Source organism: Cryobacterium sp. Hz9 (genome assembly GCF_004402825.1).
Taxonomy (GTDB): domain Bacteria; phylum Actinomycetota; class Actinomycetes; order Actinomycetales; family Microbacteriaceae; genus Cryobacterium; species Cryobacterium gelidum.
The window spans coordinates 57,672-115,180 of sequence record NZ_SOFC01000021.1; the positions used below are offsets into that span (position 1 = coordinate 57,672).

Annotated in this window: 54 protein-coding genes, 2 tRNA genes and 1 pseudogene (2 of these 57 cut by a window edge); 20 read left to right on the top strand and 37 right to left on the bottom strand. The window is 62.8% G+C overall.

The window, feature by feature from the left end:
- The 7 genes and pseudogenes from E3N85_RS10055 to E3N85_RS17170 all read left to right on the top strand — a co-directional run.
- Positions 1–264, top strand: the 3' end of a protein-coding gene (locus E3N85_RS10055) for a hypothetical protein (protein ID WP_134462812.1). Its footprint begins 537 nt before the window's first position; the window shows 264 of its 801 coding nt (coding positions 538–801); the start codon falls outside the window, past its left edge; it ends in the stop codon at positions 262–264.
- Complete coding sequence (locus E3N85_RS10060; RefSeq protein WP_134462814.1) at positions 261–1,283, top strand: ParB N-terminal domain-containing protein; 1,023 nt, start codon at positions 261–263, stop codon at positions 1,281–1,283. The genes E3N85_RS10055 and E3N85_RS10060 overlap by 4 nt, the downstream gene beginning before the upstream one ends.
- A 9-nt stretch (positions 1,284–1,292) precedes the next feature.
- Positions 1,293–1,940 (top strand): hypothetical protein, encoded by a 648-nt coding sequence (locus E3N85_RS10065; RefSeq protein ID WP_134462816.1) that lies wholly within the window; start codon positions 1,293–1,295, stop codon positions 1,938–1,940.
- A gap of 4 nt (positions 1,941–1,944) precedes the next feature.
- The gene (locus tag E3N85_RS10070; RefSeq protein WP_134462818.1) at positions 1,945–3,060 is read left to right on the top strand and encodes a M23 family metallopeptidase; all 1,116 of its coding nucleotides are present in this window, start codon (positions 1,945–1,947) and stop codon (positions 3,058–3,060) included.
- Entirely contained in the window at positions 3,060–3,326 is a 267-nt protein-coding gene (locus E3N85_RS10075; protein ID WP_134463142.1) for a DUF6112 family protein, read from the top strand. The genes E3N85_RS10070 and E3N85_RS10075 overlap by 1 nt, the downstream gene beginning before the upstream one ends.
- Positions 3,327–3,577: 251 nt before the next feature.
- The gene (locus E3N85_RS10080; protein WP_134462820.1) at positions 3,578–4,165 is read left to right on the top strand and encodes a hypothetical protein; all 588 of its coding nucleotides are present in this window, start codon (positions 3,578–3,580) and stop codon (positions 4,163–4,165) included.
- Positions 4,162–4,626 (top strand): annotated as a pseudogene (locus E3N85_RS17170) (DUF262 domain-containing protein); the annotation flags it as partial. The gene E3N85_RS10080 and the pseudogene E3N85_RS17170, both read left to right, overlap by 4 nt.
- 155 nt (positions 4,627–4,781) lie before the next feature.
- On the opposite strand, the gene E3N85_RS17175 reads toward E3N85_RS17170, so the two are convergent.
- Positions 4,782–4,886, bottom strand: a complete 105-nt coding sequence (locus E3N85_RS17175; RefSeq protein ID WP_370289237.1) for a hypothetical protein — start codon at positions 4,884–4,886, stop codon at positions 4,782–4,784.
- Positions 4,887–5,690: 804 nt separating this feature from the next.
- On the opposite strand from E3N85_RS17175, the gene E3N85_RS10090 reads away from it, so the two are divergent.
- Both E3N85_RS10090 and E3N85_RS10095 read left to right on the top strand, forming a co-directional pair.
- Complete coding sequence (locus tag E3N85_RS10090) at positions 5,691–6,788, top strand: DUF262 domain-containing protein (protein WP_134462824.1); 1,098 nt, start codon at positions 5,691–5,693, stop codon at positions 6,786–6,788.
- A 14-nt stretch (positions 6,789–6,802) separates the two neighbouring features.
- Positions 6,803–7,786, top strand: a complete 984-nt coding sequence (locus E3N85_RS10095) for a hypothetical protein (RefSeq protein WP_134462826.1) — start codon at positions 6,803–6,805, stop codon at positions 7,784–7,786.
- Positions 7,787–7,808: 22 nt separating this feature from the next.
- Here the strand turns inward: E3N85_RS10095 and E3N85_RS10100 are convergent, their stop codons facing one another.
- Positions 7,809–9,374 (bottom strand): N-6 DNA methylase, encoded by a 1,566-nt coding sequence (locus tag E3N85_RS10100; RefSeq protein ID WP_134462828.1) that lies wholly within the window; start codon positions 9,372–9,374, stop codon positions 7,809–7,811.
- A gap of 568 nt (positions 9,375–9,942) precedes the next feature.
- On the opposite strand from E3N85_RS10100, the gene E3N85_RS10105 reads away from it, so the two are divergent.
- Genes E3N85_RS10105 through E3N85_RS10115 form a run of 3 tightly spaced genes read left to right on the top strand, consistent with a single transcriptional unit; the run spans position 9,943 to position 13,065 of the window.
- Positions 9,943–10,212 (top strand): DUF6112 family protein, encoded by a 270-nt coding sequence (locus tag E3N85_RS10105; RefSeq protein WP_104090819.1) that lies wholly within the window; start codon positions 9,943–9,945, stop codon positions 10,210–10,212.
- Positions 10,213–10,237: 25 nt separating this feature from the next.
- The gene (locus E3N85_RS10110) at positions 10,238–11,599 is read left to right on the top strand and encodes a conjugal transfer protein TrbL (RefSeq protein WP_134462830.1); all 1,362 of its coding nucleotides are present in this window, start codon (positions 10,238–10,240) and stop codon (positions 11,597–11,599) included.
- A gap of 2 nt (positions 11,600–11,601) precedes the next feature.
- Positions 11,602–13,065 carry an SCO6880 family protein gene (locus E3N85_RS10115; RefSeq protein ID WP_134462832.1) on the top strand — a complete coding sequence of 488 codons (1,464 nt, stop codon included), beginning with the start codon at positions 11,602–11,604 and terminating at the stop codon, positions 13,063–13,065.
- A gap of 58 nt (positions 13,066–13,123) precedes the next feature.
- Here the strand turns inward: E3N85_RS10115 and E3N85_RS10120 are convergent, their stop codons facing one another.
- A complete protein-coding gene (locus tag E3N85_RS10120; protein WP_134462834.1) occupies positions 13,124–14,032 on the bottom strand; it encodes a hypothetical protein in 909 nt (302 codons plus the stop codon).
- A 463-nt stretch (positions 14,033–14,495) separates the two neighbouring features.
- Here E3N85_RS10120 and E3N85_RS10125 point away from each other — a divergent pair, with 463 nt between their 5' ends.
- Positions 14,496–14,702 carry a hypothetical protein gene (locus E3N85_RS10125; protein WP_134462836.1) on the top strand — a complete coding sequence of 69 codons (207 nt, stop codon included), beginning with the start codon at positions 14,496–14,498 and terminating at the stop codon, positions 14,700–14,702.
- 86 nt (positions 14,703–14,788) lie between these two features.
- Here the strand turns inward: E3N85_RS10125 and E3N85_RS10130 are convergent, their stop codons facing one another.
- Complete coding sequence (locus tag E3N85_RS10130) at positions 14,789–15,028, bottom strand: thioredoxin family protein (protein WP_134462838.1); 240 nt, start codon at positions 15,026–15,028, stop codon at positions 14,789–14,791.
- A gap of 130 nt (positions 15,029–15,158) precedes the next feature.
- Between E3N85_RS10130 and E3N85_RS10135 the strand changes: the two genes are divergently transcribed.
- The 3 genes from E3N85_RS10135 (at position 15,159) to E3N85_RS10145 (ending at position 19,019) form a co-directional block, all read left to right on the top strand.
- Positions 15,159–15,560: a hypothetical protein gene (locus tag E3N85_RS10135; RefSeq protein WP_134462840.1), complete on the top strand. Its 402-nt coding sequence runs from the start codon at positions 15,159–15,161 to the stop codon at positions 15,558–15,560.
- A 23-nt stretch (positions 15,561–15,583) separates the two neighbouring features.
- Positions 15,584–17,047 (top strand): ATP-binding protein, encoded by a 1,464-nt coding sequence (locus E3N85_RS10140; protein ID WP_134463144.1) that lies wholly within the window; start codon positions 15,584–15,586, stop codon positions 17,045–17,047.
- A gap of 166 nt (positions 17,048–17,213) precedes the next feature.
- A complete protein-coding gene (locus E3N85_RS10145) occupies positions 17,214–19,019 on the top strand; it encodes a TraM recognition domain-containing protein (RefSeq protein ID WP_134462842.1) in 1,806 nt (601 codons plus the stop codon).
- Between the two features lie 210 nt (positions 19,020–19,229).
- Here E3N85_RS10145 and E3N85_RS10150 read toward each other — a convergent pair whose 3' ends face one another.
- The 7 genes from E3N85_RS10150 to E3N85_RS16835 form a co-directional block, all read right to left on the bottom strand.
- A complete protein-coding gene (locus E3N85_RS10150) occupies positions 19,230–20,162 on the bottom strand; it encodes a 3-keto-5-aminohexanoate cleavage protein (RefSeq protein WP_134462844.1) in 933 nt (310 codons plus the stop codon).
- Between the two features lie 19 nt (positions 20,163–20,181).
- On the bottom strand, positions 20,182–20,946 hold the full coding sequence (locus E3N85_RS10155) for an SDR family oxidoreductase (RefSeq protein ID WP_134462846.1): 765 nt from the start codon (positions 20,944–20,946) through the stop codon (positions 20,182–20,184).
- A 42-nt stretch (positions 20,947–20,988) separates the two neighbouring features.
- Entirely contained in the window at positions 20,989–22,338 is a 1,350-nt protein-coding gene (locus E3N85_RS10160) for an MFS transporter (protein WP_241978422.1), read from the bottom strand.
- Between the two features lie 87 nt (positions 22,339–22,425).
- The gene (locus E3N85_RS16825) at positions 22,426–22,602 is read right to left on the bottom strand and encodes a hypothetical protein (protein WP_241978423.1); all 177 of its coding nucleotides are present in this window, start codon (positions 22,600–22,602) and stop codon (positions 22,426–22,428) included.
- Between the two features lie 36 nt (positions 22,603–22,638).
- Positions 22,639–23,505 (bottom strand): LacI family DNA-binding transcriptional regulator, encoded by an 867-nt coding sequence (locus E3N85_RS10165; RefSeq protein WP_241978424.1) that lies wholly within the window; start codon positions 23,503–23,505, stop codon positions 22,639–22,641.
- A 185-nt stretch (positions 23,506–23,690) separates the two neighbouring features.
- Positions 23,691–24,116 (bottom strand): VOC family protein, encoded by a 426-nt coding sequence (locus tag E3N85_RS16830; RefSeq protein ID WP_241978441.1) that lies wholly within the window; start codon positions 24,114–24,116, stop codon positions 23,691–23,693.
- Between the two features lie 16 nt (positions 24,117–24,132).
- A complete protein-coding gene (locus E3N85_RS16835; protein WP_255453886.1) occupies positions 24,133–24,423 on the bottom strand; it encodes a VOC family protein in 291 nt (96 codons plus the stop codon).
- Positions 24,424–24,609: 186 nt separating this feature from the next.
- Here E3N85_RS16835 and E3N85_RS10175 point away from each other — a divergent pair, with 186 nt between their 5' ends.
- Both E3N85_RS10175 and E3N85_RS10180 read left to right on the top strand, forming a co-directional pair.
- Complete coding sequence (locus E3N85_RS10175; protein WP_134462848.1) at positions 24,610–25,032, top strand: single-stranded DNA-binding protein; 423 nt, start codon at positions 24,610–24,612, stop codon at positions 25,030–25,032.
- 7 nt (positions 25,033–25,039) lie between these two features.
- Complete coding sequence (locus E3N85_RS10180; protein WP_241978425.1) at positions 25,040–25,606, top strand: DUF4913 domain-containing protein; 567 nt, start codon at positions 25,040–25,042, stop codon at positions 25,604–25,606.
- A gap of 54 nt (positions 25,607–25,660) precedes the next feature.
- Here E3N85_RS10180 and E3N85_RS10185 read toward each other — a convergent pair whose 3' ends face one another.
- From E3N85_RS10185 to E3N85_RS10220, 8 genes are all read right to left on the bottom strand, one after another.
- Positions 25,661–26,371, bottom strand: coding sequence for a hypothetical protein (locus E3N85_RS10185; RefSeq protein ID WP_134462850.1), 711 nt, complete (start codon positions 26,369–26,371; stop codon positions 25,661–25,663).
- 221 nt (positions 26,372–26,592) lie between these two features.
- Positions 26,593–27,255 carry a hypothetical protein gene (locus E3N85_RS10190; RefSeq protein ID WP_134462852.1) on the bottom strand — a complete coding sequence of 221 codons (663 nt, stop codon included), beginning with the start codon at positions 27,253–27,255 and terminating at the stop codon, positions 26,593–26,595.
- A 32-nt stretch (positions 27,256–27,287) separates the two neighbouring features.
- The gene (locus tag E3N85_RS10195; RefSeq protein ID WP_134462854.1) at positions 27,288–29,429 is read right to left on the bottom strand and encodes a DUF262 domain-containing protein; all 2,142 of its coding nucleotides are present in this window, start codon (positions 29,427–29,429) and stop codon (positions 27,288–27,290) included.
- A gap of 168 nt (positions 29,430–29,597) precedes the next feature.
- Entirely contained in the window at positions 29,598–30,785 is a 1,188-nt protein-coding gene (locus E3N85_RS10200; RefSeq protein ID WP_134462856.1) for a site-specific integrase, read from the bottom strand.
- Entirely contained in the window at positions 30,785–31,078 is a 294-nt protein-coding gene (locus E3N85_RS10205) for a helix-turn-helix domain-containing protein (protein WP_370289215.1), read from the bottom strand. Before E3N85_RS10205 ends, E3N85_RS10200 begins: the two co-directional genes overlap by 1 nt.
- Before the next feature lie 113 nt (positions 31,079–31,191).
- A tRNA-Ile gene (locus tag E3N85_RS10210) sits at positions 31,192–31,265 on the bottom strand.
- A 39-nt stretch (positions 31,266–31,304) separates the two neighbouring features.
- Positions 31,305–32,585 carry a glycosyltransferase gene (locus E3N85_RS10215; RefSeq protein ID WP_134462858.1) on the bottom strand — a complete coding sequence of 427 codons (1,281 nt, stop codon included), beginning with the start codon at positions 32,583–32,585 and terminating at the stop codon, positions 31,305–31,307.
- A 152-nt stretch (positions 32,586–32,737) separates the two neighbouring features.
- Positions 32,738–33,652 carry a DMT family transporter gene (locus E3N85_RS10220; RefSeq protein WP_134462860.1) on the bottom strand — a complete coding sequence of 305 codons (915 nt, stop codon included), beginning with the start codon at positions 33,650–33,652 and terminating at the stop codon, positions 32,738–32,740.
- A gap of 40 nt (positions 33,653–33,692) precedes the next feature.
- On the opposite strand from E3N85_RS10220, the gene def reads away from it, so the two are divergent.
- Positions 33,693–34,265 carry a peptide deformylase gene (gene def / locus E3N85_RS10225; protein WP_134462862.1) on the top strand — a complete coding sequence of 191 codons (573 nt, stop codon included), beginning with the start codon at positions 33,693–33,695 and terminating at the stop codon, positions 34,263–34,265.
- A 119-nt stretch (positions 34,266–34,384) separates the two neighbouring features.
- Here def and E3N85_RS10230 read toward each other — a convergent pair whose 3' ends face one another.
- The 13 genes from E3N85_RS10230 to recO form a co-directional block, all read right to left on the bottom strand.
- Positions 34,385–35,260 (bottom strand): sensor histidine kinase, encoded by an 876-nt coding sequence (locus tag E3N85_RS10230; protein ID WP_134462864.1) that lies wholly within the window; start codon positions 35,258–35,260, stop codon positions 34,385–34,387.
- 123 nt (positions 35,261–35,383) lie between these two features.
- Positions 35,384–35,456, bottom strand: a tRNA-Asn gene (locus E3N85_RS10235).
- Between the two features lie 229 nt (positions 35,457–35,685).
- Positions 35,686–36,588 carry an ATP-binding cassette domain-containing protein gene (locus E3N85_RS10240; protein ID WP_134462866.1) on the bottom strand — a complete coding sequence of 301 codons (903 nt, stop codon included), beginning with the start codon at positions 36,586–36,588 and terminating at the stop codon, positions 35,686–35,688.
- Between the two features lie 5 nt (positions 36,589–36,593).
- On the bottom strand, positions 36,594–38,291 hold the full coding sequence (locus E3N85_RS10245) for an ABC transporter ATP-binding protein (RefSeq protein WP_241978426.1): 1,698 nt from the start codon (positions 38,289–38,291) through the stop codon (positions 36,594–36,596).
- Positions 38,291–39,370 carry an ABC transporter permease gene (locus tag E3N85_RS10250; RefSeq protein WP_134462868.1) on the bottom strand — a complete coding sequence of 360 codons (1,080 nt, stop codon included), beginning with the start codon at positions 39,368–39,370 and terminating at the stop codon, positions 38,291–38,293. The genes E3N85_RS10245 and E3N85_RS10250 overlap by 1 nt, the downstream gene beginning before the upstream one ends.
- Positions 39,371–39,372: 2 nt before the next feature.
- A complete protein-coding gene (locus E3N85_RS10255; protein ID WP_241978427.1) occupies positions 39,373–40,449 on the bottom strand; it encodes an ABC transporter permease in 1,077 nt (358 codons plus the stop codon).
- A 114-nt stretch (positions 40,450–40,563) separates the two neighbouring features.
- Positions 40,564–42,198 (bottom strand): ABC transporter substrate-binding protein, encoded by a 1,635-nt coding sequence (locus E3N85_RS10260; protein ID WP_134462872.1) that lies wholly within the window; start codon positions 42,196–42,198, stop codon positions 40,564–40,566.
- A 178-nt stretch (positions 42,199–42,376) separates the two neighbouring features.
- Positions 42,377–44,242, bottom strand: coding sequence for a DNA primase (gene dnaG, locus E3N85_RS10265; protein WP_134462874.1), 1,866 nt, complete (start codon positions 44,240–44,242; stop codon positions 42,377–42,379).
- 68 nt (positions 44,243–44,310) lie between these two features.
- On the bottom strand, positions 44,311–45,561 hold the full coding sequence (locus E3N85_RS10270; RefSeq protein WP_134462876.1) for a deoxyguanosinetriphosphate triphosphohydrolase: 1,251 nt from the start codon (positions 45,559–45,561) through the stop codon (positions 44,311–44,313).
- On the bottom strand, positions 45,554–46,726 hold the full coding sequence (gene dusB / locus E3N85_RS10275; RefSeq protein ID WP_134462878.1) for a tRNA dihydrouridine synthase DusB: 1,173 nt from the start codon (positions 46,724–46,726) through the stop codon (positions 45,554–45,556). The genes E3N85_RS10270 and dusB overlap by 8 nt, the downstream gene beginning before the upstream one ends.
- Positions 46,727–47,004: 278 nt before the next feature.
- Positions 47,005–47,688 (bottom strand): DsbA family protein, encoded by a 684-nt coding sequence (locus E3N85_RS10280; protein WP_134462880.1) that lies wholly within the window; start codon positions 47,686–47,688, stop codon positions 47,005–47,007.
- A 92-nt stretch (positions 47,689–47,780) separates the two neighbouring features.
- Positions 47,781–48,599 carry an isoprenyl transferase gene (locus tag E3N85_RS10285; RefSeq protein ID WP_241978428.1) on the bottom strand — a complete coding sequence of 273 codons (819 nt, stop codon included), beginning with the start codon at positions 48,597–48,599 and terminating at the stop codon, positions 47,781–47,783.
- On the bottom strand, positions 48,596–49,318 hold the full coding sequence (recO, locus tag E3N85_RS10290; RefSeq protein ID WP_134462882.1) for a DNA repair protein RecO: 723 nt from the start codon (positions 49,316–49,318) through the stop codon (positions 48,596–48,598). Before recO ends, E3N85_RS10285 begins: the two co-directional genes overlap by 4 nt.
- Positions 49,319–49,488: 170 nt before the next feature.
- Between recO and E3N85_RS10295 the strand changes: the two genes are divergently transcribed.
- Positions 49,489–50,166, top strand: coding sequence for a hypothetical protein (locus E3N85_RS10295; RefSeq protein ID WP_198412099.1), 678 nt, complete (start codon positions 49,489–49,491; stop codon positions 50,164–50,166).
- Positions 50,167–50,303: 137 nt separating this feature from the next.
- On the opposite strand, the gene leuA is transcribed toward E3N85_RS10295, so the two are convergent.
- The 5 genes from leuA to E3N85_RS10320 all read right to left on the bottom strand — a co-directional run.
- Entirely contained in the window at positions 50,304–52,070 is a 1,767-nt protein-coding gene (gene leuA, locus E3N85_RS10300; RefSeq protein ID WP_134462884.1) for a 2-isopropylmalate synthase, read from the bottom strand.
- Positions 52,071–52,248: 178 nt separating this feature from the next.
- Positions 52,249–54,798, bottom strand: a complete 2,550-nt coding sequence (locus tag E3N85_RS10305; RefSeq protein WP_241978429.1) for a bifunctional lysylphosphatidylglycerol flippase/synthetase MprF — start codon at positions 54,796–54,798, stop codon at positions 52,249–52,251.
- Positions 54,795–56,135: an esterase family protein gene (locus E3N85_RS10310; protein ID WP_134462886.1), complete on the bottom strand. Its 1,341-nt coding sequence runs from the start codon at positions 56,133–56,135 to the stop codon at positions 54,795–54,797. The genes E3N85_RS10305 and E3N85_RS10310 overlap by 4 nt, the downstream gene beginning before the upstream one ends.
- 160 nt (positions 56,136–56,295) lie before the next feature.
- Positions 56,296–57,213: a GTPase Era gene (era, locus tag E3N85_RS10315; RefSeq protein WP_134462888.1), complete on the bottom strand. Its 918-nt coding sequence runs from the start codon at positions 57,211–57,213 to the stop codon at positions 56,296–56,298.
- Positions 57,210–57,509: the final stretch of a hemolysin family protein gene (locus E3N85_RS10320; protein ID WP_134462890.1), read on the bottom strand. 1,038 nt of this gene lie beyond the right edge of the window; only the last 300 of its 1,338 coding nucleotides appear in the window; its start codon lies off the right edge, out of view; its stop codon occupies positions 57,210–57,212. Before E3N85_RS10320 ends, era begins: the two co-directional genes overlap by 4 nt.

Consider the following 57,509-nt stretch of genomic DNA (forward strand, 5'->3'; position numbering starts at 1 on the left):
CTAGCGGATGCGCCATCGCGCCTGTCGGCCTTCGAGACGTTGCGTCGCGACTACGCCGCTCGTGCTTTGCTCGACGTTTCGCAGCCGGCCTGGATGAGCATGCTCCGAACACTTCTGGGATCCGGCAAACCGTTGCACGCGCACACCGCCGCGGGGCGCGGCATCCTGTTGCGCTTGCTCGTCGGCGAACCGCTGCACGCGCTGCTCGGCGACGACGACCTGGTCTTCGACATCGTTCTGAACTCACCACGGGTGTTCGCATGACTGTAACCCCGGGGCACATCGAGCTGGAGCGGTCGATCGACTCCATCCGGATCGGTTCGCGGCATCGCACCGACCTCGGAGACATCGATGCGCTCGCGGCCTCGATCGAGCGACAAGGGCTGCTGCAGCCGATCACGGTTACGCCCGACGGCACCCTCGTCTGCGGCGCCCGCCGGTTGGCAGCGCTTCGGAAGCTCGGGGTGCGCAAGCTCAACGTGTGGGTGCGTTCCGGCATTTCGGACCAACTCGCCCAGCTGCTTGCCGAGCGGGACGAGAACGCGCTGCACAAGGCCTTTGACCCCACCGAGGCGGCCGCCCTGTATCGCGAGGTGAAGATGCTTCTCGCTGAGGACGCCCAGCGGCGGCAGGTCGCTACACGCTTCGGTACGGAAAAGCCCAGATCAGACGGTGGTGCCACGGTGGCACAACCGCAGCCGATTGATCGCGTCCGCGCGCAAGCGGCCCTTCTCGTAACCGGGCGGCGCTCCTATACGACGTTGGAACGCATTGACCATCTGCAACGAATGGCGGACGACGAGAATCTCGACGAGACGCTGCGCAATCGCGCGCGAGAGGAACTGGCGGTGATTCAGAACGGCGGATCGGTGGCGGCTGCGCACGGGCGGGTCGCTGCCGAAGTTGACCGCGTCGCGGCCGAGACGCCCGTTCGCTCGCTGGTTCCCGCTGTGTCTACCGCCGGGCGTTCCGCCGACCTGGAAAAGCTGGCCCGGGAGGCACTCGCCCGCGCGAAGACAGCGAAGCGCGCCAAGAAGGGCCGCCCTGTGGCTGCGGCCGACTCGATATTGCCCACGCGTTCTTTCGTCTTCCTCTGGAACGACCTGCGCGACTGGTGGCTGCGCTACGACGACGCCGAGGTCGCCGCCGAACTCACCGACGACCAATGGGAGCAGTTCGACGCAACCCTCGCCGGAACTGTCGCCTTCTTCGAGCGGATGCGCACCCTCCGCGACTCCCCCACCGTCGTGCCGGTCTCCGCCACCATTTCACGCATTCGTTAGGAGCCCATCATGCGTTTCTTTCGCCGCCGTCGCCTTGTCGTCGCCATCGTGGGCGCTGGCATCGCGCTGATCTTGCTGGCAGTCATCGGGTTGGTTGGCCTGATTCGCGGGCCTGCGAAGGCGAGCTTGCCGGAGCGGCCGGCACCGACGGCATCCGCTGTGGTGGTGGTGCCAACCGACCAGCCGCAGCCGGTACTCGAAACGTCGAGCCCGGAGCTGTTTGCCCGCAGCGTCGCGCACGCGCTCTTTGATTGGGACACGCGCCAAGATGCTGGCCTTGCCGACTGGGCGCAGGTGCTGGTGGACGTGGCCGATACAAAGGAAGCGGCCGCGTTGGCCGCCGATGTGCGGGATTACTTGCCGAGCGCCGATATGTGGCAGCGACTTGCTGGTTACGGCACGCGGCAGTGGCTCGACGTGGAGTCGGTGACCGTGCCAGCCGCGTGGGCGACCGCGGTAGAGCAGGCAGCGACCGGGCAGATTCCGCCGGGCACTGCGGCGCTCACTGTCGTGGGCACCCGTCATCGCGCGGGTACGTGGGACACCGATGTCGAGCGGACGGAACGGCAGGTGTCGTTCACGGTTTTCGTCGTGTGCCCGGGCCAGGAGTCGTGCACGCTGCTGCGGCTGTCGAAGCTCGACCATCCGCTGGACTAGGTCGATGAAGAAACTCATCGGACTCGTCGTGGTGCTGATGTTCGCTTGCTCGCTGGGTGGTCTGGTGGGCGTGGCCGCGCTGGCAACCACGATCGCGAGCTCGTGCGGATCGCTCGTCGTCGGGACGATTCCTGACTCTCTTACCGCTCAGACGCTGGACGGCCGATCGGTCATTTTGGATCGGCGCCAGCTGACCCACGCGGGAACGATCATTACTGTGGGCGGGCAGACGGCCGAGGTCGGTCGCGCTGGGGTGGTCGTGGCGTTGATGGCTGCGCTCACGGAGTCGACACTGCGTCTGTTGGCGAACACCAGCGCGTATCCGGAGTCTGCCTCTTACCCTCACGACGGTGTCGGCTTTGATCATGACTCGCTGGGGCTGTTTCAGATGCGGCCCTCGTCGGGCTGGGGAACGGTCGCTGAGGTGATGGACGCGGAGTACCAGGCGCGGGCGTTCTTCGGTGGGGTGTCAGGGCCGAACGTCGGGTCGCCTCGCGGACTGCTCGACATCCCCGGCTGGCAGATGCTCGATCCTGGTGAGGCGGTGCAAGCCGTTGAGATCAGTGCCTATCCGGATCGGTACGCGAACTTTCAGCCGGTTGCGGCCGCCATTCTGGTCGCGCTGACTCGCGCTTCGAGCGTTGCCGAGTCATCGCGGGTCGTGTTTCCGCTGCCCGCTGGCTCGTACACGAACACCGATAGTTTCGGGGGGCGCATTGATCCGTATACGGGCGAGCGACGTTTTCACGCAGGTAGTGATCTCGCGGCGCCACTGGGTACGCCGATCCTGGCGGTCGCCGACGGCGTCGTGAGCTTCGCCGGGCAACGCGGAACCTACGGTGGGCTGATTACCATCGAACACACGGTCGGCGGCGAGCAGGTCACCTCGTACTACGCCCACATGTACGACCAGGGCATGCACGTCGCGGTCGGCGACAGTGTGGTTGCCGGCCAGCAGATTGGCGACGTCGGGTCTGCGGGCAAGTCCACTGGCCCGCACCTGCATCTTGAGATCCACCCGGGCGGGGCGAGCCAGCCAGCCGTCAACGCCGTTGATTGGCTCGACGCCCATGGCGCCGCCGGACTGACCGACGCAACGAGCGGATGCCCGGTGGCGTGATGGACATCTTTCCCGACTTCGGTGCCGTTGGCGGCGCTTCAGAGTTGAAGAGCATCGTCGGTGCCCTGCTGACGTTCGTGCTCATCATCGCTGTGCTCATGTTGATCATCAGCGGTGTGACGTGGGCTCTCGCGTCGGCGCACGGCAACTTTCAGACTGCCGCCCGGGCACGACTCGGGCTGTGGGTCGCTTGCGGCGCCGCAGCGCTCGCGGGCGCGGTTGTTGCTTGGGTCGACTTTCTGCTGGGCGTCGGCTCTTCCCTCTGACTGGAATGAGGCCACCCTCACGTTGGCGCCGCAAACCCTCGAATCGTGGAGCGGAAAGTGACAACAGACGCGAGAAACCGTCTGTCATCCAGTGCATCTCACCTCGCAAGGACTTGCAGGTGAACATGAGACATATCGTGTATGCGCAGTTCCGAGATTTAGTCCACCTACGATAGACGCGCTTTCGCCGCCTTCTGCCTAGGGAACATGGACGGTTGGACAATAGGCCCGACGAAGACCATGATCATGTTATGCATCCACGGTCAACCCTCGCCAGCGAGCTTCTTGACCACACCCCAGAAGATTATGTATCTCATCATGTCATCGACCGAGTGCCTGCTATTTTCAGCGACCGCCAGAGTTACATCGACTGGAAAAAGTCGATCGCGGAAGGATTACAGGTCGACCCATACGGAGTGATCCTTGTCGGCAGTGCTTGCACCGGATTCAGCTTGAGCCCGCAGAAGAATTTTCGCGAGTTCAACGCCAGAAGTGATCTCGACGTGGCAGTCATCTCAGATCGACATTTTGATGAAGCTTGGCGGTATCTTCGGGATTTGGGATCCGATGTTCACAAACTTCCCCTTGCCTCCAAACGAGCGGTCAACTCACACAGGTCGGGGCACGTTTTCGATGGCGTCATTGCTACCGATCAATTTGTTCAGTATTTACCGTTTGGTAAAACTTGGGTTCCCGTTCTTGAACGCGCCACCATAAGCAGGCCCGCAGACGGGCGACAAGTCAAAGTTCGTCTATACCGCGATCTGTTTGCCCTACGCTCTTACCAGCGTCGCGGAGTCGAAGAAGCACGAACGCGCCTAATTGGAGATCAAACATGACTCAGGACTATTTGCGGACCACGACCCTTTCCGCAGCAGCAATCAAACGGCTGTCTGATCAAGGGCAGCTCGAATTAAAGCCCCCATTTCAGAGAAACCCCGTCTGGCTAGAAGGCCAGAAAAGCTACCTGATAGACACGATCCTGAACGGGTTCCCTGTCCCTGAGTTGTACATGCAGATAGTTCAGGATCCATCCGGTTTTGAAACACACGTCGTGGTAGACGGACAGCAGCGGCTGACTGCGCTCCTTGACTTCATGTCGGGTGAGTATACACTCAGCGGTTTAGAGGGTTCTTGGAACGATTCTTCTTTCGAAGAATTAGCGACGGAAGAGAAGAAGTTGATCTTCTCCTACAACTTCGTTGTTCGGGTCTTGCCGGAAATGACCGCAGAACAAATTCGGTCGATATTTCAACGTTTGAATAGGAACGTGCTGGCGCTGAGTCGCCAAGAGCTTCGACACGCAACCTATTGGGGCGATTTTATCCAGTCGATGGAACGGATTGCCACGTTTTCGTTCTGGAGAGAATCCGGAATCTTTACAGCAAATGAAGTCCGTCGGATGCTTGATATCGAGTTCATCAGCGAACTTGCCATCGCGAAACTGCACGGCGTTCAGAATAAGAAGGCCAGCCTTGAACGATGGTACGCCATATACGAAGCGGAATACGAGGACCGAGAAGAATTGGAGACAACCTTCACCAAGGTGCTCGGTGAGATCGAGCAACTGGTCCCTAAATTTGCGCGCTCGAGATGGTCAAAGAAATCGGACTTCTATTCTCTTTTTCTTTATGTCGCTGCGCGGGAAGATGAGCTGCCCTTCTCGAGTGGTGCTCGTGAGGCCTTAACGGATCAGCTGTATTCATTCGCAGATCAAGTAGACCTAATGCTAAAGCTTGATCCGTCAGAAGCCGTGACAGTTCTGAAACCCGTCCTTAACTATTCCCGCGCGGTACAACGAGCGGCAAGCGACCTTAATAATCGTCGAGCTCGGGCTCAATCACTCTCCGAATTCCTATCTGGGGAGCGCCCAACGGTAGAAATCAATCAGTCGCGCGTAGATGAAGAGGGTTCGATAGACGTGAATATTCCGGTGGAAGACTCGTACGACGACGAATAACCTGGTCACACTGGAGGCAGAACTCCGGAGCACCGTCGGGCCAGATGGCTGAGTCAGCCTCCTGCGCCTCACCAATCCTGAAATTAAGAAAAAATTCGTTTCTCCACGTTCCTACCGTTTATTACGAGGAGAATCCACGTGTCTTCTGAACGTGTGTTCTGATTTTTCCTACGTTCTTTGCGCTCCAAACCGCAAGGCGTTCTCGCGCCCACTACGGTTGCGTCGGCAGCGACATAGGACGGCCGAGCCGAACGGCACCAGATGCAAACGACAGCGTGGGAAACGCCGAATGGTACGGACGTTAGCCCCCCTTTGCAGGCATGGACGAGGGGCGCAGGCGGCGGCGAAACAGATTAACCCTTGACATGCGATAGATTCGTTCCAAGTGCGAACGAGGGGAACGTATGAGTGAAGAAATGCTCCGCCGAGTTGATCGAGTCGTCTCGAGCCACGACGTCAGTTGGCTTCTCGATCTTCAGAAGAACGAGCAGCTGGACCTGAATCCTGTTTACCAGCGTAAGAGCGTCTGGACTCCACGAGATCGACGTTTTTTCATGGATACCGTTTTTCGCAATTACCCCTCGCCGGCCATTTTTCTGCACAAAACCATAAACGATGACACGGGGAAAGCCACTTACCACGTCGTTGACGGCAAGCAACGTATCACAACGATTCTGAATTTTGTTGACAATAAATTCTCTCTTGCCGCTGACTTTGGAGACGAGAACTTCAACGGGAAACGATGGCGCGATTTTAGCAACTCGCCCACGATCAAAAGACTTCTGTGGAACTACCGCATCACGGTTGAAGAACTCGATGACACGAGCACAACTGACATCAACGACGTTTTCTCTCGCTTGAATAAGAACGCTAGCAAGCTGACACCGCAGGAACTGCGACATGCGCGCTTCGACGGCTGGTTCATTCAATTCGTAGAACGAGAAGTCCAAGATTCCATCTGGCGACAGTTCAAAATCAGCACTACTGCCAAAGAGCGGCGCATGGCAGATGTGCAGAACCTCTCAGAACTGGCGACCGTTGTAATTCGACGAGACGTCTCCGGTTTCAGTCAATACGATCTCGACGAAATCTATGCGGAGCATGATGACCCGACCGCCCCGGAGATGGAGTTCGAATCTGATGAAATTGTCGAAGAGTTCGGCCGGGTTCGTGAAATCCTCGCGTTGCTCGAGGCGCGCTCTAACTTAGTCTCGATTCAGGCGCAACCGTTCATGCACTTTTACACGCTATGGGCACTCATCACGCGCAGCGTAATGGTCGAGGCCGACTTGGATACGTTCTCAACGCGGTATACAAAGTTCATGACTGCTATGCGAGAGTTCGTGATTGACGATGACACGGAGGCACCAGCCCACGCAAGTGCCCTTGACCCGTTCGAGGCACTCGTCGCAGATTACAAGGCGGCGTCAGTGGGGGCCACGACCGAAGGTCCAAAGAGGAAAGCACGCCTTGTCGCCCTCGAAGCTGCCATGTTCGCTTAGTCGAGAATCCAGCTATGAAGATAGACGCACAGTTGCGCTCTTCTTTCGAACGTCAGAAAAGGCGCGCAGACAAGCTTCGACCTCTGGTTGATGGGGAGATAAAGAACACTAAAGACTCGCGTTGGCATTACGAGAGCAGGGTCAAGAAGGAGCAAAGTTTTGCGCTGAAGACTGAAGCGGGAAAGGCGGCAAATCCCGATGAGATGGAAGACTTTTTTGCCTGCGTAATCGTCGTTCCGAATTTCTCTGACATTCCGACAGCTGAACAGTACCTCCGTGATAGATATGACTTCTCTTACAAACGTCCGGAGTTTTCTGACTACACATCAAAGGAGCCGTTCGATTTTAGGTTCGATGACTTACGGGTTTTTGTGCGGTATAGGGATGATCCGTCATCTCCGCCGACCGGTGTTCACGGAGCCTTGTTCGAAGTTCAGGTACGGACTTTCCTGCAGCACGCATGGTCAGTTGCCACACACGATGTTGTGTATAAGAGTGAAACACTCAGCTGGAGGCGAGAACGGGTGGCGAATCAAGTAAAGGCGACGCTCGAACAGGCGGAGGTCACGATCGAGAATATGAGGGAGTTAGAAAATAGTGACGTTCTACCGAAGTCGAATTCTCGTTATGACGCAATTAACGGAATAGCGACCGTTCTCCGCGCTCATTGGAGCGCTGATGACCTTCCCGCGGATGTTCGTCGGCTGTCGGAAGTCATACACAGACTCGTTCAGCACATCTGGACAGGGCGCGAATCAGAGCACCTCGAACATCTTCTGGTCCTGGGGCGTGAGGGCTACGGGGGGCGCCATAATTTCGACTGGTCACCATATCGTGCCACGCTTCAGTACCTCGCCGAGTATGAATCAGATTCTTTGATCACCTTCTTGAAGAACCCGCGTTCAGGAGAGTCCATCTTTGTTTATGATGAAGTTCTCAGGCTGATCGGCCTCAGCGCGAGCGATGCGCCACGCGCGATTATTCTTTCCGATACCTGATACTGATGCGCCGAACCTTCCCCTAAGAAGCACTGGCTGAAGGCTCACAGGTCGCAAACGTGGCCGACGACATAAGCACCAGTTTTTTCGTTGGGGCAATCGCTGCGTTGAACACAACAGAACGTACGGTCGCATCAATTTCCGTTTGATGGACACCCTCTGCCATGTCTACCTCGCCCATTTCGCGCAAGGTCGCGACGTCCGGGAAGCTCATCGAGCGAAGATCCATGGCATTAATCTGCGTATGGCCAGAGAATGTTCGGAAGTATCGATCGACCAGTGTTGAATTCAACCACCGTTCCAGTCCCACTGCCAGAGGCCAGTCCAGGCCACGTCCCTTGATGTGAATAACGTTTATTTTGTTGTCAAATGCCACTGAATCCGCTTCGCCGGGTTGATTCACCCACACCGCAGCGACAACTCTACGACGTTCTTCCTGCCCTGAGAATCGCTTGACGAGAACATAGTTACCGGGTGGAAAACACATGCTTCTTTCTCGTTCATTTCGTGCCTCAAACCATTGTGGTTTGCCTCGAAGCGGGTGGACGACTCTTCCCCGCACCAGATTGGCGGAATAGATCATCGGACACGTAACCCGAGACGGATTCGTCTTTAGGCTCCCGGCTGATCGAAAGTCAACGACCCGTCCAGTGCTCACCGAGATTGATAGGTCAGCAAGGGAGAGTCGTAGCGTATCGATGGTGGACACTGAGTCCTGATCTTCTTCCTGAGAAGGGATCCGTATGAATCTGTTCACGTCGCCAGCTTTGACGATGTCCTTTGCCGCTATGTTTCGAATCACTGGTGCATCATTGTGATCGATTGAGTCAGAGAAGATGACCTCTTGGGTGGCAATCCCCCTCGTCCCACTGAGCACAATGTTCTCCTGCAAGACACCCCCTTCCGCAAAAAGTGAAGAGCGGGAAGTGAAGAGGTGGATTCGATTCAGGCCTATTTGCTCCAAAAGGAAGTCGCGGAACTTACCGAACGAGGAACCGTTGGCGAACGATCGCGGCGTGAGGGCAACGAGCTGTCCGCCGGGAACGAGGTTGAGTACGCCGAGTGCCATGAAGGCCGCGTACAGGTTGGGCGCATGCAACCCTCGGTTTGCTAACACATCCCTATAGCTAGACGCTCCGGAGATTTTCGCATAGGGAGGGTTCATTATAACAAGGTCGAAGCGTTCGCCCAGAGATTCCGCTCGGTCAATGTAGTCGCCGTGCACGATTTCCGTGGTCAAGACGGTCCCGCACGCTCGCGCCGCCTCGCGGCAGTCGGCAAGGGTTTCCTCCAGCGGACCGAGCAGCTTTCGGTCGATCTCCACCACAGTAATTTCGATCCGAAGGGCAGGGGCCTCGCGTAGCAAGCGCTCCACCAGAGCGACAGTTAGCACTCCCGACCCGGCGCCCGGATCCAATATGCGTAGTAGGCCCATCGTCTCTAGGTTGGGCATGGACGCGATGAAACGCGCTGCTGCCATCGGGGTAAAGTACTGACCGAACTTGGCCTGGTGCTCAAGCTCGACTGATTCCAAGATCCGCGCCCTACGGCGAGCCGCGGAAGCAAGAAGCGAACTGTCGACAGGCATTCCTTGAGTTTATGGGACCCGCCCCTCCTCGTTCACCCGAGGTCGGTATCCCCGACTATTGATCCCGTCGCAGCAGCGTCCACCTCGCCGAAAGCGGTGCCGGTCGGATGGGTTGTTTGACCGGTCACTCTCGGTTACCGTACGTCGCCTGAATGCAGTCACTCGGCACTCGCTGGCCAAAGTCGCCACCCATGTGCCGATCGCCAGAGCTTATGGCGCATACGCCGCATTTGATTTCAACGACGCCATCGAAGGACTTCACGAGAACCAGAAGCTGTGCACCGGTTGCGGCTGGACGGAGTGCGCGTCACGACGCCTTCATGGTCAGCGCCACCACACTCGCGGCCGTACTGATCATCATCAAACGGTCCCAGCTGAGCGGAAGATACCTCGGGTCGCGGCGAGGAACCTACGTTTCCGCCGCTGCCGAGAATCCTCGAGCGCTGCACTCGTCAATCAGGGAGAGCCCGAGCTGCACCGAGGATGGACGCTCGGCGTCGACTCCCAATCGTGGATTGACAGTGCGCTCCTCCCTGTCGTACGCATCAAACGACACAGGGAGCCACCGATGATCGACATCAACCCGAACGGCACGGGACTTCCCGGCATCGAGCAACTGCGCGTCATCGTCGGCGCTGTGATGACCATCGGCCTCGTGCTGAGCGTGCTCGCCCTCATCGTCGCGGCCATCGTCTGGGGATTCGGCGCCAACTCGTCTAACCCGCACCTCGCCTCTCGCGGCAAGACCGGCGTCATGGTGGCCTGCGGCGCGGCGATCATCTGCGGCGCCGCCGTCACCCTCGTCAACTTCTTCTGGAACGTCGGCCAGTCCGTCTGACACTGCGATTCCGACGGGTCAAGAAATGAGCGTGTGCGATGTGCCGGTCGTAGCGGATGTCTGCACCGGCGTCGGCGATGTCGCATCCTCTGTCGTCGCCGCACCATTCGACTGGCTCGCCGGCGCGATGGGCTCCACCGCCGCCTGGCTCTTCGAATCCGTCTGGGCCGCCTTCGACACGACCACCCTCGTCGACCTCACCGACCCGACCTACATCGACGTCTACAACGTGCTCTTCGGCGTCGCCGTCTTCGTCACCCTCATCTTCTTCTGCCTGCAACTCATCACCGGCCTCGTGCACCGCGACCCCACAGCGCTCTCCCGCGCCGCGATCGGCGTCGCCAAATCGGTCCTCGGATCCTTCGTCATCATCACCATCACCGGCCTCCTCCTCGAAATCACCGACCAACTCACCATCGGTGTCGTTCAGGCGAGCGGCAACACGATGGAAGGCATGGGCAACCGCATCGCGCTCCTCGCCGTAGGCCTCACCGCGATCAGCCCCGGCGCACCCGGCGTCGGCGCAATCCTCACGATCTTCCTCGCCGGCCTCGCCATCAGCGGCGCGGCCATCGTCTGGTTCTCCCTCCTCATTCGCAAAGCACTTCTGTTGGTGGCCATCGTCTTCGGGCCGATCGCTCTCGCCGGTGCTACCTGGGATGCCGCCAAGGGCTGGTTTTCCAAATGGGTCGCGTTCGTGGTCGCGCTCATCCTCTCCAAACTCGTGCTCGTCGTGATCTTTCTGGTCGCCGTCGCGCAGGTCGCGGCCCCGATCGATGCGGATCTGGCCTCTGTCAGCGACCCCATCGCCGGCATCGTGCTGATGTTCATCGCCGCCTTCGCGCCCTACATCACCTACAAGTTCCTCAACTTCGTCGGCCTCGATATGTACCACGCGATGTCGAGCGAGCAGGAGGCGAAGTCAGCGCTGAACCGGCCCGTGCCGGTGCCGAGCGCACCCATGATGAGCACGGCGCAGAAGGTTCTGGGCCCGCGCGGCAGCGGTCCAGCGACACAGGCTGGCCCTGCACCAACGGCACCATCCAGCAGCGGCGGACTAGGTCCCACGTCGGCGGCGGCCGGCACCTCGGGTGCTGGCGCATCTGTGAACGCTGGTGCCGGCTCGAGCGCCGGAGCAGGCGGCGCAGCAGTTGGGGCTGGCGCCGGCGTGGCCACCGCGGGAGTCGTGGCCGGAGCTGCCGTCGTGAGCGCCACAGCAAAGGCCGGCCCGAAGATGGGCAACGCGGTCGCGCAGAAAGGGGATGACCACACCCAATCCGCCGGCAACGCCACCGCCCCGAGCGCGCCGGCATCCAAGCAGACGCGACCACCGGCATCCGCTTCACCGCAGGAACTGCCAGCCAGACGAAAAACCAAGGACGCGTAGCCATGGACACTGACACAAACCGCCCCGAGTACCGACTCCCCCCGGTGCAGTTCTCGCGGCTGACCAAACGCGGCATCTTGCTCGGGCTGTCGGTGCCGCAGCTGGTGGCCCTGTCGAGCGGCACGCTCACCATCGTCACCGCGCTCTACACGTCCGGCGCCGCGGGCGTCGCGTGGACGAGCCCGCTCTGGGGCACCGCGGCGGTGATCGCCGGGATCCCGGTCGGCGGGCGAAAGATCGTCGAGTGGATGCCGGTCGTCACCCGGTGGGCATGGCGGGCGGGTCATGAGCAGCTGACCTACCGGCGCCGCATCATCCGCCCCCGCCCGGTAGGAACCCTGTCATTACCCGGCGATGCGGCCGCGCTGCGCGAGTGGAACGACCCCGAGACCGGGGCGGTGATGATCCACGACCCGTACGCGCAAACCCTGACCGCTGTCGTGGCGGTGTCGCACCCGGCGTTCGCGCTACTCGACCCGGACGAGCAGCATCGGCGCGTGGCTGGGTGGGGGCGAGTGCTGGCCGGAGCCTGCAGATCGGGGCGGATCGCGCGGCTGCAGGTGTCCGAGCGCACTTTGCCCGATTCCGGTACCGGACTGGCCGAGTGGTGGGAGCGGCACGGAATCAACGACGGCTCTTGGGCCGCGACCACCTACCGCGATCTCATCGAACGGGCCGGACTCGCCGGTGAACGCCATGCTACGACGATCGCCCTCTCCCTCGATTTGAGCGCGGCCTCGCGCCAGGTGCGCACTCAAGGCGGCGGCATGCGCGGCGCGGCGACGGTGCTACGCCAGGAAATGACCGCCCTGACCGCGGCGCTGCGCGCGGCGGACCTCACGGTCGGCGGCTGGCTCACCGCCGACGAACTCGCTGTCATCCTGCGAACCGCCTACGACCCGGCCATCGGTGTCGACTTGGAGCGGCATCCGTTGGTCGGGCGGTCGCTGGCCACGGCCGGCCCGGTCGCCGTCGCCGAGAGCTGGGATCACCTGCGCACCGACAGCGCGTTCCACGCCGTGCTGTGGATCAGCGAATGGCCCCGGTCGCAGGTGTTCCCCAGCTTTCTGTCGCCGCTGGTCTTCACCAACGGCATCCTGCGCACGGTCTCGCTGCACTACCTGCCCGTTCGCGCCGACCAGGCCGCACGCGAACTGCGCAAGAAGAAGACCGAGCTAATCAGCGACGCCCACCAACGCACCCGCATCGGCCAAATAGAGGATGCCGGCGCCACCGCGGAGTACGACGACCTCCTGCACCAGGAGGCCGACCTCACCGCCGGGCACGGCGTGCTGCGCACCACCGGACTAATCTGCGTGACCGCGCCCACAGTGGATGAGCTCGACGCCGCGGTGGCGTCGATCGAGCAGGCTGCGATTCAGGCCTCCTGCGAGACCCGGCGGCTCGTCGGTCAGCAGGCGCAGGCATTCACGGCGGCGGCGCTGCCGTTGTGTCGGAGCGTGTGAAGCGTCTTCGGGGACTCTGGACAAGTCCGTAACCATTCACCACCATGAACGTGGCGCTTTACGCAACGAAGCCGGGAGGACGCTTGGCGGCAGGCGGTCGAACCGGATACCACGTCTTCAGGTCGATCCGACTCCTCGTGGTGTGGTACCAGCTAGGCGGTCGGCCGGCTCCCTTCGCGCGTTGCCAACCAATGAGGGAACCGACGATCGCTCCCGCAACTGCCGCAGCAGGGATTGATGCCACACCAGAAAGTGCCCCTACGCCAGCACTAACACCGACAAACTTTACATCCCAAGCCTTCGTCACCCCCTCTGCAGTCAACCCGACCTTGGCCACCCGTTCAGCGAATGCGGTCTGAGCCTCGCGGCGAACCTCGACATCGCTAACGCCCTCGCACAGCGCCATACCGTTGACGTCCCGCGCAGAGGCAAGCCAACGCTGGAAGTTACCGTCAGCCTGACTCTCGCCCCAAACGGACGAGTAGACGGAGCGCGCTTGCGAAGTCGTGAAATATCTGGGCAGGAAGTCGAAGGCGGCAGTCGTCTGCACCAGCCGATCACGCCAATAGTGAACCATCGCGGCCTGTACAGGATCGAGCCGGAGCAATGCTGCTCGCGTCGGCCCATCGTCCGCCCAGGGTGTCAGCAGCGACCAGTCATTTGTCGTTCCACGGAGTTCGGCTGCTGCGATTGGAAGCACAGCCGTGAATAGGAGATTTGGCTCTCCGGATGAGTAGTCGACGCCGGCATTCTCCATGCGCACGTCCCCCGCGTCCACGTCTTCGGGTACGGCTTCATCCAGCAGGCGACGGGCGGTCGACAACGCAGCCGCCGCATCGGGAACCGTTGCATCCAGCCAGTCTCCGCTGGGTCGAAGCATGGAGACCGCTAGATGTGGCGTCTGTGGATCATCATCGATCGGTCGCAGCACCACTGGCACGACGGTTACGCGGAATCTCAGCATCACGCAATTCTATCGCATAGTTGCACTGAAGGAAGTAAGTGTCTATGGTTTAACTCGCACAGACAAAAAGCTAGCTTACTTACTTATTTGGAGATCAAAATGAAGGATTTCGGCCCCAATCATTCCCATCCCAGTTTGGCCATCACCACCCAAGAAGCACCCATCGAATTCTCGGTATCTCTGGCTCGAGGGCACCGGCGCCGAAGTATCGAGACTATTGGTCGCCGCCAAAACGCAACTGTGTGCCCCGAGACAGGTAAGACCCGTTACCGAGAGAGGGCCACGGCTCGGGAAGCCCTCGACAGTTGCCGGTGGCAGCGCGCGCGGGAACTTGCAAGATTCACGACAACCACCCGCACGGAAACTCGCATCTACCGCTGCACCGAGCCTGCATGCAATGGCGGATACCACCTGACCTCAATACCAGCGGGGCCCGTTCACGTGGCCTATGAAGGAGCGACTCACCATGAGTGAATTCAACAGCAGTTTTCACCTCGACCTAGGGCCAATTGGACAAGCCGCGCTAGGCGGCGCAATACTCTCCGCTGCGGTCGCCACGATCTGGCAACTCCCTGCGGCACGCCAGTTCCTTAGCAATACAGACGTGAAGAAGGCTGGTCTCGCCTTCGTCGCATCCCGACTTGGGCTCGATGGAATTGGAGCGGCCGCCTGACGGCCGGGTGTGCCCATGACGCAAACAGCAGGGAGATCCTGCTGCTTAGTCTGGGTCGGAGCTCCGGCCATGCCGTTCGGGGTGAGTTAGATTCCGCAGGCGAGGTCGTTGGCTCGGCCGTCCGTGGTGAAGAGGTCCACACCTTCGACGAGGATCGTCGGTGATCCAGCGAAGGGCGAATTTGCGGCCGTCTCGGCGGAATCGATCAGTGTGGATTTGATGGGCGTGTTCGACGGCAGGGTGATGTTGACCGCGAGTTGAAGACGATGAAGGGTTTCTTCCGAGTTCGGGCATCCTGCAATGTGGAGCAGCTCGATTGTCGCCATGGGTTCTTCCTCTATGGGGGCCGTCGAGATCGGAATCCTGAGACGGGCACGACGCCTCTTCACCCAATTGCGTCCCCGCGGAGCGCTATGCGCACCTCCAAAGCGAAGCAAGACGTGATTGGAGCTACGCATGGCTGGGTACGAATCGAAGAACCGCACACCTCAATGGATCAGTGTCGTCTTTCTGCAAGGACCTGAGGCCGACGCGGTGCTCGGCCTGATCGACCGAAGCGGAGCATCCGCTGCCTTCGATTACCTGCAGCCACGGGATCTCGGCGATGCGACGCTCGATGCCGCCCTCGAGAATGGGTACGTCTACGACCGCATCCCGGCCGGCCGGACCGACCACATCATCGAGCACGACGGCTCTCCATACGCGCTGACCTACAGCAGGACGTACCGGTACGTTTCGCTACTGCGGTGGCATCCGCTTGAACCTGTAGTGGAGCGCGCCCGGAACGCTCCCCGTCGAGACGACATCTGGGCCGCCCCACGGTCAACGCGCCTGGCCGAGCGTACGGTCACCCTGTGAAAGACACCGCGGTAACCGAGCGGATGCACACGGCCGCGCTGGTCGAGCCGCACGGCGAGCTGCGCCGCGACCGTCGCGCACGCCGACGCGAGGCAGCCAGGATCGAGGCGGATGCGCAGAAGGCCAAGAGTCGCGCGGCCCGCACACGCTGGCAGGTCGAACGGGACGAAGCACGATCGGGCGCCTACCTACCCAAAACCGGCGAGGCAGGCCGGGCACAACTACGCACGCCCAGCCGACTGAAACTGCCCAAACATCAGGACACCACGGCGACACTGTCCGGCCACTACCCATTTCTCGCCGAAGCCGGACTCGGCTCGGCCGGCGTCTTCGTCGGGCAGGACCTCTACTCGGGTGGTTCCTTCGTCTACGACCCGTGGGTGCTCTACCAGCGCGGACTGATCACCGCCCCGAACATCGTGCTGGCCGGCATCGTCGGCTCCGGCAAGTCCTCGCTGGCCAAATCGCTCTACACCCGCTCGCTCCCCTTCGGCCGCCGCGTCTACGTGCCGGGCGACCCGAAGGGCGAGCACACCGCCGTCGCCGAGGCCGTCGGTGGCAAGGCGATCATCCTCGGCCACGGACTCCGCAACCGGCTCAACCCACTCGACGAGGGGCACCGAGCGGCCTCCGTTTCGGATGCCGAATGGTCAGCCCAGCTGGCAGCCCGGCGCCGAGACCTCATCGGCGCTCTCGCCGAAACGGTGCTCGATCGACCGCTCAGCCCGCTCGAGCACACCGCCATCGACCTCGCGCTGGCCGATGCTGTGCGCAGCGCCGAGGTGCCGATCCTGCCGATGGTGGTCGATCGCATCCTCTCCCCCAACCCCGAGGACGACGAGGGCCGCCTCGCCGCGGACGGACGCCTCGTTGGGCACGCACTGCGCCGGCTGGTGGCCGGCGACCTCGCCGGACTCTTCGACGGGCCCTCCACCGTGCGATTCGACCCGTCGCTGCCGATGGTCTCGCTCGACCTGTCGCGGGTCGCCGAGAACTCGACGCTCATCTCCGTGCTGATGACGTGCTCGTCGGCGTGGATGGAATCCGCCCTCGCCGACCCCGCTGGCGGCCAGCGCTGGGTCATCTACGACGAGGCCTGGCGGCTCATGGCATATCCGGCACTGCTGCGCCGAATGGATGCCCAGTGGCGGCTCGCCCGCCACTTCGGCATCGCCAACATGCTCATCTTTCACAAGCTGAGTGACCTCGACAACGTCGGTGACTCCGGATCCGCCATGCGCGCACTCGCGTCGTCGCTGCTGGCGAACGCAGAAACGCGCATCGTCTACCGGCAGGAACCGGACCAGCTGGGGTCAACGGCGAGCGCGCTCGGGCTCAGCCGAACCGAGCAGAAACTGCTGCCAGCGCTCGGCACTGGGCAGGGGCTTTGGCGGGTGAAGGATCGCAGTTTCGTTGTGCAGCATCAGCTGCATCCTGATGAGTTTGCGGCCTTTGATACGACGGCGCGGATGACGTCGGGGCAATAGCTGCGCACCTTTGTATTGAGTGAGAAGGCCTGGCCATGGAACGAGAAGCGCAAATGACGCCTGCCGGACTCCCCGAGCCCCGCGCCGTATGCGCCCGCTCCTCCTGCGGGCCAAACTCCAGTCGCTCCCCCGCCGCGGCGCTTCGGCCGTCTGACTTGATAAGCGGATGACCACCCAGCGACCGCAGACCGACCTCGGGGACGAGCTGACCAACCTCGGTATTGGACTCCTGATCGGTGCGGGAACGTTGGCGCTGCTGCTTCGCGGCTCCGCTGCTGTCGCGGCCTGGGCAATTGGGACCGCGCAGCCCACCGGCGGACCGGAGACCGGGCTCGCCGTGCTTCTGGACCCAGGCAACCCGGCAGCAGCGCTGCGGGCACCAGATCTGAACCCGGTCGCATATTGGGTGACGACGATCGTTCTGGTGGGGCTGGCATCCGCTTTGGCGTTTGGGTTGTGGCGCATATTTAGGGGCGTCACGACGAAGGTCGACCCGTACCGCATTGCCGGGATCGCGACACGTACCGAACTTGCTCGTGCCGCGTCGCATTCGGCCATAATGAAGCGCGCGACGCACCTTCGACCGTCACTCGCGAAAGCCGGCCCGAACGATGTCGGGTATCGGATCGGGCGATCGCGCGGTACCGCGGTGTGGGCAAGCGTCGAGGACTCGATCCTGGTGATCGGCCCGCCGCGCTCCGGCAAGGGCGCGCACATCGTGATCAACGCCATCCTCGACGCGCCGGGGCCGGTCGTGACCACTTCGACCCGCCCCGACAACCTCACCACCACGCTGCGCGCACGGCAACGGATCGGGCCGGTAGCGGTCTTTGATCCGCAGCAGCTTGCAGCGGGCGTGCCGGTGGGCCTGCGGTGGTCGCCCATTCGCGGGTGTGAGGATCCGCTCACGGCGATGATTCGAGCGGCCGGACTCGCTGCCGGGACCGGGCTGGCCGCGGGCGGCGTCGACGGCGGCGGATTCTGGGAAGCCAAGACCCGCACTGCCCTGCAGTCGATGCTGCACGCGGCAGCGCTCGACCGCTGCTCGCCGGCCGACCTCTTTCGCTGGACGCTCGACCCGGCCGCCGCCCACGACGCGGTGTCCATTTTGCTGAGCACGCCCGGCGCGGCCACCGGCTGGGGCGATTCGTTGCGGGCCACGCTCGAGGCCGACCCGCGCACACGTGACTCGATCTGGCAGGGAGTCTCGCTCTCTTTAGGAGCCCTGGCGGACCCGCGCGTGATGAATGCTGTCTCACCGCCGGAGGGTGAAGGGTTCGACCCCGAGGATTTCTTTCGCAGCAACGGCACGCTCTATCTGCTCGCGACCGGTGCGGGATCGAACAACTCGGCCGCTCTCGTGTCGGCGTTCGTTGAAGACCTCGTCGAAACCGCCCGCCGCATCGCCGCCCGAAGCGCGGGTGCACGGCTGGATCCGCCGCTGCTGCTCGCGCTCGACGAGATCGGCAACCTCGCACCACTCCCCTCACTCCCCACTCTCATGGCCGAAGGCGGTGGCACCGGCATCACCACCATGCCGGTGTTGCAGTCCCTCGCGCAGGCGCGCACGAAGTGGAGCGACAACGCGGCCAGCACCATCTGGGACTCGTCGATCGTTAAAATCGTCCTCGGCGGAGGCTCCAACTCGCGAGACCTGCATGATCTCTCGACCCTGATCGGTGACCGAGACGAAACGACGGACTCGACCACAATCGGTGATCGCGGGTCACGATCGTCACAGCGGTCCATCCGCCGCGTACCGATCATGCCGCCCGATACCATCCGCACCCTGCCATTCGGCACGGGCCTGATCATGCTCCGCTCGACGCCACCCATCATTGCGAGCCTGCAGATGTGGACTGCCCGGTCAGATGCCAAGGAGCTGCGCGCGAGCCGGGAGGAGATCGAAGGGTTGATGCGGGCACCAGCACGTAAACTGCCTGCGTCGGAGCCGGTCAACGGGCCGGAGTGAGATCGAGCACTACGTCTCCCCGCGCTTTGTCAGCGTTGTCCGCACTCAGACGTCACCGCAGCCGACCTGAGCCACGTGATCGCCACGGAAGTACCGACCCAGCTGAGGTGGGCGCGGGTCCGCACGGTGAGGTCCGAGACACCCACGAGGTCCAGAGACGGATCAATCCCACACTTCGCCCGCAGCCGCGCCAGATCGATGGATCTGGTACTAGAAGCCCACATTTTCCCGGCCCTTTAGCTGCAACATTTCGCGCGCCTCGTCGGGTGTGGCGATGTCGAAATTGAGTGCCTCAAGGATGGTGCGAATGCGGGTGACCTGTTCCGCGTTGCTCTTCGCGAGCTCGCCGGGGCCGATCCAGAGCGAGTCCTCGAGCCCGACCCGCACGTGCGAGCCCATAGCCGCGCCGATGGTGGCGAGCGGTATCTGATTCTTGCCGGCGCCGAGAATAGACCACTGGTACTCGTCTCCGAGCAGACGGTCGGCCGTGCGGCGCATGTGCATCAGGTCTTCAGGATGTGCGCCGATGCCGCCGAGCAGACCGAACACCGACTGCACGAACAGTGGGCCTTTTGCGAGTCCTCGGGAATGGAAGTGCGCCAGGTTGTTCAAGTGCGAGATGTCATAGCACTCGAACTCGAAATGCGTTCCGTTCGCGTTGCCCATGGTGAGGATCGCCTCGATGTCCTGGAACGTGTTCTTGAACACGAGGTCGCGGCTCTTCTCGAGCCCTTCCCGCTCCCAATCATGCTCGAATTCGGTGAAGCGGTCGAGCATCGGGTAGAGGCCGAAGTTCATGGAACCCATGTTGAGCGAGGCCAGCTCCGGCTTGAAGACGGTGGCCGGTAGCATCCTCTCCTCCACGGTCATGTGGGGCGAGCCGCCCGTGGTGATGTTGATCACCGCGTCGGTATTCGCCTTGAGTTTGTCGAGGATGGGCACGAAGTGCTCCGGCCGCTGCGACGGTCGGCCGTCTTTCGGGTCGCGGGCGTGCATATGCACGATAGCGGCGCCCGCCTCCGCCGCGCCGAGGGCGGCGTCGGCGATCTCTTCCGGCGACACCGGAAGATAGGGCGACATGGAGGGGGTGTGGATGGCACCAGTGACGGCACTGGTGATGATGACCTTGCGCTTTTCAGCCATGGAAGGAGCCTTTCGAGGTTCAGTAGAGCTTTTCGGTGTTGCCGTCGACGGCGAGGACCTGGCCGTTCACGTTGCGGGCCATGTCACTCGCAGCGAAGACGACCATGTTGGCTACGTCTTCAGCGGTGACCATGCGGCCCAGCGATGACTGGTCGTTGTAGGTGGCTTCGACCTCGTCGGCTGTCTGGCCGAGCATCTCAGCCTTGGCGGCAATGACCGCTTGAATGCGCGGCCCGTCGACGGCGCCGGGGCAGATGGCGTTGGCGCGGATGCCCTCGGCGCCGAGTTCGATCGCGAGGGTCTTGGTGAAGCCGATCACGGCCCATTTCGATGCCGAGTAGGCGCTGCGCCCGGCCATACCCAGGCGGCCGGCAGCCGAGGAAAGGTTGACGATAGCCGGATCGGTGCCCTGCCGTAGCAGCCCGATGGCGTGCTTGACGCACAGGAACTGTCCGTGGATATTCACCTGAAACGTCTTCATCCAGGCGTCGGTGTCGATCGATTCGACAGGTCCAGTGGGTCCGGCGATGCCCGCGTTGTTTACGAGAATGTCGAGGCCTCCGAGCTCGCTCTGAACGTCGTGCATGAGCGCCTGCACGTCGGTCTCGCGGGAGGCGTCCGACACGCTCGCGCTGAAGCCCAACGCCGTGGCGGCGGCCACTGCCTTCGGATCGATGTCGGTGACGAAGACCTGGGCACCGAATTCCTTGAACCGGGTGGCGATGGCCAGGCCGATGCCGTTGGCGCCGGCGGTGACAAGAACACGTCGTCCGGTGAAATTCATGAGTACTCCTAGTTCGCAGGTTTGCAGATCGTGAGGGTGCGGTTAGTTTCTGAGGCTGGGTTGGTGAGCGGATGCCGACTCCGCGACGCCGGCATCCGCTTGTGTTTCGCCGTACTTGAGGAAAAACGAGAGGACGGCGCCGATGGCGCATACAACGACGACGAACCAGAGGCCGGAGAACTTGCTGCCGGTGGCGTCTTCCATGTATCCCATGACGTACGGGCCGAGGAAACCGCCCAGGAGACCGATGGTGTTGACGAAGGCGATGCCGCCGGCGAGTGTGGAGCCGCTGAGGCGGCTGGCCGGGAAGGTGAAGAGAATGGGCTGCACGATGAAGAAGCAGAATGCGCCCATGCAAAAGCCGATGAGGCCGACGATGGGGCCGGATACGGCACCGAGGGTGAATCCGGCGCAGATACCGATCATGGCCATCGTGATGATCTTGCGGCCTCGGGTGCCGGTGGTGGCGTGCCGAGGAATGAGGAAGGCGCCGAGGGCCGCGAAGATCCAGGGCACGGCGGTGAGCAGCCCGATTTCGGTTGAGGAGAGTACGCCGTAGGTGCCGATCAATGAGGGCAGGAAGAACGAGAGGGCGTAGACGGCAATCTGGTGGGACAGATAGATTCCTACCACGAGAAGGATCTGGCGGTCTTTCCAGATTCCGGTGAGCCGATGGGTACCCGAGGCTGCCGACCCGGCGATCTCTTCGGCGGCGACGCGCGCTTCGAGATCCATGGCCTCGGCGTGCGTGAGGAAGGTGGCCTGGGTGGGGCGGTCGGGCAGCATTCTCCAGACGATGATGGCGAGGAAAACTGCGGGAACACCTTCAAGGAGGAACATCCACTGCCAGCCGTGCAGGCCGCCGATGCCCTCCATGGTGAGCAGCAGGCCGCCGAGGGGTGCTCCGAGAATGCTCGCGAAGGAGACGCCGAGCAGGAACATGCCGTTCGCTTTGGCGCGATCCTTGCGAACGAACCACTGGGTGAGAAAGTACATGATTCCAGGAAACAGACCAGCCTCAGCAATACCGAGCAGCATGCGCATTGCGTAGAAGGACCACTCCCCCTGCACAAACATCATGCACGCGGAGATGATGCCCCAACTCACCATGATGCGGGTGATCCAGAACCGGGCACCAACCTTGTGCATTATGAGGTTGGACGGGATTTCGGAGAGTGCATAGGTCAGGAAGAACAGTCCCGCGCCGATGCCGTAGGCGGTGGCTGAGATGCCGAGGTCGATCTCGAGTCGTTCCTTGGCCATGCCGATGTTCGTGCGGTCAAGGAAGGCCATGATGTAGGCGATGATCAGCAGCGGCATCAGCTTGCGCAGAATGAGGCTGCTGATGACTTTCGGGGAACGCATCGACACCGGGGCGGTATGAGTGGACATGATCTCTCCTTCGAGAACGTGCGGACGAAAATTAGACATGGACGATCACCGGACCGGGCAAAGCCGGACCGTGCGAATCAGGGAGTGTCAGGAATGTGGCGGCGCGTCGCCGGGGGCGACGGGGCATCCGCAGGTTTTGCCTATGTGCAACTGATGCGCACACAACAGCGATTGGTAGGTCGACGAGGGAGTCGCCATGCGCTTCTGCAGCATCGCGAACGCCTCGGTGGCCATTTCGAGCTGCGGTTGAATGATGGTGGTCAAGTTGATGAGTCCGGACAGGCTGTGTGGAAGCCCGTCCTACCCCGTCACCGCGAGTTTTTTGGGCACCTGAATGCCGTGGTCTGCGGCGTACTCCAACACCCCGATCGCGATTTCGTCACTACCACAGACGATCACCTCGGGCGGGCTGTCGCTCGTGAGGAGCGCCTCGGCGGCGAGACGCCCACCACGGCTGTCGAGCGTGGTGCTGATCTTGCGCGTGCCGGTTATGCTGACGCCTCCCTTGGCCGCGGTCCTCACGAACCCGCGCTCTCGCGCTAGGGACGACGTAGAGTGGCGGGGTCCGATCACGGTGGCGATTTGGGTGTAACCGTGGGAGAGCACGTGCTCCATGATCTCCTCCCCCGCTGCGTGATCATTGATTCCGACGAAGTCCCCCGCCACGAACGGCGAGCACCGGGAGAGGTAGACGAAGGGAATTTTCGCTGCACGCAGGATGCGCAGTGAGGTCGCGTCCTGTTCGAGGGCAGCCGCCAGGATGACACCGTCCACGTTTCGACTGGCGAGCGACGTCATCACCTGGCTCAGAACGGTGGAGTCGTCACGAGTGTTGGTGAGAAAGACTTCGTACCCCGCCGCAGCCGCTGCAGTCGTTACTCCCTGGGCCCATCTCGGGTACATCGGATTGATGATGTTCGGGAAGACCAGGCCGATCACCCTGGTACGCCGCGGGTCCTTGATGCTCTCAGGATTCCGAGGAACAAAGCCGAGCCCGGACGCCACCATCAGCACGTGCTCTCGTGTCTCTGTCGACACCCCGGCCTTGCCATTCATCACATACGAAACGGTGGCGGCAGAAACACCCGCCACGCGGGCGACCGACGCCGCTGACGAGGTGCTCGGCCGCGGCACAACGTGCTGCTGGACTGGCAGTTCATGCGTCACAGTCGGGCCCCCTTTGGCACTGGCGGAACTTCTAGCGGCTCCGATTTACTGACCTTATGAGTCATTGAATTCGTTAAGCAACAGTAAGTGAAGTTGCGCAAAGTCACGCGCTCGGCCGACTGGCCCGCGACCATCCGCTGGACGCTTCCACGATTGATGGGTCCCAAACGGGCGTCAGCCTGGCGTCAGCCTGGCGTCAGCACGCAGAACTCATTGCCCTCGGGGTCGGTGAGCACTACCCACGGCACATCGCCCTGCCCATTGTCAGCATCGAGCGCGCCCAGGGTTCGCAACCGGGCGACCTCAGCCGTCTGATCATCACGAAGGTACGGACGCAGGTCAAGGTGGACGCGGGTCCCCACCGTGACGTCGGGGACGCGAACGAACTCCAGATACGGACCCACCCCCGCGGCCGACCGCAGCCGCGCGAAATCGTCGGCCACCTCGTGCAGGGTCCAATCAATCGCCCCGTTCCAGAACCGGGCCATCGCCCGTGGATCAGTACAACTGACCACCACCGCGGCGATCGGCCCCGTGTCGGCGTAGATCGCCCGAGGCTCGAGCACGCAGAAGACGTTTCCCTCCGGGTCGGCCAGAACCGTCCAATGCACGTCGCCCTGCCCAATATCAATGGATGTCGCGCCCAGCCTTCAATCGCGCGACCAGTTCCGTTTGATGAGCCACAGACGAAGTGGCGAGGTCGAGGTGTGCCCGGTACTGGACTGTCTCGGGCTCAGGAACGGTGACGACATCGACGCAGACGGCGGCCGGATCCGGCAGGACCATGCCGGGCGGTTCAACGTTGGTCACGCCGGGACCCTCGCTGGACACGCCCCAGCCGAGCGCATCCGCCCAAAACAGGCCGAGTGCCGAATCATTCCGCGCCTTGAAATTCACCTGAACCAGTCGAAGGGCCATGGCGCCCAAGCCTATTCGCCTGCCACACGTGCGACCAGATACTGTCCGCGTAAATCTTCCAGTGCCAGTACTGCCTCGCCGACCGGATTCCCCCGAGTACCGGCGCGATCGCGACGGTGCCCCTGGTGCACCTCCTAGTGAGCGCGGACCACGATGGTCTGCCCCAATCACAGGAGGCAAAGTCCCATGGCACTTCACACCCAGCAATCCTTATCCGGCTTCATCGCCTCAGACCCGCAGCAAACGGTTACTGAAAACGGCGACACCCGTTTCTACGTGCGCGTCGGCCAGCCGCACTTCCGTCAGGAGTACAACGGCAGCTTCACCGCGCTCGAGCCCACCTTTCACGATCTCGTCGCCTACCGTGCCACCGCCGAACGGGCTATTGCCCGATTCGCCAAGGGCGACAGCTTTGTCGCTGAAGGGTATGTGCGCACCTTCCAGGTCGAGCGCGACGGTGAAGTCATTCAACGCGAAGAGTTCGTCGCCAAGAAGATCGGCCACGACCTCGCGCGCACCAACTATTCCGTCGATCGCACCCACCGCACAGGTTTGGACACTGGGGTAGAGCGCGAGGTGGAAGCGGCACACACCGGCTCAGGGCGGTGAATGGGCGATGACAGAGTCACTCGTCGAGTGGGCGTCCGGTAATCACGACGACGCTTTCGGGGCTGGCTCGCTGGACGACCTCGAGGGGCCGCTCATGGCTGAGCCGCCGCATCCGATCAACTGGAATCTGCTTAGCGCTGACGACGCCGAGGCCGAATGGATCGAACTTAACCGCTGGGTGAACTGGCTGCGTCGCACGTACGGTCTGCCGGCATCCGTTGTGCCGCCGTTCTGGCATCGGCACCCCGAACTCGTCTGGGAACTCTCCGCGCTGCACCTGCACTGGCTCGGGGCCTACGACCCCGACCAACACGGCTCCGCTCCGCTCGGCTGGCATCGAGATTTTGCGGATGCCCGCCAGCGGCTTCGCGACTGGGTCGCGATCTCGGGCACGCGGCTGGAGCGTGACCGGCCTACGCGTCAGACGGTGTGGCCAGGAGAACCGCCAGCCGACGCTGTCGATGACGTGGTCATTGGTGATCGTGACGAGGACTTCGTGCAGTTCGTCGTTGACGATATCGCCAGACGGCGAGAGGACGAGACCTCGTTCTACTCTCGCGCCCGGACTACCTGACGAACGGTGAGAACTTCCTTGGGCATGTGCATAGAAGACCGCAGGCAGGCCTCTTTACAGGAGTGTCTCAGAGATTCGAGTGTTTCGGGCTCGGACGAAGGCCATGCTCTTCGAGCGATATTGCTCGTAAGCCTTGAGATTCCCTGGGAGAGCCGGTGTGGTGAAGCTGTCAAACGGCGTGAAAAATTCGACGGCAGAGTTGTCCGGACGCACGAGGTCTTGAAGCAGGAAGAATTCCGCATATCCTCGAAAATCGCGGAAGAGACCAAAGAAGTCCCCGTATCGTGAGAGCGTTTCATCAAGCGGGTTGTGCTCGCCTTGGTAGTGGAGGCGGATACATTCCAAAGTCAAATCAAATCGGTCGCGAATCAGGGGATGCATACCCCGCGCGCCGTTGATCGTCCGCTTTCCCTCTACACGGTTGCCCGGGAAGAGTATCGTGCCACCGATCGTGCGCCCGATGGTATGAAATGCCGCCCTGTCCTCTTCGTCCACCTGAGCGATAATGTCCGCCATGCGCATCCAGGATGCGAACGTGTGGATGATCGTGTCGCTCGCTAGAAAGAACTCTCCAACACCGGAACTATGGTGCAGGTAGGAGCCCGCAGTGGACATATCCAAAGTAAACAACGCGCCGCTCGGCAGCGGTTTGCTCCACAAAAGCTGGTGATAGCGCCGCAATGTTGGGCTGTGTTGGTCGGGGTCACGTCCGCCAGCATCCGATCGCACGTCGAAGTCAGTGTCGATCGGGGAGGGCTGGTTCATGATGAAACTCTAGTTCAACACTTTTCTGGCCATGCTCACGTCGGTCTGCCATGGCCGACCGGTGAAGGGGCAGCCACGCCAGCAAGAATGCACGAGGTCTGCGGCAAAGGAAGCGACCCAAGGCGGCAAGACGCGCGGATCTGCCAGCCATGAGACCCGCACGGCGCCATTGATCGACTCGTTCGACGGCCGGTCATGGGCGATCGCGCAGACGTCCACGTTCACTCCGTCGTTGACCAGTACATCGTATTCCCAGCGGGATAGGGCTTCCGCTTGCTCCTGGCGCTGAATTCCGCATCTTTCGCGTCCACGATTTCAGGGCGGCTCCCACCGGCCATCATTTCGGCCAAATCAGCGCGGCGCATCTCGGCCATTAGTCGGAGGCGCACCGGCTCGATGACTTCGAAAAGAAGGGCGTCTACGATTTCCACGAGTTCAAGAAACCGCACCACGTGGTGCGTGGGAAGCGGCTGCACGACTGTCAAGGCCATGACATCTTTCAGCTGAAGGGATGACGCGTCGAGTATCGCTATAGGAAATGTCGTCGCCAACTGGGACTGGGAGTGGGCAAGCCTCGTATTTCTGAACGCGCCGATCAGCGCGTGTACATCGCTGAGATCGTCAGGTATCACGATGTGATCAGTCAAAGGCCTTCGAACCTTGGATGGGAAATACGTACGGCAGTACGCGACGGCCGCGAAGCCGCTGAGATAGGGCCCGCCATCGTGATCATGACCGTCTGCGACGACCTCCAGCGCAAGCTCCAAGGCGTGGCGAGCTTCAGTGAGGTCGGCACCATAGCTCGAAAGCTCCACAAACAGCCGAGCGTCCGGAGAATCTGGAACCGCAACGCAAGCGACCCCCGCGTCTGAATTGAATTTCACATCATCACCACTTCACGCGCCACAAGGGCGGGTTACTTCCTCGGGGAGGTTTGCGATGTATCCACGCCCCCCGCATGTTCCGCTCGCAGATCGGCCATAGTTCGTTGAAAGCCGGGATCGATACACCAGAATTGCCAGCCGGCCACTGCCCCTCCGCCCTGGAGGTGACGTGCCGCCCCACTGACGGTCGCGTACATCACTCCATTCAAGAGCAGGCTTCCATCCGCATTTACAGTCGCGAGTTCACCACGGTGAGCTGCTGGCTTGGCGTACAGAATCGACCCAGGACTCAAAAGACCCGCGCGAACGAGATCGACCACTTCCGTGCGATATTGGGCACGTCCGACGGCCTCATCACTTATCCCCCGGTGCCCTGTGGGAACGGACCAAATTTCACTTATGGCCTCAACGAGATCATCGGTGCGCGAAAGTATCTCGGCCTCCGACCAGGAATCAGCGTGGACGACATCTCGCGTGAGGAGGAGTGTGTCATGCCGGACCAATGCTGCACGTTTGCCGTTTGAGGCAATCCAAGCGGCGTTCGACAACCGTGCGTTCAGGCTCTGCGTCACCAGAGTGAGATTACCGAGAGTCTGCACAATGCTGTCCCTCCGATTCTCGGCTTCAACGTCGGTTAGGTCGTTCCAATTTGAGCGCCATTCTTGGGGCATGATGTGCTCGATCGTACAAACCCCGCGCGATACCGGCGACACGGAGAAGGAGCGCCCACCGGGAAAGCCTCGACGCTGGTCTTCGACTGCTTCGAGGACCATTCGCAGTCGTCCCTTGCGAAACTTCTTATAGGCCTGCAAGTCCACCAACTCACGTCGAAGTTCGGCATCATCCGGCCAATAGCCAAAGCTCGAAGTTTGGACCGCGAGGTATGTGCGCGCGGCCTCATCAACGGCCGTCGTCGCAGGGCGCTTAGCCAGTTGGGTGAGCAGGTCCAACATGAATCGGTTGGTGCCCTGCGACTGCGCTCTGACGAGTGCACGCCGCACGAACCAACTTTCCAGGGTGTCCAACAGGCGCGCACGTTCGAGTTCGTCAAGCGCTGCCTGCTCCGGCTCGCCCAGCCAAATGAGGAGCGGTTTTGTGATCTCTGAGTCGAGCGTGCTCATTCGATACACGAATAGGTTCAGCCGACTGAGTGCTCCGTCACGGACAGCGGCACCCTCTGTGAAAGCGCGGTACCGATCGGCGGCTGACCGCAGGGCGCGGAGAAGCGTCAGAATGTCCGTTCCGGATGCCCCGACGTACCGTTTGAACTGCATGAAGACCTCGCGCGCGGGGATTTCCTTTAGGGTCTTGGCCGTAAGCCACTGCGTCAGGAACAGTGAGCTTCGGGCGTACTTGATGCGACCAGTTGTGACCTCGGCTTCCCAAAATGGTGTTTCAAAATCGGCCCAGTAGTCTTGGTAGGCGCTTTCAGTGGCTGCTGCATCCTTTTCCAGACGCTGGAAGAGGTAGTTCTTGATCAGATCGGCGGCGGTCAACGGAGTACCACGAGCGTTCAAGGTTTCAAAAATTTCCTGGGCATCTTCATGCGAGAGCAGTTGTATCGTCACGATCTGAAGCCGCGTCGTAATCGCAGGCACGAGCAAGCCTGCGCGTCGCTCAACTGTGGACGGTTCTGCGTCCAACCATTCACCGATCGCCTCAAAGAAGTAACGGTGCGCGTCCACCAGCCGACCGGCCGGCAAAGACGAGTGATCGATGGGAGCCTCGGCCGACATCGCTGCGGAGAAGGCTGGCCGATCGCGGTTGGTCGGCCACACCTTGAACCGATCGTCAGGGTGCTGGCGAAATGACTCCGGGTTCTCAACCAAGGTGAGCACTTGGGCAGTAAGGTGGCCCAGCCCGCGCGACTCCAGCTGGGCGTGCAAAGCGTCCAACAGGATCTGGAGCGTCGTCAGACGCTGCTGCCCATCGATGACGGTGTATTGCGGCAGGTCACCCAGGGCTGTCGCCTGCGCCTGCAAAACGACCGCGCCCAGAAAGTGGGTCGCCTGCCCATCACCCTCCGCAATCACGTCGATCAGGCGAGTCACATCATTCCACAGTGGCTCCCACTGAACTTCCCGTGACCACACGTAGGGCCGTTGGAACAGGGGAACGATCAACCTCTGCGGCGAGAAGAAGACTTGCTGTGGAGAAGTGACTTGCGTGAGCATCGAATTTCATTCCTTGCATCGACCTGAGAATGAGCTACTGCAACTCATCGCTATATTCAACGATAGATGCGCCAGCTATCAAAGCCGACGGATGCGGCTCCATCGTTGTCGGAGTGCGGTGCCGACTGAAAGCACTCAGAGTGGTGAACTGGAGATGGTGACGGACCGCTATTTCGGCGGCGCCAGCCGCTGCAGAACCGCCGCAGGCTCCGGCCTAACGGTGCGGTCGGGCTCAGCGTAGTGCGCCTTCGTCGTCGAGGTTGAGGTGTGCCCTAAAACGTCGGCTGCCGCCTGTATGCCAAGTTCATGGGCGAGCAGCGTCGCTCCCGTGCGGCGAAAGGCATGTGGCGAGATCGCCAGGCCCGCGAGGCCCGCGGCTTCGAGGATGCCCCGGAAGGTGCGCCTCACGTTGTACGGCGTGAGCGGGGTGTTGTTTCGGGAGTAGAACAGCAGATGCTCCGCATTCTCCGGATCGAGCAACGCCAGGCGCTGGCGAATCACGTCGGCCGCGAACTCCGGCACGGGGATGATTCGGCTCGACTCGTGCGTCTTGGGGTGCTCCTGGCGGTGCACGGCGGCCCCTTTGTGCACGACGATCGTTCCGCTCACGCTCACCTGGGGCGGATCAGCATCCAGGTCGACGTCACACTGACGAAGCGCGAGCGCCTCTCCGATGCGCGTCGCCGTGCCGAGCATCACCTCGATAACGTCGCGCACCTGGCCGTCGGACCGCGGTCCCATCCTGCCCTCTTGCGAACGCCACTCGCGCGCCGCGAGTCGGATAGCGGCGATCTGCTCTGTCGTCAGCGCCTTCGGGGTATGCGGAGGCTTCTTCATGCGCGAAGCCTCTGTGACGGGATTGCGCGCAATGATCTCTCGTCGAACGGCGAAGGCCATGATCATACCCAGGATCGTGCGTGAGTGCTTCGCCTGGGTGTACGACTTCTCGCGCTGCTGCTTGAGATAGCGCTCAACCCGGCCGACACTCACCTCTCGAATGGTGAAGTGCTCGAAAAAGGGCAGCACCAGTGTTCCCAGTTGACGCTGATACGTCTCTTTGGTGCCTTGAGAACGGTCAACGTCGTGCTCGACGTCGTCGAGCCAGGCGGCGGCGAGCAACGGGAACGGCGACCCTGCGTTCAGAGCGTCGTCGAGTCCACCGGCACGCATTCGTGCGGCCAGGTCGACCTTGAGCGCGGCTTCCGCAGCGTTTCGACTCGAGCTGGTCGCGGTGACCTTGCGGGTCTGGCCATCCCAATCACGAAAGACGGTTACGGCTCGAAACATTCCCGACTTGACCTTGCGCGTTCTGATCGTGCCACCGGTGCTGATGGGTGTGCGGGGACGCCCCGCCATCAGAGATCGGATCCGACAGCGCGGCGAGACCGATCCGGCTCACGAAGACTCTCGAGCCAGCTGAGAACATCAGATACGTGGTATCGAATCTCCCGTCCGACGCGAAAGCCCGTCGGTCCGCGGCCATCGTTACGGAGATCGTAGATTGCTTGCACGTGCACACCGAGATACTCGGCGAGCTCGCTCGTCGTGAGTACAGGCTCAAGACCGAGCCTAGAGAGGGTTTGAGTGTCCATAACCCACAGGTGGGCGAGGCCGATCCAGAGCACTCGAACTCGGGCGTGCACCTCCATCAGAGGTGGCTGTGAGGGGTCAGAATTTTTGAATAACGGATAATAAACGGATACTTCATCAAGTCTTGCTCCTATTGTGAGAACAAGAAAACCTGATCAAGCGATGTTTCGAGTAGGGCGGCCGGGACTTGAACCCGGGACCGACGGATTATGAGTCCGCTGCTCTAACCAGCTGAGCTACCGCCCCAAAAGGCACGACCTCACGGTCGCACCCACAGATATGTGACTACTCGGGCGACTGTGACGAAGCCCCGTTGGTGACCAGATCGCTCACCGGCTCCCCACGATACAGGCATTCGAATGTGTTCAGAGTGCGCTTGATGTCGTGTGCGGCGATGAGTTTGAGCGACTCCCGCTTGAGTGCCGTCAAACGTTCCGGGGAGGCTGTGAGTACCACGGTCAGTTTGTCCGCCAGATCCTGCGCGTCGCCCGGCTTGAACAGGTACCCGTTGTTCTCGTCGTGCACGAGGTGGGGTAGCGCCATGGCATCGGCAGCGACGATCGGCAGTCCGGAGGCCATGGCTTCCATCGTGGCGATGCTCTGCAGCTCGGCAATGGACGGCATGGCAAACACGGTAGCCCGTGAGTAGGCCCCGCGCAGCTCGTCATCCGTCACGTAACCGGTGAACGTGACGCGTGAGCGGATGCCGAGCGTGTCGGCCAGGTGCTCCAGGTTGCGTTTCTGATCGCCCCCGCCGACGATCTCGATCTGGGCGTCGAGCTCGGGCGACAGTAGCGCCGCCGCCTGCAGCAGCACGTCGATCTGCTTTTCGCCGGTGACGCGACCGACGAAGAGGATGCGGTTTTCCGTGCGAGGCTCAAAGTTGGGTGCGTAGTTGTCAGCGTCGATTCCGCAGGAGATGGCACGCACACCGGTGAGACCGGTGTACTTCTCCAAAAACTGAGCGGCCCGCCGGGTTGGGGTGGTCACGGCTGCAGCGCGCCCAAATGTGCGCCGCGCAGCGCGCCAGGCCGCCTTGATCACCCGATGTTGCAAGCCGACTGGCACGAGGGAAAACTTCACCATGTTCTCGGGCATGAAGTGGTTCGTGCCGACTAAGCGAATGTTGCGCTTGGCCGCTTCGATGGACACGCCGCGCCCCACATTGATGTGGGATTGGAAGTGCACGACGTCGGGGCGGAATGAATCGAGAATGCGCCGGCTTTCACCGCGAATCAGCCACGGCAGGGCGAAGCGCAACCAGTCGTGCGGGTACCAGCGCCAGCTATGCAGGCGGTGCACCACCATGGGCTGACCCTCGTGCATTTCGGTCCAGCTGCCGTGCTTCCGCGACGGGGCCGGGGCCATGATCTGAACCTCGTGGCCGCGGGCTACCAGCCCGGCGGCCAGGCGCTCGGCAAATCGAGCAGCACCGTTCACATCGGGTGCAAAGGTGTCGGCGGCGATGAGGACACGAATCCGAGGCTTATCGGACGGCGCACGCGCGGCGCGCTCGGGCGCATTGCCCAGGGTTGGGCTGCTCAGCAAGTCGGTCGAATCTGACAAGTGGAGTGGTCCCTACGTTGTTGGGCCGGGGTCATCATCCGGCAGGAGATATCGGGTGCGCACGTCAAAATGACGCGGCGCACTCGAACCCTATTCTAAACCGTGCCCACCGCGCGGGGGCCCGCACCGTGGTGGCTCAAAAATTTCGCGGGTCAGCGATCGAATTGAGGGTGGTACCGCGCCAATAGGAACACACCCCAAATTGCGACAGCACCGGCAAGGACGAAGGCGACCGCAGCTGCAGGGGGTGCCTGACTGGCCTCGCCGAGCACGATGATTCCGATACCGACGGCGACGAGCGGGTCGACAACGGTGAGCCCCGCAATCACGAGATCCGGTGGGCCCGATGCGTAGGCATTCTGCACAAAATACGCCCCTAATACGGCTGCAAGCAATAGACCGAGCACACAGGTCAGGGTGAGCCACTCGAAGTTTCCGTGCTGGGTGCGATTGATGACGACCTTGGCCAGTGTCGCCACGAAACCGTAAAGCACACCGGCACCGAGGATGTAGAAAATCGCCTGCGACCGGCGGCGCAGAAACCCGAAAGCAAGTGCAAATGCCAGCAGAACGGCCGCGAGAACGATGAGGATGGTCACCAGGTTTTGGTCGGTGACTGGCCTGTCGACGGCGGTGAACGCCGCCACGGTGACGAACAGGCCAACCCCACCCACGCACATGGAGATGGCGATGATGCTCGCACGATTGAGCTTGACCTTGCTGACGCGGGCGTTCAGAACGGCGGTGATGACGAGGGCAACCGCCCCGAGCGGCTGCACAACGATGATGGGGGCGAACGCGAGGCTCGTGAGTTGAAACACGATTGCGAGCCCGAGCATGAGGGAGCCGAACACCCAGGACGGCCGGGCCAGCAGCAGGGTGAGCTGGCGCACGTTGAGCCCGCCGGTGACCTCGCCAGTGAACGACTCGACCTTGTTCACGCCGCGATGCTGAAATTGAGCGCCGAGGGACAGGAAGACGGCACCGACCAGGGCCAGCGGAATTCCGATGGCCTGCCGCGGATCAATGGCGATTTCTGTCGCCAGATCGGTTAGGTCAGTGATCACTTGATGACCCTACCGACAAGCTTGACGATATTCTGGAGAAATGGCCGTACGCGCGATAGTAATTTCTGGTGAACCCGTTCTCCACTCCCCCGCCGCTCCAGTCGTCGATTTTGACGATAGTTTGCGCGAGCTGGTGCAAGACATGTTCGAGACGATGGACGCCGCACCGGGGGTAGGTCTCGCCGCCACGCAGGTGGGTGTCGGGCTGCGCATCTTCACCTACAGCTACCAAGACGACGATGACGTGTCATGGCGGGGCGTGGCGATCAACCCTGAGTTATGGATCACACCGGTGTCTGCCAGGCCCGTGGATGACGAAGATCTCGACGAAGACGAAGGCTGCCTGTCATTTCCGGGCGAGCGGTTTCCACTCAAGCGAGCCGAGTCCGCCATCCTGCGGGCTGTCGACGCTGAGCAGCGGCCCTTTGAGATTCGAGCGGACGGCTGGCTTGCCCGCATCTTTCAGCACGAGTATGACCACCTCGACGGCACGCTGTATGTCGATCGTCTCGAACACGTCTACACGAAGATGGCAGCCAAAGTTGAACGCAAGAAAAGCTGGGGTGTGCCGGGGTTGAGCTGGACGCCTGGCGTCGACAACCTCGAAGGCTGACAGCAGGCCGCGAGTGCGGCGGCCAGGTTAGTGCGCGCAAGTCTGCGGTGATCGGCGCGGCCGGTAGGGCCACGGTCGATAGGCCGTCAATGGATGTCCATCGGGTAGTGGCTACCCGGTCATCGAGATAGATCCACGCCGTGCACGCCGTTGTGAAAGCGCAGCGACGGAAACACGGCTGACACCGAGAAACCCAGCCCGGGAACCGTTCCGGCATTGAACACACCGCCAAACAGCTGGGCGCGCTCACGCATCTGCGTGATTCCGGGGCCTGCAATGCTTTCGCTGAGGGCCTTGAGGTCGTCCTCGATCGTGTACGGGGTACGTGCGGCCTGTTCGCCGGCCTCTTTGCCGTCACGGCGGGCTGCGGCACGGATGCCGTCATCGTCGACGAGGAGCTGCAAGCCGTCCCGGGTCCAGGTGAACGACACCCGCGCTTCGGTGCCGACGCCGCCGTGCTTGAGCGCATTCGAGAGGGCGCTCTGCAGAATGCGGAAGATGGCGAGCTCAGCGCCCGCTTTGAGGGCAAATCGCTCGCCCGATTCGATGAAACTCACCACGAGCCCGGCGTCGCGCATGACGCGAAACAGGTCGCGGGTCGACTGCGGGCCCGGCTGCAGTGCACCGACGGTCTCACCCTCGCGCACGATCGTCACGACGCGGCGCATGTCGGCAAGGGCCGCGCGGCCGTCATCAACGAGCGCGATGGCCGCACGCACTGCCGTGGAGGGGTCGCTTTCGGCGGTGTAGCGAACGCCTTCGGCCCGGGTAATGAGTCGGGCGATGGTGAGCACCGCGCCATCCTGAAGCTCACGAATGATGGCCAATCGCCCCTGTTGCTCTGCGAGGGAGAGTTCCAGTTCGATGCGCACGCGCTCGGCGGCGTTGCGATCGAAGATGACCCGGCGCGAGCGCAGCAGGGTGATGGTCCAGAGCACGAGGAGCGTTCCGGACAGTACCCCGAGCGCCGATATCAGAAATTGCGAGAAATCCACGCGGACCACCACTTCTTGTGCCGACGCCATGGCGCACTGTGAAAATTAGGAAGAACTTTCTTGCCTGCACGAAAAGTACCCACAAAAAAGGCCACCCGGGGTGGAGCCCTGAGTGACCTTTCGCTCCCCGACTTGGACTCGAACCAAGAACCTGCGCATTAACAGTGCGCTGCTCTGCCAATTGAGCTATCGAGGAATGCTTGAACAGCGTTATTACTTTACCAAGGTTTCCTGTTGTGCCAAAACCACGTCGGGTTCCGATCGGCTCCGATGACGCAGTTTTGACAGCTGAAAACCCGCGCAGCCCGCGGAAAGTGGGGCAGCAGCAACAGTTGAGCAGTCTCGTGCGCGAGAAGACGGTCGGGCGTGTCGGCCCGGCTGCGACCGCTCCTGCCCGAAACTGGGCGCGATTGGTCGCGGTATTCCTAGCTGCCGACGGCGGCATCCGTTTGATTGCCGATACTGGGTGGCTCGCCGGCGACGAGCGACTCGACGTCGGGCTCAGCGACTGTGGGCTGCAGGGCGGCGGCGAGTTCACGCACGTAGGGGTGCCACGGGTCCCGAAAAACGTCGTCGATGGTGCCGAGGCCTACCAGCACACCCTGATGCATGACGCCGATCCGATTGACGACCCGCTGCAACACGGCCAGGTCGGAGCTGATCACGAGCGCGGAAAAGGAGCGCTCCTGCTGCAGCTCGCTGATCAAGTCAACCACGGCGTCGCGCACCATGACATCAACGCCCGCTGTGGGCTCGTCAGCGATCAAGAGTTCCGGGCCGAATACAAGAGCCCGGGCCAGCGCCACCCGCTGCCGTTGACCACTGGAAAGCTCGTAGGGATACCGACCGAGAAGGGCCAGCGGCAGGCGCACCGCATCGATCATGGTCGCAACCTGGGCGCCGAGCGCACGACGGTTGTAGCGTCGATCCCGTTCGAGTACCGGTTCGGCGACGATCTCGGCCACCGTCATGGTCGACGGCAGGGTATCGGCGGCATCCTGGGCCAGCAGCCCAACTCCGAAGGTGAGCCGGGTCAGCTTGCGCTTACTGATGCGGCGGAGCCCATACCCGAGTACGGTCGCCTCTCCCCCGGTGATCTGCGGGCGGATGCCGGTGGCGTCGCTCGCGAAGGCGTCACCGGAGAGCACCCGGGCGAGGGTGCTTTTGCCTGAGCCGCTCTCACCGAGCAGACCCACTACCTCCCCCTGGGCGATGCGCAGGGTGAACCCGTGCACCGCGACGAACGCCGGACTGGCGCCGTGCGGCGGGTATTCGATGGTCAGATCACTCGTTTGGATCGGGGGAACGGATGCCGCGCCATGCTTCATGCGGTCTATCCCGCCGCACGCAGGACGCGGAGTTCATTCCGGCGCAGCGTTTGTGCGGCCGGATCGGGAACCGGAAGCGAGGCAAGCAGACGCTGGGTGTAGGGATCCTTCGGTGCACCGAGCACTTCGGCGCCGGTGCCTTCCTCGACCAGTTTTCCCTTGTAGAGCACGGCAATGCGGTCGGCGAGAATGTCGACGACGGCAAGGTCGTGGCTGATGAACAACGCCGCGAAGCCGAACTCCTTCTGCAACTCGGCGAAGAGTTCGAGAACTTTCGCCTGCACTGACACGTCGAGCGCGCTCGTCGGTTCGTCCGCGATCAGCAGGCTCGGCTCCAGCGCCAGACCGCGGGCCAGGCTCGCTCGTTGGCGCTGGCCACCGCTGAGCTCGTGTGGGTAGCGATCGCCATAGGTGCGCGGTAGCTGCACTGCCTCGAGCAGTTCGTTGACGCGTGTGCGTGCTGCAGCGGGGTTGGCCGCGCGACCGTGCACGACGAGGGGTTCGGCCACGCACTCCGCGATCGTCAGCAGCGGGTTGAAGCTCGATGCCGGGTCTTGAAAGACGAAGCCGATGTCGCTGCGCACCTTCTTGAAGGCGCGCTCCTTGAATCCTTTCATCTCGTGGCCGAGCACGGTGAGGGAGCCGTCAGTCACCCGCGTGAGGCCGGCCATGGCGCGGCCGATGGTGGTCTTGCCCGACCCGCTCTCACCGACCAGGCCGAGCACTTCGCCGGGCCGGATGATGAAGCTCACCCCGTCGACGGCGGTGAATCCGGGTTTGCCGAGCCGACCCGGGTACTGAATTTTCAGGTTGTCGGCGACGACGACCGGTGTCTCGGCGGCCCAACCCGGTTCGCGGGCGAGTGCTCGTGCGGTGGCCCGAGTGGTGCCCTGGCCGACGTGCGGCACCGAGCCGAGCAGTCGCTTGGTGTAGTCGTGCTGCGGATTGGAGAACAACGCCTGGGCAGAGGCTTCCTCGACGACCGTGCCCTCGTACATGACGGCGACGCGGTCGGCGAGGTCGGCGACGACACCCATATTGTGCGTGATCAGCACGATGGCCGTGCCGAATTCGTCGCGGCAACGGCGGAGCAGATCGAGGATCTCGGCCTGCACGGTCACGTCCAGTGCGGTGGTCGGCTCGTCGGCCACGATCAGCCCCGGGTCGAGTACGAGGGCCATGGCGATGACGACTCGCTGCTTCTGCCCGCCGGAGAACTGGTGCGGGTAGTAGTCGACGCGGCTCTCGGGGTCGGGGATTCCGACCCGGCCCAGAATTTCGATCGCCTTGGCGCGTGCCTGCTTCTTGGTGAATTCACCGTGAGCGCGAATGCCCTCAGCGATCTGCCAGCCGACGGTGAACACGGGGTTCAGTGCCGTGGACGGCTCCTGGAACACCATGGAAACGTCCGTTCCACGCAGTTGGCGCAGCTTCTGCTTACTGACGGCGAGAACGTCGTTGGAGTCGGCGCCGTCTTTACTGCTGAGGATGACGGCGCCGTGGGCGGTCGCGGTCTCCGGTAGCAGACCGAGGATGGTCTTCGCGGTGACGGTCTTGCCGCTGCCGCTCTCTCCCACAATGGCGAGAACCTCGCCGGGGGCGACGCGCAGAGTGACGCCGTCGACGGCTTTGACCGCTCCGCCGTCGGTAGCGAAGGTCACGTTGAGATTGTCGATGCGAACGACGTCGGGCAGGGAGCTCATTATTTGGCCTCGAATGGGTCGTCGTTCGGATGTGGGTCGGGAGCCAGCGGGCCGGCCTCGAGCCCGTCGATACCGCCGGGGCCGGCATCCAGGGTTCCGCCGGGGACGACGCTGGTGGCGGCGACGACGCCGGTCTTTCCCGGGGCTCGGCGGCTCCGCAGACGCGGATCCGCGAGGTCGTTGAGGCTTTCTCCCACGAGGGTGATGCCGAGAACCACGAGCACGATGGCGAGTCCCGGGAACAGGCTGGTCCACCAGATGCCACTCGAGACGTCGGAGAGTGACTTGTTCAGGTCATAGCCCCACTCGGCGGCCGACGATGGTTCGATGCCGAAGCCGATGAACCCCAGTCCGGCCAGGGTCAGCAGTGCCTCGGAGGCATTGAGAGTGAAGATGAGCGGAAGGGTACGGGTGGCGTTGCGCAGTACGTGACGGAACATGATGCGCCCGTTGCTGGCACCGAGCACCCGGGCGGACTCCACGTAGGCCTCGGCCTTGATCCGGACCGTTTCGGCCCGAATCACGCGAAAGTACTGCGGGATGAACACGACGGTGATCGAGATTGCCGCGGCGAAGATTCCGCCCCACAGGTCGGAGCGGCCGCCAGAGATGACGATACCCATGACGATCGCGAGCAGCAGTGCCGGAAAGGCGTATACGGCGTCGCAGACGACGACGAGTACCCGGTCCAGCCAGCCGCCGAAGTAGCCGGAGACGAGGCCAAGGGCCACACCGGCGAAGATCGACAGCACGACGGCAATAACCATGACGGCGATCGCGGTCTGCGAACCCCAGATGACCCGGGAGAGCACGTCGTAGCCACCGACCGTGGTGCCGAGCAGATGTGCCCCGCCGGGCGCCTGCTGAGCTCCGAAGGTGCCATTGTCATCGCGCAACTGGCTGTAACCGTACGGCGCCAGGAGCGGAGCGAAGATCGCGGTGAGGATGAAGACGCCGGTGATGACGAGGCCCACCACGAGCATGCCCCGTTGCAGGCCGATGCTCTGGCGGAACTGGTGCACGACGGGCAGGCGGGTCCAGAGCGGAGCCTTGGGGGCGAGCATAGTTGCAGCAGTCATGGCTAGTACCGCACTCTCGGGTCGATCAGTGCGGCAATGATGTCCACAATGAAGTTGGACAGGGCAACGATGACGGCGAGCAACGCGACAATGCCCTGCACCGCCACGAAGTCGCGGGCCTTGATGAATTCAATGAGCATGAACCCGAGGCCCTTCCATTCGAAGGTGGTCTCGGTGAGCACGGCCCCGCCGAGCAGCAATGCCACCTGCAATCCGATGACGGTGATGATCGGGATGAGGGCCGGCCGGTAGGCGTGCTTGCTGACCAGTCGGAATTCATTGACCCCACGGGACCGGGCAGCATCAACATAGTCGGTGCCGAGCGTGCCGATGACGTTGGTGCGCACGAGGCGAAGGAATACGCCAGCCGTGAGGAGGCCCAGTGCGAGCGCGGGAAGCACGGCATGCAGCAGGACATCAGCGAAGACAGCAGGATTACCGGTCTTCAACGCGTCGATGAAGTAGATGCCGGACTTGTCGGGGAGAAACTGCATCTGCAGTTCGGAACCGACCGTGGCGCGGCCGGCCACCGGCAGCACATCCAGCCAGACCGCGAAGACGAGCTTGAGCAGAAGCCCGGCGAAGAACACCGGGGTGGCGTAGCAGAGGATGGCGAAGACGCGCAGGAAGGCGTCGGGAGCCTTGTCCCGCCAGTAGGCGGCTACCAGGCCGAGCGGGATGCCGACGATGAAGGCCACAATGAGCGCGTAGAACACGAGCTCGGCGGTTGCAGAGCCGTAAGTGAGGAGCACTTCGGACACCGGACGATTGGTGCTGATGGTTGTGCCGAAATTGCCCGTGAAAACCTGGCCAAGGTACTCGAAGTACTGGATCAGAATGGGCCGGTCGTAGCCAGCCGCGCTGATGAGTTTGGCGAGCTGATCCGGGCCGAGTTTTCCGCCGAGCGCCGCGGTGATCGGGTCACCCGTCGTGCGCATGAGCCAGAACACCATCGACACCAGGATGAAAATGGTGGGGAAGATGAGCAGGAACCGAAGGAGGAGATAGCGGCCTATTCCACCGCCCGGGCTGCTTTTCTTCTTGGGACTACGCCCGGCCGCCTGTACGGGCGGTTTCATGGCCACAGTGGTCATTAGTACCTCACAATTGCACAAAGAATCGGGGGCATCCAGCGACTGCATCGCTGGACACCCCCGGTGATCAAACTATGAAAACACTACTCGAAGGTCGGTCTAGCCCTTGGACAGCGCACCATATCGGAACTTGAACGACGCGTCGAGCGTGTCTTTGGTGCCGGAGATGTCGGGACCGGTAATGGCAACCTGAGCGCCCTGAAGCAGGGGGACGGTCGACAGCTGCGCGGCCACCTTGTCCTGAATTTCCTCGATCAGTGCGGTACGCTCCGCGGGGTCTGTGGTTATGGCCTGCTTCTTGATCAGGGCAGTGACATCGGCATCGTCGTAGTGATTCTTGAGGAAGTTGCCCTCAGCGAAAAACGGCGACAAGTAGTTGTCAGCATCGGAGTAGTCCGGGAACCAACCCAGCTGGTAGGCGGGGTAGACGTCGGCCGTGCGGTCCTTGGCGTACTGAACCCATTCGGTGGACTGCAGACTCACGGCAAACAGACCGGATGCGTCCAGCTGGTCCTTGATCAGCGCATACTCGTCGCTCGAACCCGGACCGTAGTGGTCGGCGTTGTACTGCAGGTTCAGTGCGATCGGAGTAGTGACGCCGGCTGCAGCCAAATCGGCGGTCGCCTTCTCAATGTCCGGTCCGCCGTTGCCGTCGCCGTAGAGGTCCTTGAGGGACTCCGTGGCACCGGTCATGCCAGCGGGAACGTAGGAATACAGCGGGGTGTAGGTGCCCTTGTACACCTGATCGGCGAGCTCATTGCGGTCAACAACATCAGCAACGGCCGCGCGAACGGCGAGAGCCTTGGCCGGGTCGGCTTCAGCCGTCGTCGCGCCGAACGGCTGGGTGTTGAAGTTGAAGGTGATATAACGGATCTCTCCACCGGGGCCGTCGACCACCTTGACCGCGTCGTTGCCGCGCAGGTCGTCGATGTCGGTCGCCGACAGGCTGCGCCAGGCGACGTCGATATTACCTTCCTGAACGTCGAGCTTCAGGTTCGAGGCGTCGGTGTAGTACTTGACGTTGATGACATCCGACTTAGCGGGGCCGAGCAATCCCTGGTATCCCTTATACGCCTTGTAGGAGAGGAGATTGTTGAAGTTGTAGCTGGTTAGAACGTACTGGCCGGCGAAGGCTTCAGCGGCCACGATGTCATTGTCGGGCGTCAGCGCGCTGGCAGAGAAGGAGTCTTCGTCTACGAGCACTCCGGCAGGGCTGGACAGGATCTGCGGAAAGATCTGGTCGTTCCCGGCCTTGAGCGTGAAGACGACCGTCGTGTCATCGACGGCGTTGGTGCTGTCCAGGTTGTAGAGCAGGGACGACGGACCGTTGTCAGCAGCGATCGTCAGCTGGCGGTCGAAGCTGAACTTGACGTCGGACGCGGTGAGCGCATTGCCGTTGGCCCATTCGAGGTTTGGCTTGAGGACGACGGTGTATTCCGTCGGCGACGTGAACTCCGCACTGACCGCAATGTCGGGTTGGACATCCGCGGTGCCGAAGGCGCTGTTCATCAGGAACGGGAACACCTGGGTCTGCACGGCGAAGGACCCCGCGTCGTAGGAGCCAGCCGGGTCAAGCGTGGTGACCTTGTCGGTGGTGCCGATGGTGATCGGGCCGCCCGCGGAGTCGGGGGTGGTACTTCCCCCAGCCGCGCAGCCGGATAGAACCAGTGCTGCGACCGCGAGGCCGGTTGTGGCAACGAGCGCACGCTTGCCGTTGGTAAATGCGGATGTCATATCCGTCGTCCTCTTCCTGTCGGAGTCCCATGACCAGGAGCGCCAAAGAGAGGCACAGCTGGACATTGCTGTTAGGTAAGAATTAGCACAGAATTCGCAGATGGCAACGATCCGGCGCAGCTTCTTTACATATCTGCAACAAACTCGGGCTCATGTGTTGCAGTGTGAGGTGGCCGGGTCATTCCTCACGGAGGGCGCGGCGCTCGGCCTCGACCCGCACGAGTTCACGCTGCAGGGTGCGGTAGATCTCGGTGTCGCTGGCATCCGCCCGCCGAAGGCGACCGAGCAATTCCGCCTTCAGCCGGAGAAGGTCCTTGTCAATCAGAACAATCGTGATCTCGCGCACGTAACGGGCGACGTCTTTCTCGGTGCGCTCCGGAAGGTTCGCCATGGCAAGTTCCTGCACGAGGTTTTTGAAGGTGTCCGGCACCTCGGAGACCACCCGATCGAGCCAGTCGGGCGCTTCGAAATGCGCGAGACTGGCGGCTATGGCGTCCCGCACGACGGCGAGCGACGTGTTGGTGAAGGATGTCTGCACCGCGCTGTCGAGGATGTCTCGGCCGATCAGTGTCGGCCGCTGAAGCATGGCCATCAGCCCATCACGTTCCAGCCGGGTGACCGGGTCGCCGGGGAGTTCGACCAGGGAGAATGGGCGTTCTGCCGGCGCTTCGACCGCGCCGGCATGACGAGGCGCGTTCGCGCCACCGCTGGCCGACGAGCGTGCCCCGGACTGGGCGTTCGACACGGCCTTGGCGACTTCGCCCATGTCGACCCCGAGCATGCGCGCGAGCTCGCGCGTGTAACCGGGGCGCAGAACGGGGTCGCGAATGTCGCCGACGATGGGGGCGGCAGCGCGGAGGGCCGCCGTACGACCCTCGACGGTGTCGAGGTTGTACTGGGAGAGGATCTGCCGAATCATGAACTCGAACATCGGCTTCTTCGAGTCGACCAGTCGGCGCACGGCATCGTCGCCGCGCTGCAGGCGCAGGTCGCAGGGGTCGAGTCCTTCCGGTCCAACGGCCACGTAGGTCTGGGCGGAGAAACGCTGTTCCTCGCTGAAGGCGCGCATGGCGGCTTTCTGACCGGCAGCATCCGGGTCGAAAGTGAACACGACTTCGCCGACGCCCGAGTCGTCGCCGAGGACCCGGCGCAGGACCTTGATATGGTCGACGCCGAACGACGTGCCGCAGGTGGCGACGGCCGTGGTGATGCCGGCCAGGTGGCAAGCCATGACGTCGGTGTAGCCCTCGACCACAACGACCTGATGGCTGCGGGAGATATCCCGTTTGGCGAGGTCGAGGCCGTACAGCACCTGGGCTTTATGGTAGACCGGCGACTCGGGCGTGTTGAGGTATTTAGGGCCTTTGTCGTCGTCGAGCAGCTTGCGGGCGCCGAAACCGATCGTCTGCCCGGTGATGTCGCGAATCGGCCAGACCAGGCGACCCCGAAAGCGGTCGTAGATGCCACGGTCGCCACTCGAGACCAGGCCCGAGAGGGTGAGTTCTTCGGTGGTGAACCCGCGACCGCGCAGGTGGTTCGTCAGCTCGTCCCAGCTTTTCGGCGCGAAGCCGACCCCGAACCGGGTCGCCGCCGCGGCGTCGAAGCCGCGCTGACCCAGGAAGGCCCGGCCGACCTCGGCACCGGCGCTGCCGAGCTGATCGACGAAGAAGTCAGAGGCCGCCTGGTTGGCGGCGAGGAGCCGCGCACGGTTGCCGTGGTCGGGGGCAGCGCCGGAGCCGTCCTCATAGTGCAGGTCGAGGCCGACCCGGCCCGCTAGACGCTCGACGGCCTCGCTGAAGCTGACGTGGTCCATTTTTTGCAGGAACGAGTAGACGTCGCCGCTTTCGCCGCAACCGAAGCAGTGGTAGAAACCAACCTGCGGCCGCACGTGAAAGCTCGGGCTGCGTTCGTCGTGAAAGGGGCAGAGGCCCTTCATCGATCCGACGCCGGCCGACTTCAGGGTGACGTAATCGCCGACGATGTCGGCGATATTGGTGCGGGCCTTGACCTCTTCGATATCGGTTTGTCGAATCAGTCCGGCCATGCCTCAATTCTATCGTCTCGGTGCGACGGCCTCCGGTCACGAGGCGGCCGGAGCTTTAATCCGTGCCGCTAGCCCTGCACGAGGCGCTCGTACCAGGCCAAGGCGGACTGGTCGGTCAGGCTGGCGACCTGGTCGACGATAACGCGCTTGCGGGCCGCATCGTCGGTGGCAGCATGCCAGTCTTCCCGAAAACCGGGATCGAGGTGTTCGTCGCCGGACTGGTGCAGCGTCTCAGCGAGCAGGGTGAGCACCTGGCGTTGCTGCACGTAGATGGGTTTGCGGGTGTTGCGGGTCATGACGAAGGCGGCGACGATGCCCTTGAGGACGGAGATCTCGGCTTGGATCTCGCGGGGTACGATCACGTTCGCCCCGAACCGCAGCATGCTGGCACCGGGGTGCGCATGCTTCGTGGCGTGCACCGCGGCCCCACTGAAGCGGCCGATGAGCTGGCTCGTGAGGTTCTTGAGGTGACCTTGGTCGCGACGTCCGGCGGTCCAGGAATCCATCCAGACGTCGAGGGAATCGAGCCGATTGAACGCCATCGCGAGGTCATCGGCACTGGTTGCGTCGCCGATCCATTCCGACATCGTGGCGAGGAGCTCATCATGGTTGGTGCGGCTGCTCAAGGCCGCCACGTCTACATATCCATTGACGATGGCGTCTTCGAAGTCGTGCACGCTGTAGGCAATATCGTCGGAAAGGTCCATCACCTGGGCCTCGATGCAGAGCTGGCGGTCGGGCGCTCCCTCACGCAACCACTCGAACGCGGCAATGTCCTCCTGATAGAACCCAAATTTGGCGCGCCCGCTGGGGTCGTAGACCGAGGACCCTTCGGGCCAGGGATACTTACAACTCGCGTCGAGGCTTGCCCGGGTGAGGTTCAGGCCATAGCTGTGCCCGTCGGGCCCGAACACCTTGGGCTCCAGCCGGGTGAGCAGACGCAGAGTCTGGGCGTTGCCCTCAAAACCGCCGATATCTTCGGACCAGAGATTGAGTGCTTTCTCTCCGTTATGACCGAATGGCGGATGCCCGATATCGTGCGCGAGGCAGGCGGTATCGACGATGTCGGGGTCGACGTTGAGGCGCGCTGCGATCTCCCGTCCGACCTGAGCAACCTCGAGCGAGTGAGTCAGCCGGTTGCGGGCAAAGTCGAGCCCGGCCGTGGGGCTGAGCACTTGCGTCTTGGCCGCGAGCCGCCGCAGGGCGCTCGAGTGCAGCAGGCGCGCGCGGTCGCGCGCGAAATCGCTGCGCCGCGAGTCGTGCTCCTCGGGAAGCCAACGGGCCTCGTCGATCTCGCTGTATCCGGTCTTATTAGCCACCGCTGGTGTCCCCTTCGCCCTCGGTCAAATTCAGTCGTTGCGCACCGACGAGATCCTGCGAGTCGAGCCAGTGCTCGGGCAGCGACGGTTTTTTCGGTGTCCCCGCCCGACCCCGCGGACCTTCGACGTCGGCGCCCGGGTAGGGCAATGAGGCGTCGAGGGTGCCGAGCAGATCGTCGAGCTGCGCAAGGGACTGCACCATGGCGAGGCTCGCACGCAGGTCGCCGCCCACCGGGTAGCCCTTGAAATACCAGGCAACATGCTTGCGGATGTCGCGGCAGGCGCGATCCTCGCTGTCGAAGAATTCGGTGAGCAGTTCGGCGTGGCGGCGAAAAGCGTCGATGACCTGCCCCAGGCCCGGCTCGGCTTTGATCTTCTCGCCGCGGAATGCTGCAGTGAGATCGCCGAACAGCCACGGACGGCCCAGGCAGCCACGTCCGACAACGACGCCATCACATCCGGTCTCACGGACCATCCGCAGGGCATCATCTGCTGACCAGATATCACCGTTGCCGAGCACCGGAACGTCGTTGATGGCGTTCTTGAGCTTTTCGATGGCGGACCAGTCAGCGTGGCCGGAGTAGAACTCGGCGGCCGTTCGACCGTGCAAGGCAATGGATGCGACGCCGGCTCCTGCGGCGGCTTTGCCGGCTTCGATGTAGGTGAGGTGGTCGGCGTCGATGCCTTTGCGCATTTTCACGGTCAGGGGAATCGGGCCGGCCGCGATGACGGCCGCTTCGACAATCTGTCGAAACAGGCCGGTCTTCCACGGCAGGGCCGCTCCCCCGCCCTTGCGGGTGACCTTGGGCACCGGGCAGCCGAAGTTGAGGTCGATATGATCGGCGCGATTCTCGGCGACGAGCATGGTCACGGCTTCGGAGACCGTTTTCGGGTCAACACCGTAGAGCTGGATGGAACGGGTGGTTTCGCTTTCGTGGTGGGTGATCAGCCGCATCGTCTCGGTATTGCGTTCCACGAGCGCGCGCGAAGTGATCATTTCGCTGACGAACAGTCCAACGCCGTACTCGCGGCACAGTCGACGGAAGGCCGTGTTGGTGATGCCGGCCATCGGCGCGAGCACGACGGGCACATCGAGCGTGAGCGGACCGATCCGTAGCGGTGTGATCAACGCCGACGGGTCGACGGTGGGGATGCGTGAAGTCATGTTGCTCCAATTCTCCCAGAAAGCGAGGGAACCGCGAATCGACCGGGACGGCAGCTGCGGCGGCACACAAAAGCGCAGCTGCCGGACCCCGTCGGGCGGGCCATGCGACAGCTACGCTTTCGTGAAATGGGGCTGAGGTTAGCTGCAGCAGCCGCCACCGCAGCATGAGCCGGCCGCATCATCCGTTGTCGCCTCGGTTTGTCCGAGGAGTTGGATCGTGGGTCGTCCCGCTGCGTCGGTGTACACCGGCGGGACGGTAGAAGTGGTGTTGGTGTCGCTCATGCGGTTTTCTCCTCTGATCTTTCGGTGAGTATCTGGTTGAGAGCCTGAGTAAAAGTAGCAGGATCCTGCGCGCCGGAGATGCCGTACTTGCCATCGATGACGAAGAATGGAACGCCTTGGATACCGTATTCATTAGCCTGCGCAACATCTGCCTTGACATCGGCCAAAAAGTCGTGCGCGGTCAACGCCTGCACGACGTCGGCACGATCGAGACCAATTTCCGCGGCCAGATCGGCCAGGTCCTCGATACGGCCGATGTGACGCCCATCGATGAAGTAGGCCTTCAGCAGGCGCTCCTTCATGTCGAGTTGGCGACCGTGTGCCTTGGCGTAATGCAGCAACTCATGGGAGATAACCGTATTGGTCTGGTGCACCGAATCGTAGTCGTAGTGCAGGCCGACGCTCTCGGCGATGCCGGTGACACGTTCGAGCATCTCGGCGACTTGTGCGAGCGACATGCCTTTTGCCTGGCTCAAATATTCCGACGGTGTGCCGTCGTAGTCGACCGGGGTATCGGGGGCTAGCTCGAAGCTGTGATACTCGACCTCGACCGCACCGTCGAATTGCGCGACTCCGGCTTCAAATTTACGTTTACCGATGTAGCACCAGGGGCACTGCACATCAGACCAGATGTCGACCTTGATCGGATCGGTGCCCGTGGATGCGGGCGCTGCTGCCATGGTGGATTCCGTTGTACTTGTATCAGTCACACTCAGATGAACGGGACTCCACACCGTCGTATTCCCCACCCGGAAATACGTGGAGGGTGCGTTCAGGCTGTGGGAGTGTCAACCGCGCCGCCATACCGCCGGTTGCGGGCGGCGTACAACTCGACGGCGTGCCAGAGGTCCACCCGGGTAAAGTCCGGCCAGAGCTGGTCGAGAAAGACCATCTCCGCGTACGCGCTCTGCCACAGCAGAAAGTTGCTCGTGCGCTGCTCCCCCGAGCTGCGCACGAACAGGTCGACGTCGGGCAGATCCGGCACGTAGAGCTGCTTCGCGATGGCTTTCTCGGTGATGCCCGACGGCTTCAACCTGCCCGCAGCGACGTCCTCGGCCAGCGCGCGCACGGCATCCGTTATCTCGATGCGACCGCCGTAGTTCACGCACATCGTGAGGGTGAGCACGTTGTTGCCGGCGGTGAGCCGCTCGGCAAACTGCAGTTCGTTGATGACGGATGCCCACAGCTTCGGCTTGCGCCCCGCCCACTTGACCCGAACGCCCCACTCGTTGAGCTGATCGCGACGGCGATGCAGAACGTCGCGGTTGAAGCCCATGAGAAAACGCACCTCGTCGGGCGAACGCTTCCAGTTCTCGGTGGAGAAAGCGTAGACGCTGAGGTGCTTGACGCCGATCTGGATGGCACCGGCGACGACGTCGAGCAGGGCTGCCTCGCCGGCCTTATGTCCCTCGATCCGGGTGAAGCCCTGGCCGTTGGCCCAGCGGCCATTGCCGTCCATGACGACGGCGACGTGCTCGGGTATCACCTTGCGGGGCAGTGCGGGCGGGTACAGACCAGTCCAGTCGAGCGGTTTGAAGGGAACGGCGTCTTTGTGCGTGGATCCTTTGTGGCCGAACAGACTGGCCATCATCGGGCGACGTGTTCCAGCGAGCGAAGTCCGCGGCCCAGGTGCCACTGCGTGTAGGCGGCGACGACGCCCGCCGCCTGGCCTTGCGTGCGATCCGGGCTCGCGGCGGCGTGCTCCCAGTCGCCGGTGAGCAGCGCGCTGAGCAGGCCGATCGTCGCCGGGTCGAGCCGGGGTGAGCCGGGGGGCGCGCAGGCATCGCAGACGATGCCGCCAAGCTGCACGACCATGGCACTGTGCTGCCCGAGGGCGCCGCAGCGCGCGCAATCCTGAAAGCTCGGTGCCCATCCGGCCATCGACACGGCGCGCAGCAAATAGGAGTTGAGGGTCAAGTGGGAGCCGTGTTCCTGGCGGGACAGCGATCGCAGCGCGCCGACCAGCAGCAGGTATTGCTGCAGCGACCCTTCGGATTCGGTGAGTTTGTCGGCGGTTTCCACCATGACGCTCGCGGCGGTGTAACTGCCGTAATCGGCGGTGATCAGAGCGCCGTAGGAGCCGAGGGACTCGGCCTGCGTGATGATGTCGAGGCTGCGGCCCTCGTAGAGCTGCACGTCGGCGACCATGAACGGCTCGAGGCGGGCACCGAATTTAGAGCCGGTGCGCCGCACCCCCTTGGCGACAGCGCGCACTTTGCCGTGCTGCCTGGTAAGCATGGTGACAATGCGGTCGGCTTCACCCAGCTTGTGGGTGCGCAGCACGACAGCTTCATCTCGGTAGACAGGCACAGATAATTATCCCACCCCGCCGGGGTGAGAACGGTCACGACTGGCGTTCCCCGAAACCCAATGGCATCTGGACACTGAAAATTTGTCACTAGTCGCTCCTGGCTCTGGTTTTTCGGACCGTACGGGGGGAGACTTAAGGGCACTTAGTCCCCGTGGTATGGAGGTTTTTCATGAAACCAGTCCAGGGCAGTTTGCCCGACATTATGCCCGTGCTGTCACGTGGCAAACATCGCAGTCCAAAGAGCGGCGGTTGCTTCATGGAATTCGCCTCCTACCTCGCTGGCGAGTCCTGGAGCGACCACCCCGCCTGCACCCATCCGGTGCTCGCCTCGCTCGCACGCATGGTCAACGATTGCACTTCCAACGACGCCAGGTCGCGGCTCGCCCTGCTGATTCCCTCGGTGATCGGCGTGACGGGCTCTGATCGGCGAGTTGAGGTCGTCGTTGCGTTGCGTGCCGGGTGCGAAGCGCTCCCGGTGGCGAGCCTGGAACGCCAGCGCGCACTCGCCGTGGGGGTTCTCACCTGCGAACGAAACACATCCGTTCTGGATCCGGCATTGGCTGAGCGCGTGCGCCCACTCATTCGGGCCGCGCTCGATGAGGCGCCCGATGCCGAACGCTGGGCCCGCGACTTTATCGGTAGCGTGCATTCCTGGTCGCGCACCAAGTTCACACCGCGCACCGCCGACACGATCATTCGCGTCGCGGTACAGGGTGTCGGAGAGGCCTGCATCGCCGACCCGGACGCCCGGCTCTACACGCTGCTCGAACACACGATCGACGACTGCCGCGCCCTGTTGGGGGCGCGCACGACCGATCGAACGGTGCAGCTCCCCGCGCTGGCCTGATCCCCGTGCAGGCCTGATCACCGCGCATTCGATACACCACATCCCCGACCGCACCCGGATGGTGCAACGAAAGCCCAGACTCGGAGGGACGAGCCTGGGCTTTCGTGTGCCGCTGTGTGCGAACGGATGCTGCGGCCTCAGACGGTGGCCAGCTCCAGGTCGCCGACCTCGGCACGGATGCCACGGTTGACCGCGGAGACTACCGACTTGAGCGATGCGGTGGAGATGTCGGCGTCGATGCCGACACCCCAGTAGCGCTTGCCGTTCACGTCGAGCTCGACATAGGCGGCCGCCTGCGCATCGCCTCCAGCTGAGAGCGCATGCTCCACGTAGTCGAACAGGGTGATCGTGATGCCACGCTCGGCCATCACCCCGAGGAACGCGTTGATCGGGCCGTTGCCGGAACCCGTGGCCTGCGCCACGGCGTCGCCGTCGCGCAGTTCAACCGAGAGGTCAACCGTTCCGGACAGGTCGCTCGACGTGCGAGTGGAGTGCAGTTCAAACCTGCCCCACTTGGCGTCCGGGTTCTTGATCGTGGCCGGCAGGTATTCGTCGTTGAAGATGTCCCAGATCTGCTCGCTCGTCACCTCACCGCCTTCGGCATCTGTTTTAGCCTGCACGACGCCGGAGAATTCAATCTGCAGTTTGCGCGGCAGGTCGAGGGAGTGGTCGGTCTTGAGCAGGTAGGCGACGCCGCCCTTGCCGGACTGCGAGTTGACCCGAATCACGGCCTCGTAGCTGCGGCCGAGGTCCTTCGGATCGATCGGCAGGTAGGGAACGGCCCAGACCAGGTCGTTGACGGTGCAGCCCTGCGTGGCGGCGTCGGCAGCCATGGCCTCGAAGCCCTTTTTGATGGCATCCTGGTGTGATCCGCTGAACGCGGTGAAGACCAGGTCACCGGCCCACGGATTGCGTTCGGGCACCGGCAACTGATTGCAGTACTCGGCGGTGCGCTTGATCTCGTCGATGTTGCTGAAGTCGATTTGCGGGTCGATTCCCTGCGTGAACAGGTTGACGCCGAGAGCGACGAGGTCGACGTTGCCTGTACGCTCACCGTTGCCGAACAGGCAGCCTTCGATGCGGTCAGCACCCGCCAGGTAGCCCAGCTCGGCGGCGGCGATGGCCGTTCCGCGATCGTTGTGCGGGTGCAACGAGATGAGAATATTCTCGCGCTGGGTCAGATGACGGCTCATCCACTCAATGGAGTCGGCGTACACGTTGGGGGTGGCCATCTCAACGGTGGCCGGCAGATTGACGATGACCTTGCGTTCCGGGGTGGGCTCGAGGATCTCGACGACCTGATTGGTGATGTCGACGGCAAAGTCAAGCTCCGTGCCGGTAAAGCTCTCTGGAGAGTACTCGTAGTAGATGGTCGTGCCGGGAATCGTGGATTCCATCTGCTTGCACAGGCGAGCTCCGAACAGGGCCAGGTCGATGATGCCCTGCTTCTGCTCACGAAACACAACATTCCGCTGCAAAATGCTCGTGGAATTGTAAAAGTGCACGATGGCCTGGTTGGCGCCCGTGATGGACTCGTAGGTGCGCTTGATCAGGTGTTCGCGGGCCTGCGTGAGCACCTGGATGGTGACGTCGTCGGGGATGGCGTTCTCGTCGATGAGACTGCGCACGAAGTCGAAGTCGGTCTGGCTCGCCGAGGGGAACCCAACCTCAATCTCCTTGTAACCCATGCGCACCAGAAGATCGAACATGATGCGCTTGCGCTCGGGGCTCATCGGGTCGATCAGCGATTGGTTACCGTCACGCAGGTCGACCGCGCACCACCGCGGGGCAGCCGTGATGTGTTTGCTCGGCCAGGTGCGGTCGGGCAGTTCAACGGAGAACTGCTCGTGGTACGGGCGGTAGCGGTGAATCGGAAGGGCGGATGCGGTCTGATTATTCTTCATGGTCCTGTTTCCTCGTGGGTGTCGTACAGCCAACGACGAACTCCGCGACGAGGGAGGCCTTCAGATTAGGACTCGTCGCGGCAGCTAAGGAGGAGCGCAGCCTTCAACACGATTTCAGGCTAGCACCGTTTGGCACCGCTGATATAACCGGATGCAGCCGTCCATTTGCCAGCGGATGTCACTGGCCATGTCCGCGCATCAGGGTCACGACGTCGCGCACCGAGAGGCTTGGCAGGTAGGCCCGAGCCAGCGCTAGTCCGATCTCCGGAAGAGCGACCGGGTCGGAGAAGGCCATGAAGACCGGGGCAAACTCGGGCTGGAATTTGCGTTTGAACAGCAGCAACGACCGAAATCCATAGACCGGTTCGAGGCTGCGGCCGAGATAGTCCAGCAGGCGGTCGGCAATTCCACCCTGCCGTGACCCGGCGGACTGGGCGAGCGGCGCGACGGACAAGCTGAGAAACTCAATGTGCGCGCTCTCCTGCATCAGCTCAGCAGTTCGCGCGATCAGAAACTCCATCACACCGTTGATGCTGTCTGGCCGACGCCGCATGAAGTCCAGGGTCCAGCCGACTATGGTGCCGTCCCGGTAGGAGGGCAACCAGCTGGTCACGGCGTGCACGCGGTCTGCGCTGTCAACGGCGAGCATGAGGCGCACGGCGGGGTCCCGCAGTTCGTCGAGGCCGCCGAGGGTGAACCCTAGTTCGGGGAGTTCCTTCTCTTGGACCCACTGCTCCGAGATCTCCGCGATTTGGGTCGTCGCCGCTGGCGACAACTCCCGGTAGCTGGTCCACACCGCCCGCACACCGGCGCGGTCGGCCCGATTGATCGATGAGCGGATGTCCTGCCACTTCTTCCCCGTGGTACTCCAGCTGCTGGGGCGCAGTAGCGTTTCCTCCCCCACCTGCATGGTTTGCCACCCCATACTGTCGAATACGGGGTGCCAGCTCTCGTGCAGGCTGTAGAACACCGCCACCCAGCCACGGTCATCGCACATGCGAGCGAAGGAAGTGACGGCGTCGGACGCCTCTGAAGGTGGTCCGACCGGTTCCGACGTGGTGATGGCGATGCCGTTCACGACGCGGTAGGCGATCGCGGTGCGTCCGCTCGCTGTGAACCACAGGGAGTTTCCATTCCAGGTGGTCATGAACCCGAGCGATCCGCCGCCGTGGGCGGAGAGGAGGGCGCGCAGCCGCCCCGGGGCGTCGCCGGTCGGTCCGACGGACGCGCTCCGCAGGCAGATGATAGCTCCGACGAAGACGACGATCCAGAACGCAGCGCCGACACCGTGGTATAGGGCCGTAGCGAGGGGGTCGATCGGAAGAAAGGACACCCGCTCCAGACGCAGGAAGCCGACAGGGACGAACCGTTCGGGGACATCCACCAGCAGGTCGAGGAGGCTCACCGCGGGTCGAAAACTGTCACGGAGCAGCCAGCCGACACCGATATAGAAAATGCTGAGGGCGGCGAAGCTGCCGACGGTGACCAACAGGAACCGCCGCCGCTGGCCGGATCGGGAGGCGATCGAAAAGCGCCGCAGGTTACCGAGGATGACCAATGCCACGGCAAGGGGGACGAGCACGGAAACCACGAGAATGAGCGTGACCTCCCAGTACCGGCCGGATTGCCACTGCCACACATAGGGCTGCCCGGAGATGGGCAACAACCCGTAGTACCAGGCGGCGAGGAGCGCCAGCCCGGTATTGATGCTGATGGCCAGCCACGCGGCAAACCGCCGCCCGCGAGCGAGGCCGAAGGCGGCAACGACGAGGGTGAGAAGCGGCAGCAGGCTGACCAGCACGGGACCGGCTCCGCCGATGCGTTCCAGGCTGAGTTCCTGCACGCACTGACGGGTGACGTCACCGAGCAGGCACCGGTCGACGATCTCTCCCGCCGTCGGTCTGTCCTGGATGAGCAGCAGGCCGAGCGGCGCGAGCAGACCGAACCGGGCTCCGGAGTAGATGGTGATGACCGGGCCGACCGCGACCATGCCCACGATGGCGGCCAGCAGGGTGCGGGTCTCGTGGTCGGAACTGCGCCGCCACGACGCGACACGAACTGCCGGGCGAAACAGCCAACCGATACCGAGCCCAACCGTCACGGCCAGCAGTCGGTACAGGTCGGAGGGCTGCCCGGAATATAGAACGAGCACGAGCACGGTCGACAACCCGAGCACGCGCATGCGCCGACGCCAGAGTGGACCGGCGAAATAACTGGCCACCATAGCGCTGCCCAAGATGGGGGTAAAAGGGTCAACCGCCCACAGCTCGCTCACACCCCGTGACCACATCTCCCCGCCCGCCACGCCGAGGTACTGCACCCCGAGACCGATCGTCGCACCCAGAATCGATGTCGACAGAAAAACGACCACGGTGCGGCGGGTGCCCATCATCCGTTCGGCGAACCCCAATATAATCACCGCGCCGGCCAGCGCCAGCACCAGTTCGGCGCCGTTGTCAACGAAAAATACCGAGGTCAACGGCGACCACCAGTGACCGCTTTCGATGACCGACTCGTAGCCGGTACCGAGGAGTAGACGGATGTCTCGCGACGGCCCCGTGATCACCCCACTGACGAGTGCCACGCCGAGCAGTGATACGGCATAGGCGACGGCGAACGGCCGCTGGCCGGCAAACCGTCTAAGGGAACCGAACACGTCGCGCCGCATCGGGCGCGATCTGGTGGGGTCACGCTTTCCGGAGTCGTTCTCGATTTTGGTTCCGGTCACCCTGTCATCCCCACGCTGTCGGGCGCAAGCAAATCGGTGCGGGCTGCAATGATGGGCAGGGCTGTGGTCCAGGCGTAGTCAACGGTGTGCCAGTCGTGGGCCGTGCCGGGGGAAACGAACAGGTGGGTATCAACGCCCGCGCCCGCGGCGGCGTCCGCGAGCGTGCGCACCCCGGGCAGAAAGCGCGGGTCACCGTCGCCGGCGACGAAGATCGCGCCGAGCGCGGTGTACGGCGCGTGCGCGGCCAGGATAGCGGCCGGTGCTGCCGCGGCGTAAGCGGCGGCGTCACCGTCGAAACCGGCTGCCACCGTATGCGCCTCGCTTCCGTTTTTAGGAGCAAGCTCTCCCGCGATGTCCAGAATAGTACCGAACAGTTCCGGATGCGCGGCCCCAAGTTGAATGGAACAGGTGCCGCCCTGGGAGAAACCGGCGATGGTCCAGGCACTGGGCTGATCTTTCACGTGCAGGTGCGCGCGGATCCAGGCCGGGACATCGATGGTGAGGTAGGTGTCCACCCGGCCGAGTGCGGAATTCACGCACATTGGATTACTACTAGGAGAACCGAGCTGGTCGGGAACCACGACGATGGGGGCCAGGCCGGAGTGCGCCTTGGCGTACCGGTCGAGAATATGCGCCAGACCGCCGGCCGTAAACACGTCGCTCGGGCTACCGGGTTGGCCCGAGAGCATCACGACCACCGGCAGCGCAGCCGGGTTGGTCCCCGTTGCCGCTGGCGGCAGGTACACCATGGCGGAACGGGCGGCGAATCCCGAGACCGTTCCCGGGATGGTGACGGTGCCGACAGTGCCGGTTGAAGCGACAGTGGTACCAGCGGTGCTCGCTGCGTGCGCGTCCCCCCGCGCAGTGGCGAGCGTCTGGGAGAGTGGCTGGAAGGCGTCCAGACCGAGAGCAACGCGCACGGTGGGAAACTCTCCGATATCGGCGTTGATCCCGGCCGTAGCGCTCAGCAGGCAGAGCGGCAGGGCACAGATGGCGATCCCTCGCCTCCATCGAGGCTGGCCGCGCAGATTCAGCAGCACCATCGCGACGCCGGCCAACAGGGCGACGGCCCAGAGCCGGGTCCCGGTCGACAGTGACACGCCCCACGGATCCCAGACGTCACTGATGAACCAGGCCAGCACCCAACCGGTGGCTGCGCCCACCAGGGCCCCACTGACGGTGACGGCGGCGCGACGCACACCGGTCGGGTTGAGTAGCACGAAAAGCAGCGCAAGAACGGTGATGCCGTACAGCGCAGCGAGTAGCGGTGCGGCCGTGAGGCTGACGTCGAGCGGGCTGAAGCTGAGGGGGCTGACGTCGGGCAGCAGGGATTTCATCCGGGACCTCCGGTTATACTGTGCCCTACGCCGTCGTCAGCCCGGCCGCGACGGGGTCAAGTCACTGCCTCATCGCAGCCTACTGACAGCCGGCGTACGGATCTCACCCAGCTGCGCCTCCGTTCTACCCTGGGCGGCCGCCGGACTTCTCAGCGCCGGGCTAGAAGCCGAGGCGGCCGAGCTGCTTCGGATCGCGCTGCCATTCCTTGGCGATCTTGACCCGCAGCGATAGGAACACCCGCTTGCCAACGAGGGGTTCGATCTGCTTGCGGGCGCGGGTGCCGACATCCTTGAGGCGGCTGCCCGATTTGCCGATGATGATGCCCTTCTGGCTGTCCCGTTCTACGAACAGGTTGGCGTAGATCTCGACCAGTTCCTGATCGTCGCGTTCGATGATGTCGTCGATGGTCACCGCGATCGAGTGCGGTAGTTCGTCGGTGACTCCCTCGAGGGCGGCCTCCCGAATGAATTCCGAGATGCGCGACTCGAGGGTTTCATCGGTGACCGCGTCGGCCGGGTAGAGCGGTGCGTCCGCGTGCGGCAGCAGGCGCAGTAGTTCGGTCGCGAGGGTATCCAGCTGGATGCGACTGGTCGAGGAGATCGGCACGATCGCCTCCCAATCCCGCAACTGCGAAACGGCGAGGAGCTGGTTGGCGACGTTGGTTTTGGAGGACGCATCAATCTTGGTGACGATGGCGACCTTTTTGGCGCGGGGAAACGCATCGAGTTGCTCGTTGATGAACTTGTCGCCCGGGCCGATCGGTTCGTTGGCCGGAATGCACAGGCCGATCACGTCGACGCCGGCGAGGGTCGCGGTGACCAGGCTGTTGAGACGCTCACCGAGGAGGGTGCGCGGGCGGTGGATGCCAGGAGTATCGACCAAAATGAGCTGGCCGTTTGTCTGGTGCACGATGCCGCGAATGGCGCGGCGGGTGGTCTGCGGTTTCGACGAGGTGATCGCAACTTTCTCGCCGACCAGGGCGTTCGTGAGGGTGGACTTGCCCACGTTGGGGCGCCCGACGAACGAGACGAAGCCCGCTCGGTACTCGGCGGGGTGCGCCTCTGGTGCTGCGGTCATGACCGTTCTCCTTCATCATCTGACGCTGTGCTTGTGTTAGTGCTCGGTACCGCGAGGAATGCGATCTGCGCATCGATCAAAGCCGCATCGCGTTCCACCAGCACGGTGCTGATGCGCTTGCGGCGGCCTTCGGTGCGCTCGGCAGTGAGGTTCAATCCACTCACCGAGGCGACCGACCCAGCGACGGGCAGTCGACCGAGGGCTTTAGCCAATAGGCCGCCCACCGAGTCGACATCATCGTCGTCGAGTTCCAGGTTGAACAACTCGCCCAGTTCGTCGACCGGCAGTCGGGCACT

Coding starts and splice junctions, on each gene's coding strand:
- E3N85_RS16835 (WP_255453886.1), bottom strand. CDS start 24,423: ATGGCCCTTCGACTGGTTCAGGTGAATTTCAAGGCGCGGAATGATTCG.
- dusB (WP_134462878.1), bottom strand. CDS start 46,726: ATGACTTCACGCATCCCCACCGTCGACCCGTCGGCGTTGATCACACCG.
- E3N85_RS10250 (WP_134462868.1), bottom strand. CDS start 39,370: ATGACTGCTGCAACTATGCTCGCCCCCAAGGCTCCGCTCTGGACCCGC.
- E3N85_RS10240 (WP_134462866.1), bottom strand. CDS start 36,588: ATGAAGCATGGCGCGGCATCCGTTCCCCCGATCCAAACGAGTGATCTG.
- E3N85_RS10155 (WP_134462846.1), bottom strand. CDS start 20,946: ATGAATTTCACCGGACGACGTGTTCTTGTCACCGCCGGCGCCAACGGC.
- E3N85_RS10295 (WP_198412099.1), top strand. CDS start 49,489: ATGAAACCAGTCCAGGGCAGTTTGCCCGACATTATGCCCGTGCTGTCA.
- E3N85_RS10150 (WP_134462844.1), bottom strand. CDS start 20,162: ATGGCTGAAAAGCGCAAGGTCATCATCACCAGTGCCGTCACTGGTGCC.
- E3N85_RS10310 (WP_134462886.1), bottom strand. CDS start 56,135: ATGAAATCCCTGCTGCCCGACGTCAGCCCCCTCAGCTTCAGCCCGCTC.
- E3N85_RS10070 (WP_134462818.1), top strand. CDS start 1,945: ATGAAGAAACTCATCGGACTCGTCGTGGTGCTGATGTTCGCTTGCTCG.
- era (WP_134462888.1), bottom strand. CDS start 57,213: ATGACCGCAGCACCAGAGGCGCACCCCGCCGAGTACCGAGCGGGCTTC.
- E3N85_RS10175 (WP_134462848.1), top strand. CDS start 24,610: ATGGCACTTCACACCCAGCAATCCTTATCCGGCTTCATCGCCTCAGAC.
- E3N85_RS10065 (WP_134462816.1), top strand. CDS start 1,293: ATGCGTTTCTTTCGCCGCCGTCGCCTTGTCGTCGCCATCGTGGGCGCT.
- E3N85_RS10140 (WP_134463144.1), top strand. CDS start 15,584: ATGCACACGGCCGCGCTGGTCGAGCCGCACGGCGAGCTGCGCCGCGAC.
- def (WP_134462862.1), top strand. CDS start 33,693: ATGGCCGTACGCGCGATAGTAATTTCTGGTGAACCCGTTCTCCACTCC.
- E3N85_RS10260 (WP_134462872.1), bottom strand. CDS start 42,198: ATGACATCCGCATTTACCAACGGCAAGCGTGCGCTCGTTGCCACAACC.
- dnaG (WP_134462874.1), bottom strand. CDS start 44,242: ATGGCCGGACTGATTCGACAAACCGATATCGAAGAGGTCAAGGCCCGC.
- E3N85_RS10160 (WP_241978422.1), bottom strand. CDS start 22,338: ATGTCCACTCATACCGCCCCGGTGTCGATGCGTTCCCCGAAAGTCATC.
- E3N85_RS10105 (WP_104090819.1), top strand. CDS start 9,943: ATGATCGACATCAACCCGAACGGCACGGGACTTCCCGGCATCGAGCAA.
- E3N85_RS10245 (WP_241978426.1), bottom strand. CDS start 38,291: ATGAGCTCCCTGCCCGACGTCGTTCGCATCGACAATCTCAACGTGACC.
- E3N85_RS10255 (WP_241978427.1), bottom strand. CDS start 40,449: ATGAAACCGCCCGTACAGGCGGCCGGGCGTAGTCCCAAGAAGAAAAGC.
- E3N85_RS10145 (WP_134462842.1), top strand. CDS start 17,214: ATGACCACCCAGCGACCGCAGACCGACCTCGGGGACGAGCTGACCAAC.
- E3N85_RS10090 (WP_134462824.1), top strand. CDS start 5,691: ATGAGTGAAGAAATGCTCCGCCGAGTTGATCGAGTCGTCTCGAGCCAC.
- E3N85_RS10080 (WP_134462820.1), top strand. CDS start 3,578: ATGCATCCACGGTCAACCCTCGCCAGCGAGCTTCTTGACCACACCCCA.
- E3N85_RS10195 (WP_134462854.1), bottom strand. CDS start 29,429: ATGCTCACGCAAGTCACTTCTCCACAGCAAGTCTTCTTCTCGCCGCAG.
- E3N85_RS10110 (WP_134462830.1), top strand. CDS start 10,238: ATGAGCGTGTGCGATGTGCCGGTCGTAGCGGATGTCTGCACCGGCGTC.
- E3N85_RS10115 (WP_134462832.1), top strand. CDS start 11,602: ATGGACACTGACACAAACCGCCCCGAGTACCGACTCCCCCCGGTGCAG.
- E3N85_RS10185 (WP_134462850.1), bottom strand. CDS start 26,371: ATGAACCAGCCCTCCCCGATCGACACTGACTTCGACGTGCGATCGGAT.
- E3N85_RS10100 (WP_134462828.1), bottom strand. CDS start 9,374: ATGCCTGTCGACAGTTCGCTTCTTGCTTCCGCGGCTCGCCGTAGGGCG.
- E3N85_RS10135 (WP_134462840.1), top strand. CDS start 15,159: ATGGCTGGGTACGAATCGAAGAACCGCACACCTCAATGGATCAGTGTC.
- E3N85_RS10280 (WP_134462880.1), bottom strand. CDS start 47,688: ATGGCAGCAGCGCCCGCATCCACGGGCACCGATCCGATCAAGGTCGAC.
- leuA (WP_134462884.1), bottom strand. CDS start 52,070: ATGAAGAATAATCAGACCGCATCCGCCCTTCCGATTCACCGCTACCGC.
- E3N85_RS10285 (WP_241978428.1), bottom strand. CDS start 48,599: ATGATGGCCAGTCTGTTCGGCCACAAAGGATCCACGCACAAAGACGCC.
- E3N85_RS10095 (WP_134462826.1), top strand. CDS start 6,803: ATGAAGATAGACGCACAGTTGCGCTCTTCTTTCGAACGTCAGAAAAGG.
- E3N85_RS10205 (WP_370289215.1), bottom strand. CDS start 31,078: ATGGAGGTGCACGCCCGAGTTCGAGTGCTCTGGATCGGCCTCGCCCAC.
- E3N85_RS10180 (WP_241978425.1), top strand. CDS start 25,040: ATGACAGAGTCACTCGTCGAGTGGGCGTCCGGTAATCACGACGACGCT.
- E3N85_RS10200 (WP_134462856.1), bottom strand. CDS start 30,785: ATGGCGGGGCGTCCCCGCACACCCATCAGCACCGGTGGCACGATCAGA.
- E3N85_RS10125 (WP_134462836.1), top strand. CDS start 14,496: ATGAGTGAATTCAACAGCAGTTTTCACCTCGACCTAGGGCCAATTGGA.
- E3N85_RS10060 (WP_134462814.1), top strand. CDS start 261: ATGACTGTAACCCCGGGGCACATCGAGCTGGAGCGGTCGATCGACTCC.
- E3N85_RS10130 (WP_134462838.1), bottom strand. CDS start 15,028: ATGGCGACAATCGAGCTGCTCCACATTGCAGGATGCCCGAACTCGGAA.
- E3N85_RS10075 (WP_134463142.1), top strand. CDS start 3,060: ATGGACATCTTTCCCGACTTCGGTGCCGTTGGCGGCGCTTCAGAGTTG.